Genomic DNA, 49114 nt, shown 5'->3' with positions numbered 1-49114 from the left:
ATAATAAGAGTTATCATCTCCTTGGGAAACAATTGAAATCTCTAAATCTTTCTTTTTAATTTTACCTTCTTCAAAGAGTTTTTGTTTTTCTGCTCGTATTTTTTCAAGTAAAACTTCGACTGGTTCATCATTTGGGTCTTGTTCTACTAATTTTCCTTGCATAGCATATTGAAGAATAGATTTTTTTAGTTTATCTGGAAATTTTTTATCTAGCTGTTCTAGTCTATTATAACTTTCAGCATATTCATCTACTTTTTCTAAAGCTAATTCGATTGCTTCTATTATGCGTTGTTGTTCAGCTAGCGGAGGGAGAGGGATTAAATATTCTTTTATAGTCTTCGTTAATAATTCTTTTTGTTTTGTACTACCCGACGCTTTTTCTTCAATAACTGACTGAACAATAGGAGAGGAAAGAAAATTATAGATGAAATGGCAATTAATAAACCCCGATAAGACTCTTATAACTGTAACATGGCTATCTGCAACAGCCCAGCCATAAGGATTTTTATTTTCATGGTAAATAGCTAATCGTCCTAACGTACCTAGGCCTGTTGAATTCCACATTAAATCACCATCTCTTAGTAATCTTTCTTTCTGGTAACTATGAACTGTTTCGGGATCAATAAATCTTGCCAAGTCAATAGAAAAGCCAGACCATTGATTACATTTCTGAGCAATCACAGGGTATATAGGAATATTTGAATATTTTGGAGACTTTCCTCTTTGAATGTAGGAGGTTATATCGTTTAATCTCACCCACTCCCAAGTATCAGGAATATCATAAGGAACATCAATTTCTTGAGTGCTTCCATCAGCAAACTTCCCATAATGTTTCCCATCATCACCACGAAATATCTCAGTTTCCTTTTTATCTCGTTTGATTTTTCCTTCACTGATAAGTTTTTCTTTTTCAGCTTTAATTCTCTTTAATAATTCACTTGCAGGTTCGTCATTGGGATTTTGCGGCACTAATTTCCCTTCCATCGCTCTTTGGAGAATACTTGCTTTAAGTTGTTCTGGTGTCATTATTTGTCCTCCAACAACTGCAAAATATCAGCTAATACATTATCAATCTTATGATTTAAAGATGCTCTTTCCACTTGATAATTCTGAATCAACTCAAAGGGATTTAAGATTTCCTCTTCCTCTTTTGGAAAACCACACTGGTCTAAATTATAATTCAACTCAGCCAATTCACTAGGTGTAAATGATTTAGATTTGTAGAACTTACCTTCCAGAATCTCTTCACGATTTTCCCACCAGTCACGAACAGGATTGAAGTGTTCTGACTTCATCGGCTTAGTTTTCGAGAAATTTTTATAACCATCTGGCATATCTAAACGATAAAACCAAGTTTCTTCTGTTTTCTTTGTTTTATCAAAGAAAAGAATGTTCGTATGGATTCCTGTATACGGTGCAAAGACACTATGAGGCAACCTAATAATCGTATGCAAGTTGAACTCATCTACCAGTTTTTGTTTCAAGCGAGTTTTTACACCTTCACCAAATAGAAAACCATCAGGTAAAATAACTCCAACACGACCATTTTCTTTCAAACGATACATAATGACAGCCATAAATAAATCAGCCGTTTCAGAACTCCGTAATTCTGCTGGAAAGTTATTTTTTATTGTTTCTAATTCTGACCCTCCAAAAGGTGGATTCATCATAATAATGTCAAATTTTTCATCATCCGTATATTCACGAACATTTTTCTCCAAAGTATTTCCATGAACAATTTTAGGGTCATCAATTTCGTGAAGAAACAGATTTGTAACTGCTAAAAGATGAGGAAATGCTTTCTTTTCAATACCAAAAACAGCTGTATTATATTTTTTGGTATCTTCACTAGTTTTACGTTGACTACTTAAACGGTTCAGAGTCGAAGTCAAGAAGCCTCCTGTTCCGCAAGCAAGGTCTGCCATTGATTCTCCAAGTTTTGGGTCAAGAACTTCGGCAATAAAATCAGTCGCTGCACGTGGCGTATAAAATTCTCCTGAGTTCCCAGCATTTTGAATATCTTTAAGAATTTTTTCGTAAATATCATTAAACGAATGACGATCTTCAGGGCTATTGAAATCAACTTCATCAATAACATTGATGACTTGGCGTAACAAGACGCCATTTTTCATATAGTTGTTCGCATCTTCAAAAGCTGATTTAACAATCGTTTTTCGAATAGGCATATTTGAAGTTATTTCAAGCTCTTTCAACTCTTTGAATAACTTGTTATTGACAAAATCAAGTAATTCATCGCCTGTCAATACCCGTTCCCCATTTTGAGCATGAGCCCAATTTCGCCATTTTAATTCCTCTGGGATAATTGACTCATACTCGTCTTCTTCTAATTCCCAAACCATTTCACGGCTATCATAAATTTTTAAGAATAATAACCAAGACATTTGCTCAATACGTTGAGCATCACCATTAACACCAGCATCGTTTCGAGTGATATCTTGAATTCTTTTTACAAATGATGTAATTGACATACTTTCCTTTCATTAAGCTACTGTAAATAGCTCTTTCTCCAATTCTTTAATTGCTTGTAAATATCGTTTTTTATCTCCAAAATAAGTATTGATGATTTTGAAGGTTCCACCATATATCTGAAATTCTGGAAGTTTTAATGTTTCAATGCTTTCGAGTTCTCCAATACCTTTATCCATGTATTTGTCCAGTAAAATTTCCAAAACAGCACGCGCTTCCTCACTATATTTATATAAATATCCGCTTTGTTTGAGTTTATTGATACGTTCCGTTTTGGTTAATTCTTTTTGACCATAGGCAAGTTTTAGGAGTAAATCAAAATCATCGATTTCTTGTTCTGATATTCCCTCCGACTCTCGAATAGCATCTAGATAAACTCCTTTTTTATAAAGTTCGTCTAAGATAAGCTTCTTTTTATCCGCCGTATGCCAAACTGTGATAAAATCGTTCAAAGTGGCGTAACTACCTAAGATATTCTTCCGAGTGTAGTCGGTCAGGCTTTCGGTAATCAGTTTCCCGTTTTCATCCAATACTTGAACAGTAGAATTAAGAATGGTAACCTGCTTGTCTGTAACGATATATTTTTCTACTGGGTCATCTTCCTCACCTACGAAACCAGGTGTAGAACCACTGACTGTTTTCGCACCTGTTTCCAGCACCTTCACTGGCTCACCATCAAAATCAGGGTTAGCAAACAAATTGGTAACATTTCGAAAATCAATAATCGTAAAAAATTCTTTCCCCTTTTGAGGATAAAGACGTGTGCCACGACCAATAATTTGTTTAAATTCAGTCATGGATTGGATATTAGAGTCTAAAACAATCAAACGACATGTTTTAGCATTAACTCCTGTCGTTAATAATTTAGACGTTGTTACAATAGCGGGAAAATTAGAATTGACATCCATAAAGTTATCCAGTTGAGCTTTTCCTTCAGCGTTGTCACCAGTTACTTGCATGACATAACGATAGTCTTCTTGGACTAAGTCTAGATTCTCTTTTACAAGTGCAGCACGCATTCGCTCGGCATGGTCAATATCAACACAAAAAACAATTGTTTTATCAAATCGTGCATTGTTTTGCTTCATATAATCAGAAACAAACTTGGCAACTCTTTGCGTTCTATCATCAATGACAATGGTTTTATCAAAATCTTTCCTGCCGTAGTACCTATCTTCTATTAATTGTCCGTTAGCATCAACTTTTCCAGTTTCTGGACGATAACCATCCACATCCACATCTAAATTAACCCTCATAACACGATATGGAGCCAAAAAACCATCCTCGATTCCCTGTTTTAAACTATAAGTATAGATTGGCTCACCAAAGTATTCCGTATTGGAAGCATTCTTGGTTTCTTTAGGAGTAGCGGTCATCCCAATCTGTGTCGCAGAACTGAAATAATCAATCACCTTACGCCAGTTACTGTCTTCCTTAGCTGAACCACGGTGCGCTTCATCAATTACGATTAAATCAAAGAAGTCTTTGTCAAATTTTTGATAATGTGTTTCAGTTCCATCTTCACCAGTTAATTGCTGATAAAGCCCTAGATAAATTTCAAAAGAATTTAATTTTTCAGGAGCAGTCAAAAGTTTTGGTGTAATTTTCGTCATTACCTTTTCGAATGGTCTAAAGTCTTCAGCCATCGTTTGGTCTACTAAGATGTTTCTATCTGCTAAGAATAAAACTCGTTTAGCCAAACCAGCTTTTCGAAGGCGATGAATAATTTGAAAAGCCATGAACGTTTTCCCCGTTCCTGTTGCCATCACAAACATTACTCGTTTTTGTCCTCTGGCAACTGTTTCAATAGTACGGTTGATAGCTATTTGCTGATAATAGCGTGGCGTTTTCATTGAGAAGGCGTCTGTATAGTATGGAGTTGAGATAGCTTCTGTAATTTCGTACGTCAATCCTTTTTCCTTCGTCATACGAGAAAATAATTCTTCACGAGTAGGGAATTCGTCTAACTCCAGCTCACGTTCTTCTCTCGTGATACGGTCGTGTTCAATAAAGCCATCACCATTCGAAGAATAAACAAATGGAACATCTAAAATCTCTCCGTATTCAATAGCTTGTTGTAATCCTGCTCGAACGCTGTGTTTATTATCCTTTGCCTCAACAATTGCAATTCGAGTTCCAAATTGGTAATACAGTGAATAGTCTGATTTTTTTCCTTCTTTACGACGAGCCTTATCTCCTCTAACCTCAATTCGACCATCAGTGAAGTATTCTTCGTAAGCGATATGCTCACCATTTTTCCATCCTTTGGATACAATAGCAGGAGTGATGAAATTTGCTTTAATATCCTCCTCACTCATTTCTTTCTTAGACTTTATAAACTCAACCATATTGAACCCTCCGCATTCTAAAAATCTACTTCTCCATAAAATAAACTATCAGAACAAATTATACTTCTATTATATCATATTTATAAAAATACTCTGCTAAATTGTTGAAAATAAGTATGCAATATATTTTCGCATCGCGTCAGATTATCTCCGCATAACACCGCTATTTTTCACTGTTTTCGGCAGGCGACTTATTATCATTCTATAAGCACTTTCAGTCGGGCTGGTGAGCTATTTTTCAAAAATAAATAATCACATTTAAACATTTTGAAAGTATAAAATATCTACATCAGCCGTTCAAAAACTGGCGTAAATTTTGCTATAATATTTTCGTTTAAATAAAGATTTTTTTATGCCAAAAGGATTTTAACAATGCGGATGCTTCCTATTTTGCTTCTCTTTTTAGCTCTACTACCGATTTTCTCAAAGTTTGTCACTGGAGGTAGTTCTTTCAGTTGGGGAGTATTTTTGATTTTCATAATAGATTGGGTTTTATTGATAGTTTTTGCGGTTCAGATTTCTTATATTTTTTGGAGATTGAGTCAAAAGTGGAAAGAATTATCTAATAAATAACGCTAGGCATGTTTTCTAATTTTGGGGTAAGACAATGAATAGCAGAGTAGAATTTCGGATTTTCACCATTGTTGATTTGGACAAGGAAGAAGAGTATTTGCATGAGATGCATTTGAAAGGTTGGAGATATAGAACGGGTCGTTTTGGTTTGTTCTATCTTGACCAATGTCAACCAGACGATGTCATCTACCGTATCTATGATTCTAGATTTCTTAAAAAATATAAGCATGAACTGCAAGATTTTAGAAATAGAGGTTGGGAATTGATAGGAGCAGGTTTTTGTTCGATTCTTCGTAAATCGGCTTCTGATATACTTTCAGAGGATCAAGTCTATATGAGTAATAATCTCAGGTGGGAAGTTATGCGATATAGACTTCGTTCATGTGCAGCTACTTTCTTAGGAGGTTTTGTTGTTTGTATGAGTTTGTTTCGAGAAGAACTGTCGCAATCTTTCTTTGTTATTTTTGCTCTATATGCCTTTATGATTTCTTATCTAATCCATGGTTTTTTTAGACTAAAAAGGAAATACCGAGTAGATGGAAGGTAGGGTTCTAGGTCTTCAGATTGATTTTTAGCACTCTTGATAAAAGAGTGCTAATTTTTTGAGTTTTTGTCTTGACATTCTCTTCTAAGGGTGTATAATAGAATCATAAGTTAGCACTTGGATGCATTGAGTGCTAATTGATCAGACAGAGAGGAGTGATGAGATGGTTACAGAGCGTCAGCAGGATATTTTAAATCTGATTATTGACATCTTTACCAAAACGCACGAACCTGTCGGATCAAAAGCCTTGCAAGAGTCTATTAACTCTAGCAGTGCAACCATTCGTAATGACATGGCGGCTCTAGAAAAGCAAGGTTTGCTTGAGAAGGCTCATACTTCAAGCGGTCGGATGCCAAGTGTTGCTGGTTTTCAGTACTATGTGAAACACTCACTGGATTTTGACCGACTGGCTGAAAATGAGGTATATGAGATTGTCAAAGCCTTTGATCAGGAATTCTTCAAATTGGAGGATATTCTGCAAGAGGCTGCTAACTTGCTAACAGACCTGAGTGGCTGTACGGTAGTGGCACTGGATGTTGAGCCGAGCAGGCAACGTTTGACAGCCTTTGATATCGTTGTTTTGGGTCAACATACAGCCTTGGCGGTATTTACCCTAGACGAGTCGCGAACGGTTACTAGTCAGTTTCTGATTCCAAGGAACTTCTTGCAGGAGGATTTGCTGAAACTGAAGAGCATCATTCAGGAACGTTTCCTCGGCCACACCGTTCTAGATATTCACTACAAGATTCGGACGGAGATTCCGCAGATTATCCAGCGTTACTTTACAACAACGGATAATGTCATCGATCTCTTTGAACATATCTTTAAGGAAATGTTCAACGAAAACATTGTGGTGGCGGGCAAGGTTAATCTCTTGAATTTTGCCAATCTGGCAGCTTATCAGTTCTTTGATCAACCGCAAAAGGTGGCCTTGGAGATTCGTGAGGGGTTGCGTGAGGATCAGATGCAAAATGTTCGTGTTGCAGACGGTCAAGAATCCTGTTTAGCTGACCTAGCAGTGATTAGTAGTAAGTTCCTCATTCCTTATCGGGGAGTTGGAATTCTAGCCATTATCGGTCCAGTTAATCTGGATTACCAACAGCTAATCAATCAAGTCAATGTGGTCAACCGTGTTTTGACCATGAAGTTGACAGATTTTTACCGCTACCTCAGCAGTAATCATTACGAAGTACATTAAGATTGAAATCATTAAAGGAGGCGAACATGGCCCAAGATATAAAAAATGAAGAAGAAGTTCAAGAAGAGGAAGTTGTGGAAACAGCTGAAGAAACAACTCCTGAAAAGTCTGAGTTGGACTTGGCAAATGAACGTGCAGATGAGTTCGAAAACAAATATCTTCGCGCTCATGCAGAAATGCAAAATATCCAACGCCGTGCCAATGAAGAGCGTCAAAACTTGCAACGTTATCGTAGTCAGGATTTGGCAAAAGCGATTCTCCCTTCTTTGGATAACCTTGAGCGTGCACTCGCAGTTGAAGGTTTGACAGATGATGTGAAGAAGGGCTTGGAAATGGTGCAAGAAAGCTTGATTCACGCTTTGAAAGAAGAAGGAATCGAAGAAATCGCAGCTGACGGTAAATTTGACCATAACTACCATATGGCCATCCAAACTCTCCCAGCAGACGATGAACACCCAGCAGATACCATCGCCCAAGTTTTCCAAAAAGGCTACAAACTCCATGACCGCATCCTACGCCCAGCAATGGTAGTGGTGTATAACTAAGATACAAAGCCCGTAAAAAGCTCACAGTAAAAATAGGAGATTGACGAAGTGTTCGATGAACACAAGGAAATCTATCTTTTTTACCCAGAGCTTAGGGCGTGTTCGATTAGGTGATTCTGACGATAGATAAAGCAACTCGTCAGAAAACGGCAATCGCTATGGCGTTTGCCTAGCCTCCTTACTAACTCGTTGTCGAAATAAAATCGATTTCGACTCCTCGTGTCGCAATTTAGATAATAGAAAACTTGTCCGAAACGACAATAAACTATGAAGAAAGATAAGAGGCAAGCCGGAGGCTTGCAAGGAATATATTTCCCACCGTGGTGAAAGTTTCAGTAGCAAAAGCTACTGAAACAGGGGATTTTTGAGACAATAGGCTCAAAAATAAGTGATGAAATCCCGAAGGGAGTTGCTCACGTACCCACCACTTAAGGGAAATATCAAAAAATCAAAATTCGAATTAAAATTTAAGGAGAAAAACACATGTCTAAAATTATCGGTATTGACTTAGGTACAACAAACTCAGCAGTAGCAGTTCTTGAAGGAACTGAAAGCAAAATCATCGCAAATCCAGAAGGAAACCGCACAACACCATCTGTAGTATCATTCAAAAACGGCGAAATCATCGTTGGTGACGCTGCAAAACGTCAAGCAGTCACAAACCCAGATACAGTTATCTCTATCAAATCTAAGATGGGTACTTCTGAAAAAGTTTCTGCAAACGGAAAAGAATACACTCCACAAGAAATCTCAGCTATGATTCTTCAATACTTGAAAGGCTACGCTGAAGACTACCTTGGTGAAAAAGTGACTAAAGCAGTTATCACAGTTCCAGCTTACTTTAACGATGCTCAACGTCAAGCAACAAAAGACGCTGGTAAAATCGCTGGTCTTGAAGTAGAACGTATTGTCAACGAACCAACTGCAGCAGCCCTTGCTTACGGTTTGGACAAGACTGATAAAGAAGAAAAAATCTTGGTATTTGACCTTGGTGGTGGTACATTCGACGTTTCTATCCTTGAATTGGGTGACGGTGTCTTCGACGTATTGTCAACTGCAGGGGACAACAAACTTGGTGGTGATGACTTTGACCAAAAAATCATCGACCACTTGGTAGCAGAATTCAAAAAAGAAAACGGTATTGACTTGTCTACTGACAAGATGGCAATGCAACGTTTGAAAGATGCAGCTGAAAAAGCGAAGAAAGACCTTTCTGGTGTAACTTCAACTCAAATCAGCTTACCATTCATCACTGCAGGCGAGGCTGGACCTCTTCACTTGGAAATGACTTTGACTCGTGCGAAATTTGACGATTTGACTCGTGACCTTGTAGAACGCACAAAGGTTCCAGTTCGTCAAGCCCTTTCAGATGCAGGTTTGAGCTTGTCAGAAATCGACGAAGTTATCCTTGTTGGTGGTTCAACTCGTATCCCAGCCGTTGTTGAAGCTGTTAAGGCTGAAACTGGTAAAGAACCAAACAAATCAGTAAACCCTGATGAAGTTGTGGCTATGGGTGCTGCTATCCAAGGTGGTGTCATCACTGGTGACGTTAAAGACGTTGTCCTTCTTGACGTAACACCATTGTCACTTGGTATTGAAACAATGGGTGGAGTCTTCACAAAACTCATTGACCGCAACACAACAATTCCAACATCTAAATCACAAGTCTTCTCAACTGCAGCAGACAACCAACCAGCCGTTGATATCCACGTTCTTCAAGGTGAACGCCCAATGGCAGCAGATAACAAGACTCTTGGACGTTTCCAATTGACCGATATCCCAGCTGCACCTCGTGGAATTCCTCAAATCGAAGTAACATTTGACATCGACAAGAACGGTATCGTGTCTGTTAAAGCTAAAGACCTTGGAACTCAAAAAGAACAAACTATTGTGATCCAATCTAACTCAGGTTTGACTGACGAAGAAATTGACCGCATGATGAAAGATGCAGAAGCTAACGCTGAAGCAGATAAGAAACGTAAAGAAGAAGTTGACCTTCGTAACGAAGTAGACCAAGCGATCTTTGCGACTGAAAAGACAATCAAGGAAACTGAAGGCAAAGGATTCGACGCAGAACGTGACGCTGCCCAATCTGCCCTTGATGACCTTAAGAAAGCGCAAGAAGATAACAACTTGGACGACATGAAAGCAAAACTTGAAGCATTGAACGAAAAAGCTCAAGGACTTGCTGTTAAACTCTACGAACAAGCCGCAGCAGCCCAACAAGCTCAAGCAGGAGCAGAAGGCGCACAAGCCACAGGAAACGCAGGCGATGACGTCGTAGACGGAGAGTTTACTGAAAAGTAAGATGAGTGTATTGGCTGAAGAATATCTAAAAAATACACGAAAAGTTTATAATGATTTCTGTAATAAAGCTGATAGTTATGAGTCTGCAAAAGATTTTATAGATAATATTCCAGCAGTATATTTGGCTAGATATAGAGAAACTGTATTAGCTGAACATGATAGTTGTGTCAAAAGTGATGAAGCGGTAAGGAATTTTGTTACTTCAGTATTGTTGTCAGCGTTAGTATCATCACTAGTATCAGTAACAATACAAAAACCAGAATTTATAATATCGTTTATAATGGGCATGATTTGGGTTGTCGGTGTATTCCTTCTAATCTATTGGAATTTTATAGCAAATACTAAGAAGAGACAAAAATATATAAATATTTCTGTACTTATAGGATATTTAAAATCAAAATAAAGTTAATTTACTTATTTGCAGAGGTTGCAACCCAGCCTCTGTTTTTCGATAAAAAGGGACGGAATCTCATTTGTTTGGGGTTTGTCTTGTCAATATATAAAGAAAGGAATTGAACCCGACCTAAATTCTCGGAAAAAAGATAAATCTGTCTAGGAGCATCGCTCCAGCGTCAGATTTCCTATTTTTCAGTCGAATTTTACGGTCTTGGTATCTTGTATGAACAATACTGAATTTTATAATCGTCTGGGGGTGTCCAAAAACGCTTCGGCAGACGAAATCAAAAAGGCTTATCGTAAGCTTTCCAAAAAATATCACCCAGATATCAACAAGGAGCCTGGTGCTGAGGAAAAGTACAAGGAAGTTCAGGAAGCCTATGAGACTTTGAGTGACGACCAAAAACGTGCTGCCTATGACCAATATGGTGCGGCTGGAGCCAACGGTGGATTTGGAGGCTTCGGTGGTGGAGCTGGCGGTTTCAACGGGGCAGGTGGCTTCGGTGGTTTTGAGGATATTTTTTCAAGTTTCTTTGGCGGAGGCGGAGCTTCGCGCAATCCAAACGCTCCTCGTCAAGGGGATGATCTCCAGTATCGTGTGAATTTGACTTTTGAAGAAGCTATTTTTGGAGCTGAAAAAGAGGTTAAGTACAATCGTGAAGCAAGCTGTAGTACATGTAATGGCTCTGGTGCTAAGCCAGGAACAAGTCCAGTCACTTGTGGACGCTGTCATGGCGCTGGTGTCATTAACGTTGATACACAGACTCCGCTTGGTATGATGCGTCGCCAAGTAACCTGTGATGTCTGTCACGGTCGCGGAAAAGAAATCAAAGATCCATGTACAACTTGTCACGGAACAGGTCATGAAAAACAAGCCCATAGCGTACATGTCAAAATTCCTGCTGGTGTGGAAACTGGTCAACAAATTCGCCTAGCTGGTCAAGGTGAGGCAGGATTTAACGGTGGACCATACGGTGACTTGTATGTAGTAGTTTCGGTGGAAGCCAGCGATAAGTTTGAACGTGAAGGAACGACTATCTTCTACAATCTCAACCTCAACTTCGTCCAAGCGGCTCTTGGTGACACAGTAGATATCCCAACTGTTCACGGCGATGTTGAATTGGTTATCCCAGAGGGAACTCAGACTGGTAAGAAATTCCGTTTACGTGGTAAGGGAGCTCCGAGCCTTCGTGGCGGTGCAGTTGGTGACCAATACGTTACCGTTAATGTCGTAACACCGACAGGCTTGAACGACCGCCAAAAAGCAGCTTTGAAAGAATTCGCAGCTGCAGGCGATTTGAAAGTCAATCCAAAGAAAAAGGGCTTCTTTGACCATATTAAAGATGCCTTTGAAGGAGAATAAAGCAAAAAGAGCCGTCGGGCTCTTTTTACTTATAGATTTTTTAAGACTTTCCTTAAGTAATGACGGATGGTAGCGACCTTCTTCGAAGTTACATACCTAAACTTTGAGCCTAGGTCTCAAAGTTTCCGGACGAGTCTGAGACAAAAAGATTTTGATTTTAGGAATTCTTTATTATAAATTTTAAAAACCGATAGATTAGATAAAAAAGCGAACAAGACAGAATTCTGAGTGTCAGATAACTCGTTTTGTTCGCTTTTTATATTTAAGGTTAGACCTTTATCCCAGAATCGTTTTCAGTACGGCGGAAAGTCTTCGATTTAGTGGTGCAACGATGAATGAGTTGTCTAAATTGTGATGTATAGTTGATGGGATATGACTTGTTTACCTTTTAAAAAGAGCCACTCAGCTCTTTTTACTTATCTTCAATTTCCTGTGTTTCTTTGATGACAGCTAGTCTAGTCTGGATATCTTTTTCTAAGACCTTAAACTTGTAAGTTAGGTCTTCTTGGTATTCTTTGATAAGTTCTTTTTGCTGGTTAATGATTTGCAGGCTGTTTTGGATAATATCCACATCGTCCTTGATAGCTTGAACGCGGTCAGTAGTGTTCAAGACTTCATCTGTGATGGTTTGACGATTTTTTGTGACCAGATAACTTCCAGCTGCAGCTCCTGCAAATAGCAGTAGGTTGGATAATTTCATGGCAACTCCTTAGGCGTTTTTGATAGTTTCAGCGACTTGAGCAAGTTTGTCAAAGTCTGGTTCGTGGGCGATAAAATCAATCTTGAGGTCATCGTCCGCACTGTAGCGAGGCACGAGGTGAACGTGGGTATGAAAGACGGTTTGCCCTGCGATTTCTTCACAGTTAGCAATGATATTCATACCAGCAGCCTTGGTAGCTTTCATGACTTTTTGAGCTACTTTTGGTACTTGGGCAAAGAGTTGGATGGCGCTAGTAGCATCCATTTCCAAAAGATTGCGATAGTGTTCTTTGGGTACGACCAAGGTGTGTCCTGGTGTCACTTGAGAAATATCCAGAAAGGCAAGAACCTGCTCATCTTCATATACTTTTGAAGCAGGAATTTCCCCTGCGATGATTTTACAAAAAATGCAATCTGACATAAAATCTACCTCTACTGTATTGAATTTTGATATAATATAGCTACATTATACCAGATTTGGAGAAAATATGTTAGAAATTAAAAATCTGACAGGTGGCTATGTCCATGTCCCTGTCTTGAAAGATGTGTCTTTTACTGTTGAAAGTGGGCAGTTGGTCGGTTTGATTGGTCTCAATGGTGCTGGGAAATCAACGACGATCAATGAGATTATCGGCCTGTTGACACCTTATAGTGGCTCCATCAATATCAATGGCTTGACCCTGCAAGAAGATGCGACTAGCTACCGCAAGCAAATTGGCTACATTCCAGAAACGCCTAGCCTGTATGAGGAATTGACTCTCAGAGAGCATATCGAAACGGTTGCCATGGCCTATGGTATTGAGCAAAATGTAGCTTTTGATCGAGTAGAACCTTTGTTAAAAATGTTCCGTCTGGAGCAGAAGTTAGATTGGTTTCCTGTTCATTTTTCCAAAGGGATGAAGCAGAAGGTTATGATTATCTGTGCTTTTGTGGTGGATCCAAGTCTCTTTATCGTGGATGAGCCTTTCCTTGGTCTTGATCCTCTGGCTATTGCGGACTTGATCCAACTTTTGGAAGTGGAAAAGCAAAAGGGTAAGTCCATTCTCATGAGTACCCACGTGTTGGATTCGGCGGAGAAGATGTGTGATGCCTTTGTCATTCTTCACAAGGGAGAGGTGCGTGCCAAAGGCAATCTCCTGCAACTGCGTGAAGCCTTTGATATGCCGGAGGCTAGTTTGAATGATATTTACTTGGCTCTGACCAAAGAGGAGGAGCTATGAAAGACTTGTTTTTAAAGAGAAAGCAGGCTTTTCGTAAGGAGTGTGTCGGTTATCTGCGCTATGTTCTCAATGACCACTTTGTCTTGTTCCTGCTTGTTCTGCTGGGCTTTCTAGCCTACCAGTACAGTCAACTCTTGCAACATTTTCCTGAAAATCATTGGCCCATCCTTTTATTTGTAGGAATTACGTCTGTTTTACTTTTGCTTTGGGGTGGAATTGCCACCTATATGGAGGCTCCGGACAAGCTCTTTCTCTTAGTCGGAGAAGAGGAAATCAAACTCCATCTCAAGCGTCAAACTGGCATTTCCCTAGTATTTTGGCTCTTTGTCCAAACCCTTTTCTTGCTGTTATTTGCGCCCTTATTTTTAGCAATGGGCTATGGCTTGCCTGTTTTTCTGGTCTATGTGCTTTTATTGGGAGTAGGTAAATATTTCCTCTTTCGTCAAAAGGCTAGCAAATTTTTCACGGAAACTGGACTGAACTGGGACTATGTTATTTCCCAAGAAAGCAAGCGTAAGCAAGTCTTGCTTCGTTTCTTTGCCCTTTTTACGCAGGTCAAGGGAATTTCAAACAGCGTCAAGCGTCGTGTCTATCTGGACTTTATCCTAAAGGCCGTTCAGAAGGCGCCTGGGAAGATTTGGCAAAATCTCTATCTGCGTTCTTATCTGCGAAATGGAGACCTCTTTGCCCTCAGTCTTCGTCTTCTCTTGCTTTCCATACTGGCGCAGGTCTTTATCGAGCAAGCTTGGATTGCGACAGCAGTGGTAGTTCTCTTTAACTACCTCTTGCTCTTCCAGTTGCTGGCTCTCTATCACGCCTTTGACTACCAGTATTTGACCCAACTCTTTCCACTGGACAAGGGGCAAAAGGAAAAAGGCTTGCAGGCTGTAGTCCGAGGGTTGACCAGTTTTGTTTTACTGGTGGAATTAGTTGTTGGGCTGATTACCTTCCAAGAAAAACTAGCCCTTCTAGCCTTGCTAGGAGCTGGTTTGGTTTTACTAGTCTTGTACCTACCTTATCAGGTAAAACGTCAGATGCAGGACTAAGATGCTTATATGACACTAAAAAAGAAGTTGAGTTCAGTTTGTCTCAGCTTCTTTTTTGTTACTACAGGATAATGGTTGGTCCGTAGAGGCTCAACTTGGTCTTGACTTGGTCAAAGTGGAAGCGGTCATAGGCTCGCCAAGCGGCGCGAGTTGGAGCATCTGGATCAAGAGCGCTGAGTCCCATGAGAAGACTGGAAGTCTGGTAAAATTTTTCCAATTCAATCAAGAATCGATTATCCACTGTTTCAGCCTTGGCTAGAAAACCAAGAATAGAGTTTAATTGCTCCTGAAAGCGGACGTCGTCAGCGGTTGCCTGTTTGCATGCTTGGTAGGCTTTGTTTAAGTCAGTTATCAGTGCCTGAGCAGTTTTAATTGGGTCTGTCATTTACGTGACCTCCTATATAATTTATGTTTTAAGGTAAGGGATTGTGTAAATCTCCTAGTGAGGCACCTATATTATTAGCAACATTGCCAACTATGTTGCCCCAATCAATGATACATTTACCATTATCAAGATTAGCTTTATTATATGAATATCCATTTCTACATAGTACATTATCGCTAATCATATGAAACGGAGAATACCATCCATATGGAATACTACCGCCATTTATATGAGAAAGTTCGATTGATGTTAATTGTTTTGTTTTATTTGACTTGGCCATAATTTTCTCCTTGTTATATTTACGTCAATTGCAATAGAGTATATTTATAGGGTGTTAATCATGGTGGATGTGAATAAATCATATGCACCCCTCCTTTTTTGATGATTTTTAAAGTTGTTGCAAACATAGTCTTTCTATAATCATAGTCTATCACTTTTATCTCCTTTTTCACCATAAAATCTTTAATTGTCCTTGAAATTTCCTGAATGGTACTGTTAAGATTTTATGATAAAATAGTGGTAAGCCCATCATGATGTTGTAGAAAAATAATCCTTTTAGGAGCTTTCAAAGACTGTTTAGGATTTGGTGGGCTTGTGTTAGATTTTTTCTGTTATTCTCTTCTTAGGAGGAGAATCCAATGAAACATATGATTATTCAGACACAGAAAACGGTCTATAAAGTAAACGTCGACGATATCTACTATATCCAAACGCATCCAACTAAAGCCCATACCGTACAGATTGTTACAGAAGAAGATAGTTTTAATATGGTTCAAAATTTAAGTAATCTTGAGAACCAATATGGGGAAAACTTGATGAGGTGTCATCGAAATTGTTTGGTCAATCTTGATAAAGTAAAATCGATTGATTTTCAAGAAAGAATCCTTTTTCTTGGAGAAGAAGGTCAATACGCTGTCAAGTATGCCAGACGTCGCTATAGAGAAATTCGTCAAAAATGGTTGAAAGAAGGAGAGTAGGAAGATGAGAATATTTGTTTTGGAAGATGATTTTTCCCAGCAGACTAGGATTGAAACGACGATTGAGAAACTCTTGAAAGAACATCAGATCATTCCTAGCTCTTTTGAGATCTTTGGCAAGCCAGATCAACTGCTGGCTGGAGTGCATGAGAAGGGCGCACATCAGCTATTCTTTTTGGATATTGAGATTCGAAATGAAGAGATGAAGGGGCTGGAAGTGGCTAGAAAGATTCGGGATCGGGATCCTTATGCCCTGATTGTCTTTGTGACGACTCACTCGGAGTTTATGCCCCTGTCCTTTCGCTACCAAGTGTCAGCTTTAGACTATATTGATAAGGCCTTGTCAGCAGAGGAGTTTGAATCTCGTATTGAGACAGCCCTTCTCTATGCCAGTAGTCAAGACAGTAAGAGTCTGGCGGAAGATTGCTTTTATTTTAAATCAAGATTTGCTCAATTCCAGTATCCTTTTAAAGAAGTTTACTATCTCGAAACGTCCCCAAAATCTCATCATGTCATTCTCTATACCGAGACGGACAGACTGGAATTTACAGCGAGTTTAGAGGAGATTCTCAAGCAGGAGCCTCGTCTCCTGCAGTGTCATCGCTCTTTTCTCATCAATCCAGCCAATGTGATACATTTGGATAAGAAAGAAAAACTGCTTTTCTTTCCCAATGGTGGAAGTTGTCTAATCGCGCGTTATAAGGTCAGGGAAGTGTCTGAGGCTATCAATAACTTACACTTAGTGAGGTGATGGAATGGAAATAGTTTGGAAAATAGTTTATACATTTTTGGTATCTGGATTGGAGTTGTTTATATTTTTTAAGGTAGATGGAATTGCTCTCACTTTGGAGCGAGTTTTTAAGTCCTTTCTTTTTAAGATACTGTTGGCAGTTGCTTTTGTAACGATTAGCTATATAGTAGGAAATAATTACCTATCTTATTTTGTGGACCCCTTGTACGGCATCGGCTTATCTTTCTTATTATTAAAAGGGCTTCCTAAAAAACTCCTTTTCTTTTATGGTCTCTTTCCAATGATATTGGTGAATCTCTTTTATAGAGGTCTTTCTTATTTTGTGCTTCCATTTTTGGGACAAGGGCAATTACATGATGATTACTCTTTGATTTGGTTGTGTATAATAATTTTCAATTTCTTCATTTCTCTAGCCTTTTTGAAATGGTTGGATTATGATTTTACTAGTTTGAGAAAGGAGATTCTCGATAAAGCATTTCAAAAGTCCCTTACTAAGATTAACTGGATAATGGGGGCCTACTTTCTAGTCATGGAAAATCTGTCTTACTTTGAATATGCATACGATATCCAATCAAAGACTGTTCGTCATCTTATTCTGGTGTTTTACCTGCTCTTTTTTATGGGGGTTATCAAGAAATTGGATACCTATTTGAAACAAAAACTTCAGAAGAAACTGAACCAAGAGCAGACCTTGCGCTACAGAGATATGGAACGCTATAGTCGGCATATAGAGGAACTTTACAAGGAAGTACGGAGTTTTCGCCATGACTACACCAACCTCTTGACCAGCTTACGTCTGGGCGTTGAAGAGGAGGATATGGAGCAGATAAAAGAGGTCTACGACTCGGTCTTAAAGGATTCTAGTGAAAAATTGCAGGACAATAAATATGACCTTGGACGATTGGTGAATGTTCGGGACCGTGCCCTCAAGAGTCTCCTAGCTGGAAAATTTATAAAAGCTAGAGAAAAGAACATTGTTTTTAATGTTGAAGTTCCTGAGGAGATTCAGGTTGAGGGGATGAGCCTGCTTGATTTTCTAACCATTGTGTCTATCCTTTGTGACAACGCTATTGAAGCTAGTATAGAGGCTAGTCAACCTCATGTTTCAATCGCTTTTTTTAAAAATGGGGCACAGGAGACCTTTATCATTGAAAACTCCATCAAAGAAGAGAGCATCGATATTTCTGAAATCTTCTCCTTTGGAGCAAGTTCTAAAGGGGAGGAAAGAGGAGTTGGTCTCTATACCGTTATGAAAATTGTGGAAAGTTATCCTAATGCTAGTCTCAATACCACCTGTCAAAATCAAGTTTTTCGTCAGATGCTTACTGTGATACATACAGCATGATAAAAAATAAGACCGAGAGTACGTTCTCTTGGTCTTGTTTTTTTATAGTTGTATTGGCTGATGAAATCCTTGTGTGATGTGAAGAGGATATCTACGAATGTTATATAAAAGCTCTTCCCACCATCCTCCACCTGTAATCTGGTTGAGTTCGGTAGTTGTTAGTTCTTGAAATGAAGTTAGGTTTTGTTTCTTATCCATGTTATGATTCTCCTGTTTTATAAGATAATAAATAGTTATAGAGTGTTATCTGAAAATTAATCAGAATGGGTTAAAATTTTATCTTTGAAATAATCAAAATATGTTTTCTTTGCAGTTACACTAGTGACGCGACCTTGTAAGCCATATTGGATGATTTTACTATCCTCATTAGATAGTTTTGCAAGAGCGCTTAGTTTAAAGAGATTGCCTTGCTCTGTTCTGGTAGGAGTTTGATCAATTGTCTGAAGTTGGCCGATGATGGTGGTGCCGTGATTTCCAATCTTCTCCAGTTTTAATCTTACAGTTTGTCCTTTATCTAGTAGAGGTAGATAGTCAGAAGATACGTAGTAAGTGATTAGTACTTCTCTTGTATCTGTGATGACAGGGAATATTTGAGCAATTTCTGTACCAGTTGGAATTCTATTTTTACCTTCAAATTCGCTGTTCAGATGAACGATACCTTTACTTGGAGCGGTTAAGGTATTGTTTTCTAAGCGCTGTGTCGCTTGATCTAGTTGTACTTTTAATTCTGTTAATTGATTCTCCACGGTTAGTTGTTGCTGAGAAGCTGTTTGTAAAAATTGAGTACGGAGTACTTCAATTTTGGTTGCTAAACTATTATCATAAGTTGCTACACTTCCGATACCAGCTTGCTGAATTTTGAGGCTTGCGATAGATGATTCAAGACCTGCAATACTTTGATTAATTTGAGATAAAAATGGCTCCTCTGCAGTTCCTTGTGTTTGTCCTTGTGAGGCTACAAGATAACGATTCAAAATTGACTGGTGCGGATTGCCAGTTGGTAAGCGAGCCCTTTTATTTATGATAGCATCTCTCAACTCTTGATATTCTCCAATTTGTTGTTGAACTTTTGTAATTTCTTGTTCGATGGCTGATGAACTGCTATTGGCAAGATTAGCTTGATTTGAAACTTCGGTGTTAGTCTTTGTGATACCTAGTTCAATATCATGAGCTTGTTTAGTAAAATTCATAAAGGTATTATGGTAGCCAAACTCATCCTCGCCAGAAAAAAGATCAGTCGCTTTTTCTAAACTTTGTTTCAAAATTCCAAGTCCTTCTTTTTGCTTCTCAAGTCTTTGTAATTGAGTTTCTAAGGCAGTTTTCTGACTTTCTTCCATTGTTTCAGAGTATTTGATGAGTAAGTCCCCTTTTTCAACTACTTGATTTGCCACTAAATGATTAGCTAGGATAGGATTATCACTGGTTGACTGAATGGAGGCAATGACACTTGTAGGGGCGATTTCTCCTTGGGAAGTAACAGTAATTTCTTTTGTGGCAACAAGGGAGAAAATCAAGATGAAAGTAAATAGTAATGAAAGAGGTATAATTAACATTGTCGCATAGTTATGGTAACGTCTCTGATAAAACTCGACGCTTCTAAAAAGATTAGGATTCATGACATTCTCCTTATTTATTGAATAGATGATGGTAGAAACCTTGCGCCTGCATTAACTCTTGGTGACTACCAACTTCAATGATTTTCCCCTGGTCAAGAACAATGACACGGTTGGTTCGTTCGGCTATACTGAGACGATGGGCTACAAAGAGAATGGTTTTATCAGTGAGGGACATAAGATTATCTATAACTTTTTTCTCAGTCAAGACATCAAGACCGCTAGTAGCTTCATCTAGTATTAAAACAGGAGCTTTAGTTAAAAGAGCACGAGCGAGGGCTATTCGTTGCTTTTGTCCTCCTGATAGACCAGCTCCATCAGAGAGCTGAGTTTGATAGCCCATAGGCATTCTTTCAATGTCTTGACGGATTTCAGCTAATTCACAAGCTCTTAGAATATCTTCTTGGCTAATCATATTATTACCGCCCAAGGTTAAATTTTCCAAGATAGAGCCATTAAAGATATAGGCTTGTTGGGGTAGGTAATTGATATGACGGCGCAAGATTTTTTTATCAATGTTTTTAATATCCTGATGATTGATGGAAATATGTCCTTTGTAGGGTTCAAAGAAATTGACAATCATTTTGGCTAAAGTTGTTTTACCAGAACCACTGACTCCAACTAGGCTAACCTTATCTCCTTGTTTAATCGTGAGATTAATATCTGTTAAGGTATCTCGTCCAAAACCATACTTATAAGAAAGGTCATCAAATTCAATATCGCCCATCAAAAAATGTGAATGAACAGGGTTTTCTTGAACTTGAAATTCAGATTCGACTAGATAGACTTCGTTCAAACGGTTATTAGCAACCTTCGCAGATTGGAGTTTGGTTTGGAGGTTGATAATATTTTCCATAGGAGTTGTAAAGTAAGAAAGAAGTGTGTTAAAGGTAATCAACTGACCGATAGAAATTTTACTCGACATGACTAATTGAGCGCCAAACCATAGGATAAGGATATTCAGAACTAATTTTGTTCCCTGCTTTAAACTCGTTTGTAAAATAGAATACTTACTGAGCTTAAAGGATTTTTCCAAATAATCTACAAATTCGCTGTCTATATTTTGATAGCGATTTTCTTCACTCGTGAGCGACTTGATAGTTTCAATCCCGTTGATATCTTCGATAATGGCAGAGCTAACCATAGAATTACTTTGCATGACATCATGGTTCATTTTTTCGAAAGGCTTCATAAAAGAAAAGATGATGAACATGTATATAGGAATGGAAATAAGAGAAAGAAGGAAGAGATTAGGGTTTTGTGCCAGTAAGACTCCCCCTACAAGAATCAGAATGGAAACATCCAGAAAAAGAGATAGAATGGTAGAAGCCAAGGCATCTATAATAGAGTTAGCATCTGTGAACCGTGAAATGATTTCTCCTGTACGACGTGTCGCAAAGAAAGACATAGGAAGTTCAAAAATATGGCGAATATAGGATAAAATCACATCGATACTTAATCTCTGACTCAGAACGGTTAGGAGATAATCTCTGGAGAAGCTCATGACTTGTTGGAGGATATAGGTGATAACCAGACCAACTGAGATGATTCCTAAAGTTGATTTCATCTGATTTGGGATGTATTCATCCAAGATTCCTTGGAGATAATAAGAACCACCGATATTGATAATAGTTATCAATAAGCTTGAGAGAACAATGTAAGCAATGAGAGATTTTTGTTTGAAAATCAGAGGAAGGAAGCTTAGTAGACCATTCTTTTTATCTTTATGGGGTTGATAGCTAGGTTTGGGAGCTAGAAAAATAGCTACTCCAGTCCATTCAGAGAAAAAGCGTTCTTTTGACATTTTGGTGATTTTTACAGAAGGGTCAGGATCACCAATAACCAGATAGTCTTTCTTTGTTTGATAGACAACATAGTAATGTTGGAGTTTTCCTTCTTTGTTAACGTGAACGATAAATGGATAGGGGACATCACTCATGTCAAAGAGCGTTTTATCTGCTTGAACAGGTCTTGTTTCAAAGCCCATTTCATCAGCGGCTTTTACAATGCCAAGAGCAGTCGTTCCTTCTTTATTGGTCTTTGCAAGTTCTCTCAAGTGAGCTAGAGAAAAATCTGAACCATAGAATTTAGCAATCGAGGCTAAGGCAGCAACACCACAGTCTCTAGCATCTATTTGAGGAACAAATGTACGTTTATAAGAAGTCATTGGCAATTCCTTTCATATAGTGGATAGATCTATTATGCCATAAAAATAAGTTCATATTTTATGAAATCTTGAATAGTCATTGAAACTTCCTGAATGGTAAAAAAGTGATTAGAAATTATCTTTTAAAAAAAATTTAGAGGTGGTTTTAAATAAAAAAGCTAATTTAAGACGTTTCGATGACAATTCAAGATTTGGATGAAAAATTTTAAAAAACAATGATATACTAAACTTGTCAAAGTTGCAACAAGACAAAAATTAAAAATAAAAAAGGAGTATTTGTCATGAATACAAAAATGATGGAACAATTTGAGATTATGGATGCTGATATGCTTACTTGCGTTGAAGGTGGCGGTTGGATAAGATGTGGACTTGGTGTAGTTGGAGGGGCATTGACTACAGGAATTGCTGGTAGCGCCTTAGGAACTGTAACGCTACCTATCATTGGTACTGTATCTGGAGCTACTGTTGGTTTTTGGGGCGGAGCGGCAGCTGGTGCTGCTAAATACTGTTAAAAATCGCTCTTCATTACTAAGCTGAACTTAGTTGGAATGGAGTAAATAATTATGAACAAGAAAAAGATAGTTTCAACTATAGTATTTTTAGTATTTATTATAATATCAGTGGATAATTTTTTTAGAGACTTAACCCCATTGCTATTCATTTTGAATATTATTGGCCTAACTTGTTTTTTAGTGTTAACATACATTAGCATAAAAGACATGATCTTAAATAGAAGTAAATGATGATTTGGTTAGTCCTAGAACCAATCAACTCATGTTCATCGGCTTGACAGGCTTTATGTCTATTATTTGTTTGTATAGAGGTATCACAGCAGGAGAATTCTATCAACAATTAATTGCCTATATTGGCGCTATTCTCTGCTTGCTTATCATGCTTCTACTCATTTGGGGCTTGAAGTATTATAAAAAGTAGAGCTTAATGAAGTATAAAAGAAAAGGGTAAGTGTTTTCGCAATACTTACCCTTTTATAATGAAGTTTTTGCAATTCAAGATGTTTCGATGACCATTTAAGATTTATATGAATTTGTAATCTTAAATAAGGTAAGATAAAGATAACAAATGTAAAGGAGTATTCTTATGAAGAAACAAAAGATAAAATCGCTATTACTTGTACCACTTGTATTTGCATCTATTACTGCAGGTCTTGCATATGCAGAAGAACAGCCTACTACTTCATCTATCCAGGCGAATGATAGTTCTCTTGTGGCGCCAGATTTACAATCGGGTACGGAAAAGATGGAGCATAAACCTTCTGTTGTAACCCCAGAAGAGTATGAGAAGAATGTTACGGACTTTAAAAAGATAGATATTGAAGCTGTTCGTCAATCTTTTACAGAGGATCAATTGGAACATACTATATATTTTGGTAGAAAAACTTGCTCTCATTGTCGTCAATTTTCTCCTGAATTGAAAGAATTTAATAACTTGATTGAAAAGAAGTTAGAGTATTATGATTTGGATGGTAAAGATTTTGACGGGGAAGCGAGAGAGTTTCTATTTAAAAAAGTCGGTATTCCAGGAACACCAACAATTTTGTATTTAAAAAATGGACATCCGATATCTGGATGGGTTGGTGGCGGAGCAACTGCACAACAGGTGTATGATTATATGTACTCGAGAAACTCACCTAAGCAAACGGAGACAGTGAAATCTTCTGAGGAAACAGTAACTGAAAGTGTCCGTGATGAGAATACTAGAAGTGACAGCATGAATATTAGTGATAAAGTTGTAAGTGACAGCAAAGGTATGAGTGATGAAAAAAGAACCGAAATGAAAATATCCAATGATAATCCCAATTCTAATAGTGAAAATAGTGGGAAAGTGGAGAGTACAAACTCAACTTCTAAAGCTAAAACTACTCAATCTGGCAATTTAGCAATGTTAGACAATAAGAATCAATCGGAAACTCTCAAACCTATTTTTGATGTTGCTCAAGAAAATAAAACTCCTTCAACTGATGTTAAGGGGACTGATTATGTAAGCAAATCTATTACTTCGAATGAAAAATTATTACCGAAAACAGGAGAGGAAGAAAGTTACCAACTGCTTCGGCTGGCTGTCGCGTTTTTTATGGCTTCTGTAATGATTAAAGTGAAACAAAAAATTCATAAATAAAAATAGATGGTAAACAGGTGCAATGATACTATTTGTTTGTAATAACATATAGCTAACATTTGCCTATAGACAAGAGTGAAAGGGCAAGTATGTTTTTAATGCTTGCTTTTTAAATTTTTTAACAATTCAAGACGTTTCGATGACAATTCAAGATTTGGATGAAAAAAATTAATAAACGATGATATACTAAACTTGTCAAAGTTGCAACAAGACAAAAATTAAAATTAAAATTAAAATTAAAATTAAAAATAAAAAAGGAGGTATTCCTCATGGAAACAAAAACAACGACTCAATTTGCAGTTATGGATAATGAAATGCTTGCTCGTATAGAGGGTGGGGATGTATCTGATATTTATAGAGGGTACGCTAATCAGGTAAGTCCATTCGGTTCTTACCCTCCTATATTAAAAAATTCAGGTCCTTTTCCAGTAAGTGGTTACTGCCCGCGCGGTTATCATGACCGTGGTTATATAGGAGCAGGTTTTCATTTATGTGGAATATAGGCTGAAATACAAGAAATGAGGAAGAATTTCTATGAAAAAGTATCAGCTTGTTTTCAAAATAAGTGTAGTCTTGTCTTACCTATTTTTCGTATTTGGTCTTTCTCGGCTGACGCTTATTGTTCAAAATTATTGGCAATTTTCTTCCCAGATTGGCAATTTCGTCTGGATTCAAAATTTCTTGAGTTTGCTATTTAGTGGAGTCATGATTTGGATTCTGTTTAAGACAGGGCACGGCTATCTTTTTCGCATTCCGAGAAAAAAATGGCTTTGGTATTCGATTTTGACAGTATTAGTGCTAGTGCTCCAGATCTCTTTTAACGTTCAGACAGCTAAACATGTTCAGTCAACTGCTGAAGGTTGGGCTGTATTGATCGGTTATAGTGGGACCAACTTTGCCGAGCTAGGTATCTATATAACTTTGTTCTTTCTGACTCCACTTATGGAAGAGCTGATTTATAGAGGATTACTGCAACACGCCTTTTTTAAGTATTCGAGATTTGGCCTTGATTTGCTTCTTCCGTCAATTTTATTTGCTCTTCCTCATTTTTCAAGCCTGCCTAGTCTGTTAGATATTTTCATCTTTGCAACAGTTGGAATCATCTTTGCCGGTTTGACCCGCTATACCAAGAGTATTTATCCATCCTATGCGGTGCATGTGATCAATAATATTTTCGCAACATTACCATTTTTGCTGACTTTTTTACATAGGGTCTTGGGGTAAAAAACAAAAGGCTTGCTTTTCAGCCATAGAGGAGGTTATCATGTATAAACACTTATTTTTCCTAGATTCAAAAACCTTAGATTGGTTGACACCTTATATTCTAGTCTTGGCTTCTGACACCATTGCCTTTAATGTTTTTGTGCTAACCTTTGTATCTGTTGTGGTCTTTTATTTCCTGAATCCCATGCTATCTTTAATGGCTATCTTCTTAGGGGCTGGTTATGTGGTCGGATTTTGGCTACTAAAATGGTTTGTTTTGGAAAGACTAGAGCTAAAGGATGACGCGTAGGAAGTCTGTTTGGTGAGGAGGATAATTTTATGGAGTTTTTTGATAAATTTCATGCCTTGTGCTTTGGATTTTTAGTACTAATAATCGTCATTACAGTTCCTTATACGATTAACCATGGGGACTTTTTTCAAAATGAATTTGCATTGATTCTTGTAAGTCTTCTAGTAACCTCGCTGAGTGTTGCTTATGCTAGAAAGTTTGAAATGATTTCTTTTGGGATGTTAAACAAGAAAGAACTTTTGCTTTTCATTGCAATCTTTCTTCTAAGTGTGCTTGAGACGCTGGTTTATATTCATTTCTTTGCTGTTTCTTCTGGCGCAGGAGTTCAACACTTGGCGGAAGTCAGCAGAGGAATTTCCCTGTCTTTGATTTTGACTTCCTCAGTTTTTGGCCCCATCCAGGAGGAACTCATTTTCAGAGGACTTCTTCAAGGTGCGTTTTTTGACAATTCTTGGTTAGGGCTTGTGCTAACTTCCTCTCTCTTTTCTTTCATGCATGGACCTTCTAATGTCCCTTCGTTTATTTTTTATCTACTTGGGGGTTTGTTCCTGGGTTTTGCTTATAAAAAGAGCCAAAACTTATGGGTTTCTACTCTTGTCCACATGTTTTACAACAGTTGGCCACTCTTATATTATTTATAAAAATTATGAAAAGGTAAGCAGAAGACGGTGCTTGCCTTTTTATTTCTAGAATGATAGCCCAAGCCAATCCAGATGCTTTTCTTTGAGAATCAGGTGTGGAGCGGTTGACGAATAGGCCAAAAACTAGTAGAATAGTAAGGAAACTTTATACGGAGGAAAAAAATGGATTTGGGTGATAATGAGCTAACACTGACTCCCATACCTGGGAAAAGTGGCAAGGCTTATATGGGTAGCTATCCTGATGGGAAGCGTATCTTTGTAAAAATGAACACCTCTCCAATCCTACCTGGTCTAGCTAGAGAACAAATTGCTCCACAATTATTATGGAGTCGCCGTTTGGCAGATGGACGTGATATGTGTGCTCAAGAATGGTTGACAGGCAAGATATTAACCCCATATGATATGAATCGTAAGCAAATCGTCAATATTTTAACCCGTCTTCATCGCTCACGTCCGTTGATGACACAGTTGAGTCGTTTGGGCTATGCCATGGAAACACCTGTAGATTTACTGCAGTCTTGGCAAGAAACGGCTCCAGATGCTTTGCGTAAAAATCATTTTATCAGTGAAGTGATGGCTGATTTACGTCAGACTATTCCAGGATTTAGAGAGGACCATGCGACCATCGTCCATGGAGATGTACGACATAGTAATTGGATTGAGACAGATAGTGGCTTGATTTATTTGGTAGATTGGGATTCGGTTCGCTTGACCGATCGCATGTTTGATGTGGCCCATATGCTCTGCCATTATATTCCAGAACATCAGTGGAAGGAATGGTTGACCTACTACGGTTACAAGTACAATCAGACGGTATTAACTAAATTGTATTGGTACGGTCAATTGTCTTATTTGAGCCAGATTTCCAAGTATTATATGAACCAAGATTTAGAAAATGTCAATCGGGAGATCCATGGCTTGCGTCACTTCCGAGACAAGTATGGAAAGAGAAGATGAGAGTTAGAAATCGTAAAGGGGCGACAGAATTACTAGAGGCAAATCCCCAGTATGTGGTCCTCAATCCCTTAGAAGCCAAGGGGAAATGGCGGAACTTGTTCGGAAACGACAATCCCATTCATGTGGAAGTTGGAAGTGGAAAGGGTGCCTTTGTTTCAGGTATGGCCAAGCAAAACCCTGACATCAACTATATCGGGATTGATATTCAAAAGTCTGTTTTGAGCTACGCTTTGGACAAGGTTCTTGAAGTTGGAGTGCCTAACATCAAGCTCTTGTGGGTAGATGGTTCTGACTTGACTGACTACTTTGAAGACGGTGAGATTGATCGCTTGTATCTGAACTTTTCAGATCCTTGGCCGAAAAAACGCCATGAAAAGCGTCGTTTGACCTACAAGACCTTCTTGGATACCTTCAAACGTATCTTGCCTGAAAATGGAGAAATTCATTTTAAGACGGATAACCGTGGCTTGTTTGAGTACAGTTTAGTGAGCTTTTCTCAGTATGGCATGAAGCTCAATGGTGTCTGGCTTGATTTACATGCCAGTGATTTTGAAGGCAATGTCATGACAGAATACGAGCAAAAATTCTCCAACAAGGGGCAAGTTATCTACCGAGTTGAGGCAGAATTTTAAGAATTAGCCTGAAATCAGGCTGTATAAGTGCTTTTGCTTTACATAAGTTGGCAAACGTGCTATACTAAGAGTAAGAATATGAAAAGTGAGGCGGGGAAATATCTTCGCCTCTTGCTTATGAGGAGGTGGACGCAATCGCAACAATCGTAGAATTAGTCAGAGAAGTTGTAGAACCTGTCATAGAAGCGCCTTTCGAACTCGTGGATATCGAGTATGGAAAGATTGGCAGTGACATGATTCTCAGTATTTTTGTAGATAAACCTGAAGGAATTACCTTGAACGACACGGCAGACTTGACAGAAATGATCAGTCCTGTCCTAGATACCATCAAGCCAGATCCCTTCCCAGAACAATATTTCCTAGAAATTACCAGTCCAGGCTTGGAACGTCCTTTGAAAACCAAGGATGCCGTCGCTGGAGCGGTTGGGAAATACATCCATGTCGGGCTCTACCAAGCCATCGATAAGCAAAAGGTCTTTGAAGGAACCTTGTTGGCCTTTGAAGAGGACGAGTTGACCATGGAATATATGGACAAGACACGTAAGAAAACTGTCCAAATTCCATACAGTTTAGTATCAAAAGCACGTTTAGCAGTTAAATTATAGAAAAAGAAAGGATAGCTTTTGAGGATTCAAAAGTGAAGAAAACATGAGTAAAGAAATGCTAGAGGCCTTCCGCATTTTGGAAGAAGACAAGGGAATCAAAAAAGAAGACATCATCGACGCAGTAGTAGAGTCGCTTCGTTCCGCTTATCGCAGACGCTATGGTCAATCAGACAGCGTAGCCATTGACTTTAACGAAAAAACAGGTGACTTTACCGTTTACACTGTCCGTGAAGTTGTTGATGAAGTATTTGATAGCCGTTTGGAAATCAGCTTGAAAGATGCTCTTGCCATTAATTCAGCTTATGAACTTGGAGACAAAATCAAGTTTGAAGAAGCACCAGCTGAGTTTGGTCGTGTAGCAGCCCAATCTGCCAAACAAACCATCATGGAAAAAATGCGCAAGCAAACACGTGCCATCACTTACAATACTTACAAAGAACATGAGCAAGAAATCATGTCTGGTACAGTAGAACGCTTTGACACCCGCTTTATCTATGTCAACCTTGGTAGCATCGAAGCCCAATTGTCAAAACAAGACCAAATTCCTGGAGAAGTTTTTGCTTCTCATGATCGTATCGAAGTTTATGTTTACAAGGTTGAAGACAACCCTCGTGGTGTGAACGTCTTTGTTAGCCGTAGCCATCCAGAAATGATCAAACGTTTGATGGAGCAAGAAATTCCAGAAGTTTATGATGGAACTGTTGAAATCATGAGCGTGGCTCGTGAAGCAGGTGACCGTACGAAGGTTGCTGTTCGTAGCCACAATCCAAACGTGGATGCTATCGGTACAATCGTTGGACGTGGTGGTGCTAATATCAAGAAGATTACTAGCAAATTCCACCCAGCTCGTTACGATGCTAAAAATGACCGCATGGTACCAATCGAAGAAAATATCGATGTTATCGAGTGGGTAGCAGATCCAGCTGAATTTATCTACAATGCCATCGCTCCTGCTGAGGTTGACCAAGTTATCTTTGATGAAAACGACAGCAAACGTGCCTTGGTGGTTGTTCCAGATAATAAGCTTTCTCTTGCCATTGGTCGTCGTGGACAAAACGTGCGCTTGGCGGCTCACTTGACTGGTTACCGTATCGATATCAAGTCTGCTAGCGAATTTGAAGCCATGGAAGACGCTGCTTCAGTAGAGTTGGAAGTAGAAAACGATACTGTAGAAGAATAAAAGCTGCTAGAGGAGGGAAAGATGAAAACAAGAAAAATCCCTTTGCGCAAGTCTGTTGTGTCTAACGAAGTGATTGATAAGCGTGATTTGCTCCGCATTGTCAAGAACAAGGAAGGACAAGTCTTTATTGATCCTACGGGCAAGGCCAATGGCCGCGGCGCTTATATCAAACTAGACAATGCAGAAGCCCTAGAGGCGAAAAAGAAGAAGGTCTTTAACCGCAGCTTTAGCATGGAAGTGGAAGAAAGCTTTTATGACGAGTTGATCGCTTATGTGGATCACAAAGTGAAAAGAAGAGAGTTGGGACTTGAATAAGCAAAAGATGAGTAATCTCTTGGGGCTTGCTCAGCGAGCAGGGCGCATCATATCGGGTGAAGAATTGGTGGTCAAGGCCATTCAAGACGGCAAGGCCAAGTTGGTCTTTCTAGCTCATGATGCTGGACCCAATCTGACCAAGAAGATTCAAGATAAAAGTCATTATTATCAAGTAGAAATTGTAACCGTGTTTTCAACACTGGAATTAAGCATAGCAGTCGGGAAATCGAGAAAGGTTTTGGCTGTAACAGATGCTGGATTTACAAAGAAAATGAGGTCTCTTATGGAATAGAAGAGGAGGACATGATTTGTCTAAGAAAAGATTGTACGAAATCGCAAAAGAACTTGGAAAAGAAAGTAAAGAAGTTGTAGCGCGTGCAAAAGAGTTGGGCTTGGATGTGAAAAGCCACTCATCAAGTGTGGAAGAAGCTGTCGCTGTAAAAATTGCTGCCAGCTTTAAGCCTGCAGCTGCTCCGAAAGTAGAAGCAAAACCTGCAGCACCAAAAGTAAGTGCAGAAAAGAAAGCCGAAAAATCTGAGCCAGCTAAACCAGCTGTAGCTAAGGAAGAGGCAAAACCTGCAGCCCCAAAAGCAAGTGCAGAAAAGAAAGCCGAAAAATCTGAGCCAGCTAAACCAGCTGTAGCTAAGGAAGAGGCAAAAGCGGCTGAACCAGTTGCTCCTAAAACAGAAAAAGCAGCAGCTAAACCGCAAAGTCGTAATTTCAAGGCTGAGCGTGAAGCCCGTGCTAAAGAGCAGGCAGAGCGACGCAAGCAAAATAAAGGCAATAGTCGTGACCAACAACAAAACGGCAACCGTCAGAAAAACGACGGCCGTAATGGTGGAAAACAAGGTCAAGGCAACCGCGACAATCGTCGCTTTAATGACCAAGCTAAGAAACAGCAAGGTCAGCAAAGTCGTGGTAATGAACGCCGTCAACAAGAGGACAAACGTTCAAATCAAGCGGCTCCACGTGTTGACTTTAAAGCCCGTGCAGCTGCCCTAAAAGCAGAGCAAAATGCAGAATATGCACGTTCAAGTGAGGAGCGTTTCAAGCAGACTCAGGCTGCCAAAGAAGCCTTGGCCCAAGCTAACAAACGCAAGGAGCCAGAGGAAATCTTTGAAGAGGTGGCTAAGTTAGCTGAACAGGCGCAACAAGCACAGCAAGTTCAAGCAGTGGTTGAAGTCGTCCCTGAGAAAAAAGAACCTGCAGTGGATACACGTCGTAAAAAACAAGCTCGACCAGACAAAAATCGTGACGATTATGATCATGAAGAAGATGGTCCTAGAAAACAACAAAAGAATCGAAGTAGTCAAAATCAAGTGAGAAATCAAAAGAATAGTAACTGGAATAACAACAAAAAGAACAAAAAAGGCAATAACAAGAACAACCGCAATCAGACTCCAAAACCTGTTACAGAGCGTAAATTCCATGAATTGCCAACAGAATTTGAGTATACAGATGGTATGACCGTTGCGGAAATCGCAAAACGTATCAAACGTGAACCAGCTGAAATTGTTAAGAAACTCTTTATGATGGGTGTCATGGCCACACAAAACCAATCCTTGGATGGGGAAACAATTGAACTCCTCATGGTGGATTACGGTATCGAAGCCAAACAAAAGGTTGAAGTGGATAATGCTGACATCGAACGTTTCTTTGTCGAAGATGGTTATCTCAATGAAAATGAATTGGTTGAGCGTCCACCAGTTGTAACTATCATGGGACACGTTGACCACGGTAAAACAACACTCCTAGATACCCTTCGTAATTCTCGTGTTGCGACAGGTGAAGCAGGTGGTATCACTCAGCATATCGGTGCCTACCAAATCGTGGAAAATGGCAAGAAGATTACTTTCCTTGATACACCGGGACACGCGGCCTTTACATCTATGCGTGCGCGTGGTGCTTCTGTTACCGATATTACGATCTTGGTCGTAGCGGCAGATGACGGGGTTATGCCTCAGACTATCGAAGCCATCAACCACTCAAAAGCGGCCAATGTTCCAATCATCGTAGCTATCAACAAGATTGATAAACCAGGTGCTAACCCAGAACGCGTTATCGGTGAATTGGCAGAGCATGGAGTTATGTCAACTGCTTGGGGTGGAGATTCTGAATTTGTTGAAATCTCAGCTAAATTCAACCAAAACATCGAAGAATTGTTGGAAACAGTCCTTCTTGTAGCTGAAATTCAAGAACTCAAGGCAGACCCAACAGTGCGTGCTATCGGTACAGTTATCGAAGCGCGCTTGGATAAAGGAAAAGGTGCGGTCGCAACCCTTCTTGTTCAACAAGGTACCTTGAATGTTCAAGACCCAATCGTTGTCGGAAATACCTTCGGTCGTGTCCGTGCTATGACCAATGACCTTGGTCGTCGTGTTAAGGTAGCAGGTCCATCAACGCCAGTTTCAATCACAGGTTTGAACGAAGCGCCAATGGCGGGTGACCACTTTGCTGTCTACGAAGATGAAAAATCTGCGCGTGCAGCAGGTGAAGAGCGTGCCAAACGTGCCCTCATGAAACAACGTCAAGCTACCCAACGTGTTAGCCTTGAAAACCTCTTTGATACCCTTAAAGCTGGTGAACTCAAGTCTGTTAACGTTATCATTAAGGCTGACGTACAAGGTTCTGTTGAAGCCCTTTCTGCATCACTTCAGAAAATCGATGTGGAAGGTGTCAAAGTGACCATCGTCCACTCAGCGGTCGGTGCTATCAATGAATCTGACGTGACCCTTGCCGAAGCTTCAAATGCCTTTATCGTTGGTTTCAACGTACGCCCTACACCACAAGCTCGTCAACAAGCAGAAGCTGACGATGTGGAAATCCGTCTTCACAGCATTATCTACAAGGTTATCGAAGAGATGGAAGAAGCTATGAAAGGGATGCTTGATCCAGAATTTGAAGAAAAAGTTATCGGTGAAGCAGTTATTCGTGAAACCTTCAAGGTGTCTAAAGTGGGAACTATCGGTGGATTTATGGTTATCAACGGTAAGGTTGCCCGTGACTCTAAAGTCCGTGTTATCCGTGATGGTGTCGTTATCTATGATGGTGAACTCGCAAGCTTGAAACACTATAAAGACGACGTTAAGGAAGTTACAAACGGCCGTGAAGGTGGATTGATGATCGACGGCTACAATGATATTAAGATGGATGATGTGATTGAGGCCTATGTCATGGAAGAAATCAAGAGATAAGATTTTTTGCTCCTTTCTTAGGTGGTGAGGGACGCAAGCAAACCGATGGTTTCATTGCTTATTTTTGAGCCTAGGGTCTCAAAAATCCCCTGTGATGGGACTGATAAATCAGTTCCATCACTTTCACCACGGCGAAAGAAGCAGATGACTTCAAATTGAACTTCGTTTCAATTTAAACTGAAAATCAAGAAGTTTAAAATAGCTAGGTCTGCTGGCCTAGCTTTTGGTTCAAAGTAGAGAAAGGAATATCATGGCAAATCATTTCCGTACAGATCGTGTGGGCATGGAAATCAAGCGTGAAGTCAATGAGATTTTGCAAAAGAAAGTCCGTGATCCACGTGTCCAAGGTGTGACCATCACAGATGTTCAGATGCTGGGTGACTTGTCTGTTGCTAAGGTTTACTACACCATTTTGAGTAACCTTGCTTCGGATAACCAAAAAGTCCAAATCGGGCTTGAAAAAGCAACTGGTACCATCAAACGTGAACTTGGTCGCAATTTGAAATTGTACAAAATCCCAGATTTGACCTTCGTCAAAGACGAGTCCATCGAGTATGGAAACAAGATTGACGAGATGCTACGCAATCTGGATAAGAACTAAGAAAGAGGGGTTGCCCCTCTTTTTTGGTGGAGAAAAAGGCAATAAAACATGATGGGGGAATCTTTCTAGACTTATACTCAATGAAAATCAAAGAGCAAACTAGGAAACTAGCCGCAGGCTGTACTGGAGTAGGGCAAGGTGAAGCTGACGTAGTTTGAATTTGATTTTCGAAGAGTATTAAAAATTATTAAAAAGATTTATAAAATTTAGATAGTGTGATATTATGAGATAAAGATACAAGAGAAAGAGGTATTTATATGGCTGAACAAGACTTAGCTATGCAAGTATTGCAACAAGTGGTGAAACTACCTGTTGTTAAGGTTGATCGTTCGAAGTTTTTAGTGGATAAGTTTTCCAAAGAATTAGATTCACAGGACATTCCTACCTTATTAGAACAAGGCCCAACGTCTCTCTTATCTTAAGAAATCTTAGATCGAGTGGCTAATGCCTGTATTAGGGATAATGTTTTATTAGCGAGTGGGACTTCTGTTGTTGCAGGATTACCAGGTGGACTTGCCATGGCAATTACCATACCAGCGAATATAGCTCAATTTTATGCTTTTTCTTTAAAATTAGCTCAAGAACTAGGGTATATTTTATGAGATATGTGAGAAGGAAATATAAAAGAGAATGATGAAATACAAATGTAATAGGTACATATATGTGGTATACTAGTTATAGTAGATTTTAATTGCTTATATCGAGTGAATTCTCATATTAGTGAGGAATTTTTAAATGGAATTACAATTTAATTTAGAACTAGTAGAAACCTATAAAAGTAATAGTCAGAAGGCACGTATCTTAATGGAGGATTGGGTTTATCGTCAGTCTTATTGCCCTAATTGTGGGAAAAATCCTTTAAATCATTTTGAAAATAATAGACCTGTAGCAGATTTTTACTGTAATCATTGTAGTGAGGAGTTTGAACTAAAGAGCAAAAAAGGAAATTTTTCATCAACAATCAATGATGGTGCTTATGCAACGATGATGTAGCGTGTGCAGGTAGATAATAATCCTAATTTCTTTTTTAACTTATACAAAAAATTTTGAGGTAAATAATTTTCTTGTCCTTCCGAAGCAATTTGTTACACCGAAATCAATTATTCAAAGGAAGCCACTTGCGCCAACTGCTAGACGAGCAGGTTGGATTGGTTGTAACATTGATTTATCACAAGTACTTTCTAAAGGAAGAATATTTTTTGTGAAAAATGGACAAGTTAGAGATCCAGAAAAAGTTACAAAAGAATTTAAGCAAAGTTTATTTTTAAGGAAGAACTCTCTTTCAGTAAGAGGTTGGACAATAGAAATTCTAAATTGTATAGATAAGATAGAGGGTTCAGAATTTACCTTTGAAGATATGTATCGTTTTGAAAGTGACCTAAAAAATATCTTTGTTAAGAACAATCATATCCAAGAAAAGATTAGGCAACAGCTTCAAATATTAAGAGACAAAGAAATAATAGAATTTAAAGGTAGAGGAAAGTATCGGAAATTATGAAAACTTATGTGTAATGGTTTATACTTTATCAGACCCTGATTGTGTGAGGTGGTTGTCTGAAAATATGGAGTTTGGTGATGAGAAACAACTTTTTTTATTGAATAAAAAATATAGCTGGGAATATGGAGATGAATTACCAGAGTGGTTGGAAAGCCCAAAACTATATAGATTATTGCTAATAAGTGAATGATTGGAAAGCAATTTAAAACTGAAAAAGTATACAGTAGAAATTACAGAAACTTTATCACGTTTAGTAAGTATAGAGGCTGAAAATCCAGATGAAGCCGAACGACTTGTAAGAGAAAAGTATAAGAGTTGTGAAATTGTTCTTGATTCAGATGATTTTCAGAACTATGACACTAGCATATATGATTAGATAGATGTTTTTATTTTGTCACACAAAAAAGAGGCTCGCACCTCTTTTTTAGTTTCAGATAAATTAATCAATTTTTTTAATAAATTTAGCAATTTCTTTTACAATCTCAGTAACCAAAGCATTTCCCATAAAAAACATTCTCATTTTATCAGATACCTCTACAATAGAACCGTCAGATAGTTTCTTTTTAGCTGTCCAATCATCTGGGAAATCCTGAAGGCGTTCAGCTTCAATAGGGGTAATTAATCTATATTTATTGTTTACAAATAATAAATGTGTGGAACGATTAACAGTTCCTTCGGATGTAAGCATTGTTCGTCCTGGAAGGTTTAAATCATCATAAGGGGACATTCCTCCTTCTGAATAGATGTATTGATGTCCGTCAGAGGATGTTCGTTCAATCTTTTTAGGTCCTCTAAGATATTGAAATTTTTCTAGTTTAGCCTGATCAGTTAAAAAATATTTTTCAGGTACTTCAGATTCATCTTGAAGAATTTCTCCTAGAGTAATCGGATTACCATTGTAGTTAGGTTCTGTATCAATAGAATAGTATTTTCCATGTCTCATAATTCCTGTATTCCAAACAGTACCAGTAAAAGTATCTGAAACTTCAACTATATCATTTGGTAACTCATAAAACACATGACGATTTTTAACTGCTATAGGTTTAATAGGAAATTGTTTCGCAAATAGACCTTGATTGAAAATATAGTCATCATACCTATTATCTTCAAAGATTTCTTCATTTTTTTCGTAAAGATTGTCAACTTTTTGGGCAAAGACTGTATCATTGCGATATACGAAAAAGAACACACGACGTCTTCGTTGGCTTCTTCCATACTCAGCAGCATTAATAACTCTCCACTCTACAGAATATCCAAGATTATTAAAAGCTGTGAGCATGATTGCAAAATCACGTCCTCTCTGTTTTGAGGGCGCTTTTAAAAGCCTATCCACATTTTCCAGAATTAAGTATTTGGGTTTAATGATTTCCGTTGCTCTAATGATTTCCCAAAATAAAACTCCTTTTTTTCCTTCAATACCTTTCTCATTTTTCTTGCTACGCGCAACAGAGTAATCTTGGCAAGGAAAACCACCGACAATCATATCGGCATCCATCTTGGAAAATTGTTCGTCTGTTATATCAGAGATACTAATATTGATATTTTCGCTATTGGGGAAGTGATAATCATAGACCTCAAATGCGTCTTGAGATTTACGAGATGGTTCCCATTGGTTTGCCCATTTTGTTTTAAAGAGTTGCTTATCGGCATTCTCTAATCCTATCCGAAAACCGCCAACTCCAGCAAATAGTTCGAGAACTTTCATCTTTTCTCCTTCATTTTTTTACAGTTTAATCCATTATATACTATTTTCAATGATTGATCAAGTATTAATGTTTGCTTTAGTTTAATTTGATATAATATAAAAGATAGGAGAAGAAAATGGATCAAAACTTATTTAACTATAACGATGAAGATATCGATAGTGTTATTGAATATTCTCACAAACTATTAAATAGAAAATTTTCCGATGTTATGGAAGAGTATAATCGTTCACTCTATAAATCATATGACGATTATAATGATAGAGTAGTCTCTGAGGTACAAGATAAAGCAATTAGTATGAAGTCAAAAGGGCAGTATGGAAATTATATTGAAAAATATTTCTATGGTTACCAGCCAAATAGTGACTCGGAAGCTGACTTTGAAAAAATAGGTGTAGAATTAAAAGTTACTCCTTTTAAGATAAACAAAAATGGGACACTTAGTGCCAAAGAACGACTTGTATTAACAATACTAAACTATATGGAGGAAAATTTAGAGGATTTTTACTCCACTCATTTATGGAACAAATGTGCAAAGATTTTGTTATTGTTTTACAATGGCTTAATTCCTAATCAAACAATGAAGGACTATGTCATTGAAAAAATATTTTTATATGAATGGTTTGAGGAGGATATGGCAGTCATCCTTGAAGACTATCAGAAGATTACAAATAAAATCAAAAATGGAAGGGCGCATGAATTATCAGAATCAGATGGAAACTATTTATCAACTTGTACAAAAGGGGCAGGTAAAGGAAAGGATTTAAGACAACAACCCTTTAGTCATGAATTAGCAAAACAAAGAGCTTGGGAATTAAAATCAAGTTATATGACCTACCTGATTAATCATAAAATCTTTAACCAATCAGATCAAGAAAGTGTTCTGGCTAATTTTAGGGGCGAGAAAAAATCATTTACTGAGGTTATTGCAGAGAAAATTCTTTCCTACAAAGGTTTTTCTGAACAAGAGTTATATGATAGATTTGAAGTGAATCCAAAAGCAAAAGGTAAGAATAGTACTCTGATTAGAAAAATTTTAGGCTTAACAGGGGATTTAGATAAGACAAAAGAATTTCAAAAAGCAAACATGAATTTGAGAGTCATTCGAGTAGATAAGAATAATTTACCTAAGGAAGACTCCCCATTTAAAACTTATTATTTTAAAGAACTAGCAGCAATAGATAGTTGGGAATCATCACATGTTTATAATGAAATTTATAATAAACGGTTCCTCTTCGTTATTTTTAAGGAAATTGAACCTAAGCTATTTGTATTAGATTCTATCAAATTTTGGGGATTTCAGGATAGACAATTAGAAGAAATCCAAAGAGTGTGGCAGGAAACTAGACAAATTATTTCTGACGGAGTTAAATTAACTCAAAATGGTAATAAAGTTTCAACTAATTTCCCTCAAAGTAAGATAAATAGAATCCTATTTACGAAATTACATGCTACCAATGCTTATTATGAAATTGAAAAAGGAAAATTTGTTGGGAAAGGCTCATTATCTGATACGGATGAACTTCCAGATGGGCGTAGGATTACAAAACACTCCTTTTGGATGCCTAAGAAGTTTATAAAAGAAATATTAGATGGGAATTGGGATTGATTGTATTTATAATCAACTTGTGATAAACAAAAAAGAGGTTCGCACCTCTTTTTTTTATTTCTTCTTATGATTTAATACTGCATTGAGGACAATAGCAAGTAGGCTGGCTACGACGATTCCGTTTGAGAAGAACATTTGGAAGGCTGTCGGCATACTGACAAAGAGATTGCTGTTATTTAGACCGACACCTGCAGCGATGGATACAGCTGCGATAAGGAAGTTGTGTTCATTGTTAGCAAAGTCAACACGAGCGAGGATTTGCATCCCTTGAATAGATACAAAACCAAACATTACCAGCATGGCACCACCAAGGACAGGGCTCGGAATGATTTGGGCAAGGGCGCCAAACTTAGGAAGGAGTCCAAGGAGAACCAGGAAACCAGCTGCGTAGTAGATTGGCAGGCGTTTTTTGATGCCTGACAATTTAACCAAACCAACGTTTTGTGAAAATCCGGTGTAAGGGAAGGTGTTAAAGATTCCTCCGAGAAGTACGGCCAAACCTTCTGCGCGGTAACCGTTGCGAAGGCGCGTGCTGTCGATTGGATCCTTTGTGATATCAGACAAGGCCAGATAAACACCAGTTGACTCAACCATAGACACCGTTGCGATGATACACATCATGACAATAGATGAGATTTCAAAGGTTGGCATCCCAAAGTAGAGTGGAGTTGGGACATGGACAAGTGGTGCTGCCGCAACAGGCGAGAAGTCAACCAAGCCCATGGTAGCGGCAATGGCAGTTCCAACAACCAGACCAATCAAAATAGAGATAGACTTGATAAATCCTTTGGTAAAGATGTTAATCAAGAGGATAATCAAAACAGTGATAGCTGCAAGCAAGAGACTTTGACCAGTTGGCTCTGGAACGTTATTTCCCATATTTCCAATAGCGACAGGAATCAAGGTTAAACCAATCGTGGTAATAACAGATCCTGTTACGATAGATGGGAAGAGATTGGCCACTTTTGAGAAGATGCCTGAAACAAGAACAACGTAAATCCCTGATGCGATAAGGGCACCAAACATAGCACCACTACCATGGCTTTGCCCAATCATAATCAAGGGAGCGACCGACTGAAAGGCGACTCCAAGAACGACTGGTAGCCCAATACCAAAGTGTTTGTTGAGTTGGAGTTGGAGGAAGGTTGCCACACCACACATGAAGATATCTGTGGAAATCAGGTAGGTCAACTGCTCCGTTGAATAGCCAAGGGCTGTCGCAATCATGATGGGAACCAGGATGGATCCTGAGTACATGGCTAGTAAGTGCTGCAAGCCAAGAACGGCTGCTTGCGAATGTTTTTCTTGAGTTTGCATTAGAGATCTGCCTCCTTAAATACGACTTGACCATTTTCAAAACGATCCAAACGAGCGAGTGATAGAACAGGGTAACCTGCTTTTTCAAGCAAATCACGGCCATCTTGGAAAGATTTTTCAATTACGATACCGATAGCTTGGACTGTGGCACCGGCCTGTTCGATGATCTGAATCAAGCCTTTAGCAGCTTGGCCGTTAGCAAGGAAATCGTCGATAATCAATACCTTGTCCTCTGGTGAGAGGAATTTTCCAGCGATAGAAACGGTGCTGGTTACCTGCTTGGTAAAGGAGTAGACTTGGGCAGTTAAGATGCCTTCATTCATAGTGATGTTTTTAGCTTTTTTAGCGAAAATCATGGGAATGTTTAAGGCTTCAGCTGTAAAAAGGGCTGGGGCAATGCCTGACGCTTCAATGGTCACAACCTTAGTAATGCCAGCAGCAGCAAATTTTTCCGCAAAAACCTTACCAATCTCTCGCATCAAGCTAAAGTCAACTTGGTGGGTTAAAAAGGAATCCACCTTGAGGATGTTATCACCCAAGATATGCCCATCCTTGAGGATGCGCTCTTCTAATAATTTCATAAGACCTCCTAAAGTCTAAAAGCCAATCCATTTGCTTGTTTATAGTTTCCAGCAAGAAATAGAAAAAGGATCTACTTAATCCCTAAGTAAGTCCCCAAAATAGGCATGGCAAAAACGGCCATATCTCCAAGTTAACTTACTTATTGTTAGGTGTTCCGGCACCTTGTAGAAACGTCGTGCCAATTCACGACATAAACAAGTAACATGATATTCAATTTCAAATAGGCTTGAGCCAATGTTTTTATTTTACACTAAATAACTTTAGAAATCAACTGTTTTGTTAGTGTTTTGGTTTAAAAAACGAACAAATATAATAAAAATGGGCAAAAATCAACTTATTGGCCAACATTTATACTAAATGAAAATCAAAGAGCAAACTAGGAAGCTATCCACAACCTCAAAACACTGTTTTGAGGTTGTGGATAGAATTGACAGAGTCAGTATCATATACCTACGGTAAGGCGACGTTGACGTGGCTTGAAGAGATTTTCGAAGAGTATTAGAAGATTTTTCCATCATAAAAGGCATACTATCAAGTTTTTAGACACCTGACAATATGCCTCTTTCTAACTTTAAAGACTTTTGCCCAATCTTTATTATTCTACTCGCTAAATCTTAAAAAATAGCCATCTGGATCCAAAACTGCAAATTCATGGGGATAGATATAGTGATCTCCAACACGAAACTTTCTTTTGGTTAAGGGACGATGGATAGGATAGTCAGCTTCCATCACTTTTTGATAGAGTTTTGAAACATCCTTTATGCCAAAGGAGAGATTGACTCCACGACCAAAGGGGTAGGTCAGTTCAGCTAGTTGATCCTTTGTTCCCTCCTCTAACATTAGTTGACACTCTTCAAGAGAAAGAGAAAGTTTTCTTCTGGACGTTGGTATTCAATCCTAAAACCCAGTAAACCACAGTAGAAGGACCGGGACTGTTCGATATTCGATACAAGAAACTCGGGAATGACCGCATTGTAGTCCATATAGAAAATCCTTACAAGTCAATTTCCAAGACAATCGGTGTATGGTCTTGGCGAGCACCTGAGTCAATCATATCAGATTTAGTGACCTTGTCAGCGATACGGTTACTTGTGAGCCAGTAGTCGATTCTCCAGCCTGTATTGTTGATTTTAGAAGTCTTGCTGCGTTGTGCCCACCAAGTGTAGCGTTCCGGAACATCGCCATGAATATGGCGGAAGGTATCCGTAAATCCAGTTGCCAAAAGGTTGGTAAATCCAGCACGTTCCTCGTCGGTAAATCCAGGTGAACGGCGGTTGCTAGCAGGATTTGCAAGGTCGATTTCATTGTGGGCTACGTTGTAGTCACCGGTCGCAAGGACTGGCTTTTCTTTGTCTAGTTCAGCCAAATACTCCGCATATTTGACATCCCAGACTTGACGTTCTTCCAAGCGTTTGAGGCCGTCTCCAGCGTTTGGAGTGTAAACTTGGGTCACGAAAAATTTATCAAATTCTAGAGTGATGATACGACCTTCCAAGTCCATGGTAGAAGGGGCACCGATTTCTGGGAAAGTGACAGTGGGTGTGAGTTCTTTCTTATAAAGGAACATAGTACCAGCATAGCCTTTCCGGGCAGGCTCTTGGGAAGAGCGCCACGTGTTTTCGTAGCCTGGGAAGAGTTCTTCTAAAATTTCCAAGTGTTTCTTTGTAGGACCCTTAGCAGAAAGCTTGGTTTCTTGGATAGCGATGATATCAGCATTTTCAGCGACCAAGGTTTGTAGGACTTCTTGGGACAATTTGGCACGAGCTGAGTCACTAGTTAGGGCAGCGTTTAGGGAATCAATATTCCATGAGATAAGTTTCATAAAGTTACCTTTTTCATTCAGATTATAGATTTTATTATACCAAAAAAAGGCCTATTTCCCCAACGTATGGTTTGAAAAATTACTCTTTAGACTTTATCCTGAGAAAATAAAAATTCCCTAAACTATTTAGAAAAAAATCTAAATAGCTCTTGTGTTTAGAATAGAAAGGTGTATAATGTTATTTAGAAAAACATCTAAATAGAAAGTGACGTTACATATATGTCAAATAAGAGAACAATCCTTCTTTTTGTGGTCTTGGCTTATGCCCTTGCTTGGATAATATGGTTGGCACTATGGCTAAGTGGTGTTGGTCTAAATTCTCCATGGAGTCAGCTTGCTAGTATTGTAGCCATGTGGATGCCTGCACTTGCAGTCTTTATTTTAGGGAAAATCACGAATCAACCTAGTGGAATCAAATCTAAATTAGTCGTGAATCTCAAGAGCAACTGGCGCTTTTACTTACTAGCTATCTGGTTACCAGCAGTCATCAGTTTTTTAGGAGCGGGACTTTATTTTCTTGTATTTCCTAGCAATTTCAGCCTTGGTTTTGAATCTATTCAAGCTATTTTACAAGAAAAAGGTGTCTCTCAATCAGCCATTCCCTTATCTTTCTTGGCTTTGATTCAAATCCTAGCTAGTTTGACTTACGCTCCTTTTCTTAATAGTTTCTTTGCATTAGGGGAGGAAATTGGTTGGCGTGGCTATCTTTACCCAGTGCTAAGAGGACGCTTTTCAAGAGTCCAGACTCATGTCTTGCTTGGTCTCATTTGGAGTCTTTGGCATCTACCAATCAATTTGCAAGGCTATAATTATGGACTATCTTATTTTTCTTATCCCGTTTTAGGAGTTGTCGCCATGTTTCTATTTTGTTTTAGCCTAGGAATATTGTTAAGCTGGTTGTTGGAAAAGACAGGTTCTATCTGGGCTTCTGCCCTATTTCATGGGGCAATCAATGCAACTGCAGGTATTGGGTTACTCTTTCAATTACCAGGAGAAAAAGTTTCAAGCCTCTTGATTTTAGGCCCATCACCGACAGGAATACTATCAGTTTTACCTTGCTTAGTCCTAGCCCTGCTAATATTACAAAGGGAAAGGAGTCATTATGAGTTTTGCAAATAGTTTTAAAGCCTTATCTCATCCAGTTAGGAGAGAGATTTTAAATTTACTCAAAGCGGGTAGATTATCTGCAGGAGAAATTGCCAGTCAATTCGAGTTGACTAGTGCAACTATTTCACACCATCTCACGATTTTGAAAGCAGCAGATTTGATTCATGAAATGAGAGAGAAAAACTTTATTTACTATGAGTTAAATACATCGGTTTTAGAGGATATAATGGTTTGGTTAGCAGATCTGAAAGGAGATTATTTTGATGAAGATAAAAATCAATAAGAAATTGCTATTATTTACGAGCATTCTCATCCTACTACCTTCCCTTGTAGGTTGTGTTTTCTGGAATCAATTACCAGAGGAGATACCCACTCATTTTAATCTACTGGGTCAAGCAGATGGCTACAATCATAAAATGTCTGCTATCTTTGGATTACCGACTCTCATGCTTTTGATGCATTGGTTGCTTCTATTTTTAATAATTAAGGATCCTAAATCTAGCAATATCAGTTCAAAAATACAAGTTTTGATTTACTGGATTATTCCTTTTGTATCTTGTCTATTAATGATTTCTATCTTCGGAGAATCTTTGGGTTATTCCATGATGAGCGGGATTCTAGCTCAGATTTTTATGGGAGTCGTGATGATCGTAATTGGAAATTATCTACCAAAAACACACCGAAATTATATAATCGGTATTCGACTTCCGTGGACCTTGGAGAGTGATAAAAACTGGAGAAAAACACATCGATTAGCTGGAAAAATTTGGGTATTAGGAGGATTGTTATTGTTTCTAAACTCCTTTGTGCAACTATATGTTTACTGGGTATTCTTCTTGACACTTTTCTTTGTAGTGATAATTCCTAGTGTCTATTCTTATCAATTATCAAAATTAGAATCTTGAAACAGGTATTTGAGTCATTAGTTAGAGAAGTTGGTCTGATAAGTCTATTTCCCCAACGTATGGTTTGAAAAATCATCCTCTTTTGTTTATAATTAAGAATGATTTTATGAAAGGGAGTGAAAATACATGAAATTCTACTCTTATGACTATGTACTCAGCCAAATCGGTCAGCAAAATGGTATCATGGTTGGCTTTGGGATTGTGCTCCTAGCTATCACAGGATTTTTTGCCTTCAAGGCGTATCGTGATAAAAAAGGTGACTAGATTTTGTGAATTGGTCATGATTTTTGTCTTGACTTTGATGGCCATGCTTTTGGTGACAATCTCAAAATATCAGACCAATTAAGCCTCTAACAACCAATTTCAAACTTCATTTCATAGAGGTTGTTTCTAAAGACTTGGGAGTGGATAAATCAGAAGTTTACGTCAATACTTCTGCAGTTACTGATGGAGAACTTGTCAAGGTCGGTTCAGATTTCTACCACGCCATGAACGAGAGCGAATTAGATAAGTATCTTTTAAAGAAATTAGAATTGCATCAAACAGACGTTATTGAATTGGTGAAGGTAAACAAGAGACACTCAACTGTATGGAAATTGTAATCGAACTGGCCTTGGGGCTCTTCTCACTTGTTTTGTTATCAATGTGATAGGAAAGGGGAACTTAGCACCTAACTCTGCGACAGATTAAATTCAGAATTATGTTCTCTGTGCTATCATTGGTGGGGTGATTTACAATAGTTCTATCAGCATTTTGCAGTACGAGGTGATTTTACTGATGTGGACTATTTTGGTTTTGACCCTCAAGTGGCTTCATAATATTCGTTTTGTGAAATGTTTGATTGATGGTAAGCCAACTCTCCTCATCAAACATGAGAAGATTGACCTAGAAGCCTGTCGTTCGGTTGATTTGTTTGGGGTGGATGTAACCCTCAAACTTCGTAGCCAAGGGATTTTCCAGATGAAGCAAGTTGAACGAGCTGTGCAGGAGCAAAATGACCAACTCATCGTGGTCCAAATGGGAGATGAAAATCCTAAGTATCTAATTGTGACTGATGGTGTTATCCAAGTAGAAGTCTTGGAATCGCTTGGCTGTAGCGAAGAGTGGTTGATTGATAATCTCGGCAAACAAGGGCATGACAATGTAGCCAATATCTTTATCGCTGAGTATGACAAAGGTGACGTTACAGTTGTAACCTATGAATAAGAAAAACCTGGGGTCGGAGTCTCAGGTTTCCATTTGGAACTAGAAAGGAATTTTATGTCCATTATTCAAAAACTCTGGTGGTTTTTTAAGCTAGAAAAACGCCGTTATCTAGTCGGAATTGTGGCCTTGGTCTTGGTTTCTGTCCTTAACCTTATTCCCCCAATGGTCATGGGGCGGATCATTGATGCTATCACATCGGGGCAATTAATTCAGAATGAACTACTTATTTACCTATTTTACTTGCTTCTTGCGGCCTTTGGTATGTACTATCTGCGCTATGTTTGGCGTATGTATATTCTTGGGACATCCTACCGTCTGGGGCAGATTATGAGGTCTCGCTTGTTTGAGCATTTTACAAAGATGTCTCCAGCCTTTTATCAAACCTATCGGACGGGGGACTTGATGGCACACGCAACCAATGATATCAATTCTTTGACGAGTCTTGCAGGTGGTGGTGTTATATCTGCGGTGGATGCCTCTATTACAGCTTTAGTGACTTTGCTGACCATGCTCTTTAGCATTTCCTGGCAGATGACTCTAGTTGCAATTTTGCCCCTGCCTTTTATGGCATATGCGACCAGTCGTTTGGGAAGAAAGACTCATAAGGTCTTTGGAGAGTCACAGGATGCCTTTTCTGAACTCAATAACAAGGTTCAGGAGTCTGTATCAGGTATCAAAGTGACCAAGTCTTTTGGTTATCAGGCAGATGAGCTGGAGTCCTTTCAGGCAGTCAATGAATTAACCTTCCAAAAGAATCTCCAAACCATGAAATACGATAGACTCTTTGACCCAATGGTTCTCTTGTTTGTTGGATTATCCTATGTTTTAACACTCTTAGTCGGCTCTTTGATGGTTCGGGAGGGGCAGATTACAGTTGGAAATTTGGTCACTTTTATTAGTTATTTGGATATGATGGTCTGGCCTCTCATGGCTATTGGTTTCCTCTTTAATATCACTCAGCGAGGAAAGGTTTCTTACCAGCGGATTGAGAATCTTTTGTCTCAGGAATCATCTGTAAAAGACTCCGAGTTTCCTCTGGATGGTATTGAAAACGGGCGCTTGGAGTATGCTATTGATAACTTTGCTTTTGAAAACGAGGAAACGCTGACCAATATTCACTTTAGTTTGGAAAAAGGGCAAACCCTGGGCTTGGTTGGGCAGACAGGCTCTGGGAAAACATCCTTGATTAAACTCCTCTTGCGTGAGTACGATGTGGATAAGGGAGCTATTTATCTAAATGGTCACGATATTAGGGATTATCGTTTGACAGACCTTCGCAGTCTTATGGGCTACGTCCCTCAGGACCAGTTCCTCTTTGCGACTTCGATTTTAGACAATATTCGCTTTGGCAATCCTAACTTGCCCATTTCAGCGGTCGAGGAAGCGACTAAGCTAGCTCAAGTTTACCAAGACATTGTAGCCATGTCACAGGGATTTGATACGTTGATTGGTGAAAAGGGAGTCAGTCTTTCTGGTGGGCAAAAGCAGCGGCTGGCTATGAGTCGGGCTATGATTTTAGACCCTGATATCTTGATTTTGGATGATTCTTTGTCGGCCGTGGATGCCAAGACAGAGTATGCGATTATCGACAACCTTAAGGAGACGCGAAAGGACAAGACAACCATTATTACGGCTCATCGCCTCAGTGCAGTTGTCCATGCAGATTTGATTTTAGTCCTGCAAAATGGTCAAATCATCGAACGAGGCAGGCACGAAGACTTGCTAGCTTTGGATGGCTGGTATGCCCAAACCTACCAGTCTCAGCAGCTGGAAATGAAGGGAGAAGAAGATGCAGAATAAACAAGAACAATGGGCTGTATTGAAGCGCTTGATATCTTATCTCAAGCCTTATGGTCTTCTGACCTTTTTGGCACTCAGCTTTCTCCTAGCGACTACGGTCATTAAAAGTGTCATTCCCCTTGTGGCTTCCCACTTTATCGACCAGTATCTCAGCAATCTCAATCAACTCGCTGTGACAGTGTTGCTGGCCTACTATGGTCTCTATATCCTGCAAACTCTGGTTCAGTATGTCGGAAATCTTCTCTTTGTACGGGTGTCTTACAGTATTGTGAGGGATATTCGTCGCGATGCCTTTGCCAATATGGAGAAGCTAGGCATGTCTTATTTTGACAAGACGCCAGCAGGCTCTATCGTCTCTCGTTTGACTAATGATACCGAGACAATCAGTGATATGTTTTCGGGGATTTTATCCAGTTTTATCTCAGCAATTTTTATCTTTTTGACAACCCTTTATACCATGTTGGTGTTGGATTTTCGTTTGACAGCATTAGTCCTGCTCTTTCTCCCTTTGATTTTCCTTTTGGTCAATCTCTATCGTAAAAAATCAGTCAAGATTATCGAGAAAACCAGAAGTCTCTTGTCAGATATCAATAGTAAGCTGGCAGAAAATATCGAAGGAATTAGGATTATCCAGGTCTTTAATCAAGAAAAGCGCCAGCAGGCAGAATTTGATGAGATTAACCAAGAACACTTGGTCTATGCCAACCGCTCTGTAGCCTTTGATGCCCTCTTGTTGCGCCCTGCTATGAGTTTGTTGAAACTCCTAGGTTATACTGTCTTAATGGCTTATTTTGGCTACCGTGGACTTTATCTGGGAATAACGGCAGGAACTATGTATGCCTTTATCCAGTATATCAACCGTCTCTTTGATCCCCTGATTGAAGTAACGCAAAACTTTTCAACCCTGCAAACGTCTATGGTGTCTGCAGGCCGTGTCTTTGCCTTGATTGACGAGGCAACCTATGAGCCTCTTCAAGAAAATAGTCAGGTTGAGGTTGAAGAAGGCAATATTCGTTTTGAACATGTGTGTTTCTCATATGATGGCAAACATCCGATTCTGGATGATATTTCTTTTTCGGTCAACAAGGGTGAAACCATTGCCTTTGTAGGTCATACAGGTTCGGGGAAATCTTCGATTATCAATGTCCTCATGCGCTTTTATGAATTCCAGTCAGGGAGAGTTCTCTTGGATGATGTGGATATCAGGGATTTCAGTCAAGAAGAGCTGAGAAAAAACATCGGTTTGGTCTTGCAGGAACCCTTTCTCTATCATGGAACTATTAAGTCCAATATCGCCATGTACCAAGAAATCAGTGATGATCAGGTTCAGGCTGCGGCAGCCTTTGTGGATGCAGATTCCTTTATTCAAGAACTTCCTAAGGGGTACGACTCCCCTGTGTCTGAGCGTGGATCGAGTTTTTCAACTGGTCAGCGACAGCTTCTTGCCTTTGCCAGAACAGTTGCCAGCCAGCCTAAAATCCTGATTTTGGATGAAGCGACCGCCAATATTGACTCTGAAACAGAAAGCTTGGTTCAAGCTTCTCTGGCGAAGATGAGACAGGGCCGAACAACTATTGCTATCGCTCACCGCCTTTCTACTATTCAAGACGCCAACTGCATCTATGTTTTGGACAAGGGGCGCATTATCGAGAGTGGAACTCATGAAGAACTCTTGGCCTTGGGAGGAACCTATCACAAGATGTATAGCTTGCAGGCAGGGGCCATGTCCTAACACTCTTTGATTTTCATTGAGTAAAAGAAGGAAATCCTTCAAATTACAGATTTCTTTCACCGCCTTTTCCATTTTGTGGTATAATCCCGACTTTA

Annotated in this window: 47 protein-coding genes, 6 pseudogenes and 1 riboswitch; of the genes and pseudogenes, 37 read left to right on the top strand and 16 right to left on the bottom strand. The window is 38.9% G+C overall.

The features are described from left to right. From HT719_RS04000 to HT719_RS03990, 3 genes are all read right to left on the bottom strand, one after another. The coding region (locus tag HT719_RS04000; RefSeq protein ID WP_240156547.1) for a restriction endonuclease subunit S at positions 1 to 1026 on the bottom strand (1026 nt) is incomplete at its 3' end. Next, positions 1026 to 2489 (bottom strand): class I SAM-dependent DNA methyltransferase, encoded by a 1464-nt coding sequence (locus tag HT719_RS03995; protein ID WP_119947570.1) that lies wholly within the window; start codon positions 2487 to 2489, stop codon positions 1026 to 1028. The genes HT719_RS04000 and HT719_RS03995, both read right to left, overlap by 1 nt. A gap of 12 nt (positions 2490 to 2501) precedes the next feature. Further along, on the bottom strand, positions 2502 to 4835 hold the full coding sequence (locus tag HT719_RS03990) for a DEAD/DEAH box helicase family protein (RefSeq protein WP_172928325.1): 2334 nt from the start codon (positions 4833 to 4835) through the stop codon (positions 2502 to 2504). A 607-nt stretch (positions 4836 to 5442) separates the two neighbouring features. Here HT719_RS03990 and HT719_RS03985 point away from each other — a divergent pair. From HT719_RS03985 to dnaJ, 6 genes are all read left to right on the top strand, one after another. After that, positions 5443 to 5955: a DUF2812 domain-containing protein gene (locus HT719_RS03985; protein ID WP_172928323.1), complete on the top strand. Its 513-nt coding sequence runs from the start codon at positions 5443 to 5445 to the stop codon at positions 5953 to 5955. A 160-nt stretch (positions 5956 to 6115) separates the two neighbouring features. After that, positions 6116 to 7150, top strand: coding sequence for a heat-inducible transcriptional repressor HrcA (gene hrcA, locus HT719_RS03980; protein ID WP_119946747.1), 1035 nt, complete (start codon positions 6116 to 6118; stop codon positions 7148 to 7150). A gap of 2 nt (positions 7151 to 7152) precedes the next feature. After that, the gene (gene grpE, locus HT719_RS03975; RefSeq protein WP_275690610.1) at positions 7153 to 7695 is read left to right on the top strand and encodes a nucleotide exchange factor GrpE; all 543 of its coding nucleotides are present in this window, start codon (positions 7153 to 7155) and stop codon (positions 7693 to 7695) included. Between the two features lie 483 nt (positions 7696 to 8178). After that, positions 8179 to 10002, top strand: coding sequence for a molecular chaperone DnaK (dnaK, locus tag HT719_RS03970; protein WP_033679701.1), 1824 nt, complete (start codon positions 8179 to 8181; stop codon positions 10000 to 10002). 1 nt (position 10003) lies between these two features. Then, positions 10004 to 10405, top strand: a complete 402-nt coding sequence (locus tag HT719_RS03965) for a tRNA (guanine-N7)-methyltransferase (RefSeq protein WP_172928321.1) — start codon at positions 10004 to 10006, stop codon at positions 10403 to 10405. Positions 10406 to 10621: 216 nt separating this feature from the next. Then, a complete protein-coding gene (gene dnaJ / locus HT719_RS03960) occupies positions 10622 to 11761 on the top strand; it encodes a molecular chaperone DnaJ (protein ID WP_172928320.1) in 1140 nt (379 codons plus the stop codon). 412 nt (positions 11762 to 12173) lie between these two features. Here the strand turns inward: dnaJ and HT719_RS03955 are convergent, their stop codons facing one another. Together HT719_RS03955 and HT719_RS03950 are read right to left on the bottom strand one after the other, a co-directional pair. Continuing rightward, complete coding sequence (locus HT719_RS03955; RefSeq protein ID WP_100104325.1) at positions 12174 to 12461, bottom strand: hypothetical protein; 288 nt, start codon at positions 12459 to 12461, stop codon at positions 12174 to 12176. Positions 12462 to 12470: 9 nt separating this feature from the next. Next, positions 12471 to 12881: an HIT family protein gene (locus tag HT719_RS03950; protein WP_100104324.1), complete on the bottom strand. Its 411-nt coding sequence runs from the start codon at positions 12879 to 12881 to the stop codon at positions 12471 to 12473. A gap of 67 nt (positions 12882 to 12948) precedes the next feature. On the opposite strand from HT719_RS03950, the gene HT719_RS03945 reads away from it, so the two are divergent. Together HT719_RS03945 and HT719_RS03940 are read left to right on the top strand one after the other, a co-directional pair. After that, positions 12949 to 13680, top strand: coding sequence for an ABC transporter ATP-binding protein (locus tag HT719_RS03945; RefSeq protein WP_100104323.1), 732 nt, complete (start codon positions 12949 to 12951; stop codon positions 13678 to 13680). Further along, entirely contained in the window at positions 13677 to 14726 is a 1050-nt protein-coding gene (locus HT719_RS03940) for an ABC transporter permease (protein ID WP_172928319.1), read from the top strand. The genes HT719_RS03945 and HT719_RS03940 overlap by 4 nt, the downstream gene beginning before the upstream one ends. Before the next feature lie 61 nt (positions 14727 to 14787). On the opposite strand, the gene HT719_RS03935 is transcribed toward HT719_RS03940, so the two are convergent. Continuing rightward, positions 14788 to 15111 carry a helicase BlpT gene (locus HT719_RS03935; protein ID WP_172928318.1) on the bottom strand — a complete coding sequence of 108 codons (324 nt, stop codon included), beginning with the start codon at positions 15109 to 15111 and terminating at the stop codon, positions 14788 to 14790. A 28-nt stretch (positions 15112 to 15139) separates the two neighbouring features. Then, positions 15140 to 15391 carry a hypothetical protein gene (locus HT719_RS03930; protein ID WP_001130045.1) on the bottom strand — a complete coding sequence of 84 codons (252 nt, stop codon included), beginning with the start codon at positions 15389 to 15391 and terminating at the stop codon, positions 15140 to 15142. 358 nt (positions 15392 to 15749) lie between these two features. Between HT719_RS03930 and HT719_RS03925 the strand changes: the two genes are divergently transcribed. The 3 genes from HT719_RS03925 to HT719_RS03915 are packed head-to-tail and all read left to right on the top strand — an operon-like array spanning position 15750 to position 18184. Continuing rightward, positions 15750 to 16088 (top strand): LytTR family DNA-binding domain-containing protein, encoded by a 339-nt coding sequence (locus HT719_RS03925; protein ID WP_172928316.1) that lies wholly within the window; start codon positions 15750 to 15752, stop codon positions 16086 to 16088. Positions 16089 to 16092: 4 nt separating this feature from the next. Further along, positions 16093 to 16839 carry a LytTR family DNA-binding domain-containing protein gene (locus HT719_RS03920; protein ID WP_172928314.1) on the top strand — a complete coding sequence of 249 codons (747 nt, stop codon included), beginning with the start codon at positions 16093 to 16095 and terminating at the stop codon, positions 16837 to 16839. Positions 16840 to 16843: 4 nt separating this feature from the next. After that, positions 16844 to 18184, top strand: a complete 1341-nt coding sequence (locus HT719_RS03915) for a sensor histidine kinase (protein WP_172928312.1) — start codon at positions 16844 to 16846, stop codon at positions 18182 to 18184. Between the two features lie 42 nt (positions 18185 to 18226). On the opposite strand, the gene blpC is transcribed toward HT719_RS03915, so the two are convergent. Genes blpC through blpA form a run of 3 tightly spaced genes read right to left on the bottom strand, consistent with a single transcriptional unit; the run spans position 18227 to position 21964 of the window. Continuing rightward, positions 18227 to 18382 carry a quorum-sensing system pheromone BlpC gene (gene blpC, locus HT719_RS03910; protein WP_172928310.1) on the bottom strand — a complete coding sequence of 52 codons (156 nt, stop codon included), beginning with the start codon at positions 18380 to 18382 and terminating at the stop codon, positions 18227 to 18229. A gap of 56 nt (positions 18383 to 18438) precedes the next feature. Continuing rightward, the gene (locus tag HT719_RS03905; RefSeq protein WP_172928308.1) at positions 18439 to 19800 is read right to left on the bottom strand and encodes a bacteriocin secretion accessory protein; all 1362 of its coding nucleotides are present in this window, start codon (positions 19798 to 19800) and stop codon (positions 18439 to 18441) included. Positions 19801 to 19810: 10 nt separating this feature from the next. Then, positions 19811 to 21964 (bottom strand): peptide cleavage/export ABC transporter BlpA, encoded by a 2154-nt coding sequence (gene blpA, locus HT719_RS03900; RefSeq protein WP_172928306.1) that lies wholly within the window; start codon positions 21962 to 21964, stop codon positions 19811 to 19813. Between the two features lie 281 nt (positions 21965 to 22245). On the opposite strand from blpA, the gene HT719_RS03895 reads away from it, so the two are divergent. The 18 genes and pseudogenes from HT719_RS03895 to HT719_RS11530 all read left to right on the top strand — a co-directional run. After that, positions 22246 to 22476 (top strand): bacteriocin class II family protein, encoded by a 231-nt coding sequence (locus HT719_RS03895; protein ID WP_172928303.1) that lies wholly within the window; start codon positions 22246 to 22248, stop codon positions 22474 to 22476. A 144-nt stretch (positions 22477 to 22620) separates the two neighbouring features. Further along, positions 22621 to 22897, top strand: a pseudogene (locus HT719_RS03890) (immunity protein); the annotation flags it as partial. A 165-nt stretch (positions 22898 to 23062) separates the two neighbouring features. Then, positions 23063 to 24100 (top strand): thioredoxin domain-containing protein, encoded by a 1038-nt coding sequence (locus HT719_RS03885; RefSeq protein WP_172928301.1) that lies wholly within the window; start codon positions 23063 to 23065, stop codon positions 24098 to 24100. A 269-nt stretch (positions 24101 to 24369) separates the two neighbouring features. Beyond that, positions 24370 to 24603: a ComC/BlpC family leader-containing pheromone/bacteriocin gene (locus tag HT719_RS11995; RefSeq protein ID WP_050222911.1), complete on the top strand. Its 234-nt coding sequence runs from the start codon at positions 24370 to 24372 to the stop codon at positions 24601 to 24603. Positions 24604 to 24634: 31 nt separating this feature from the next. Continuing rightward, complete coding sequence (locus HT719_RS03875) at positions 24635 to 25324, top strand: CPBP family intramembrane glutamic endopeptidase (protein ID WP_119946755.1); 690 nt, start codon at positions 24635 to 24637, stop codon at positions 25322 to 25324. Between the two features lie 40 nt (positions 25325 to 25364). Next, positions 25365 to 25613 carry an immunity protein BlpZ gene (gene blpZ, locus HT719_RS03870; RefSeq protein ID WP_016399200.1) on the top strand — a complete coding sequence of 83 codons (249 nt, stop codon included), beginning with the start codon at positions 25365 to 25367 and terminating at the stop codon, positions 25611 to 25613. Positions 25614 to 25642: 29 nt separating this feature from the next. Beyond that, positions 25643 to 26254, top strand: coding sequence for a type II CAAX endopeptidase family protein (locus HT719_RS03865; protein ID WP_119946756.1), 612 nt, complete (start codon positions 25643 to 25645; stop codon positions 26252 to 26254). Between the two features lie 162 nt (positions 26255 to 26416). Further along, complete coding sequence (locus HT719_RS03860) at positions 26417 to 27211, top strand: phosphotransferase family protein (RefSeq protein ID WP_033688159.1); 795 nt, start codon at positions 26417 to 26419, stop codon at positions 27209 to 27211. Further along, on the top strand, positions 27208 to 27843 hold the full coding sequence (gene trmB / locus HT719_RS03855) for a tRNA (guanosine(46)-N7)-methyltransferase TrmB (RefSeq protein WP_001266103.1): 636 nt from the start codon (positions 27208 to 27210) through the stop codon (positions 27841 to 27843). The genes HT719_RS03860 and trmB overlap by 4 nt, the downstream gene beginning before the upstream one ends. A gap of 125 nt (positions 27844 to 27968) precedes the next feature. Then, positions 27969 to 28448: a ribosome maturation factor RimP gene (gene rimP, locus HT719_RS03850; RefSeq protein ID WP_001808916.1), complete on the top strand. Its 480-nt coding sequence runs from the start codon at positions 27969 to 27971 to the stop codon at positions 28446 to 28448. A gap of 43 nt (positions 28449 to 28491) precedes the next feature. Continuing rightward, positions 28492 to 29628, top strand: coding sequence for a transcription termination factor NusA (nusA, locus tag HT719_RS03845; protein WP_172928299.1), 1137 nt, complete (start codon positions 28492 to 28494; stop codon positions 29626 to 29628). A 21-nt stretch (positions 29629 to 29649) separates the two neighbouring features. After that, complete coding sequence (locus HT719_RS03840) at positions 29650 to 29943, top strand: YlxR family protein (protein WP_000857562.1); 294 nt, start codon at positions 29650 to 29652, stop codon at positions 29941 to 29943. Continuing rightward, positions 29936 to 30235 carry a YlxQ-related RNA-binding protein gene (locus tag HT719_RS03835; protein WP_001041409.1) on the top strand — a complete coding sequence of 100 codons (300 nt, stop codon included), beginning with the start codon at positions 29936 to 29938 and terminating at the stop codon, positions 30233 to 30235. Before HT719_RS03840 ends, HT719_RS03835 begins: the two co-directional genes overlap by 8 nt. 16 nt (positions 30236 to 30251) lie before the next feature. Further along, on the top strand, positions 30252 to 33137 hold the full coding sequence (gene infB / locus HT719_RS03830; protein ID WP_172928298.1) for a translation initiation factor IF-2: 2886 nt from the start codon (positions 30252 to 30254) through the stop codon (positions 33135 to 33137). A gap of 250 nt (positions 33138 to 33387) precedes the next feature. Beyond that, positions 33388 to 33738, top strand: a complete 351-nt coding sequence (rbfA, locus tag HT719_RS03825; RefSeq protein WP_001273603.1) for a 30S ribosome-binding factor RbfA — start codon at positions 33388 to 33390, stop codon at positions 33736 to 33738. Between the two features lie 257 nt (positions 33739 to 33995). Next, positions 33996 to 34334, top strand: a pseudogene (locus HT719_RS11535) (hypothetical protein); the annotation flags it as partial. Between the two features lie 139 nt (positions 34335 to 34473). Further along, positions 34474 to 35236, top strand: a pseudogene (locus tag HT719_RS03815) (DpnI domain-containing protein). Next, positions 35232 to 35612 (top strand): annotated as a pseudogene (locus HT719_RS11530) (DpnD/PcfM family protein); the annotation flags it as partial. The pseudogenes HT719_RS03815 and HT719_RS11530, both read left to right, overlap by 5 nt. Before the next feature lie 63 nt (positions 35613 to 35675). Here HT719_RS11530 and dcm read toward each other — a convergent pair. Continuing rightward, on the bottom strand, positions 35676 to 36941 hold the full coding sequence (gene dcm, locus HT719_RS03805) for a DNA (cytosine-5-)-methyltransferase (protein ID WP_172928296.1): 1266 nt from the start codon (positions 36939 to 36941) through the stop codon (positions 35676 to 35678). A 116-nt stretch (positions 36942 to 37057) separates the two neighbouring features. Here dcm and HT719_RS03800 point away from each other — a divergent pair, with 116 nt between their 5' ends. Further along, entirely contained in the window at positions 37058 to 38548 is a 1491-nt protein-coding gene (locus HT719_RS03800; RefSeq protein WP_172928294.1) for a Sau3AI family type II restriction endonuclease, read from the top strand. A 54-nt stretch (positions 38549 to 38602) separates the two neighbouring features. Here HT719_RS03800 and HT719_RS03795 read toward each other — a convergent pair whose 3' ends face one another. From HT719_RS03795 to HT719_RS03775, 5 genes are all read right to left on the bottom strand, one after another. Continuing rightward, positions 38603 to 39865 (bottom strand): nucleobase:cation symporter-2 family protein, encoded by a 1263-nt coding sequence (locus HT719_RS03795; RefSeq protein ID WP_172928292.1) that lies wholly within the window; start codon positions 39863 to 39865, stop codon positions 38603 to 38605. Next, positions 39865 to 40446, bottom strand: a complete 582-nt coding sequence (locus HT719_RS03790; RefSeq protein ID WP_172928290.1) for a xanthine phosphoribosyltransferase — start codon at positions 40444 to 40446, stop codon at positions 39865 to 39867. The genes HT719_RS03795 and HT719_RS03790 overlap by 1 nt, the downstream gene beginning before the upstream one ends. Positions 40447 to 40569: 123 nt before the next feature. Then, positions 40570 to 40665: riboswitch (purine riboswitch) on the bottom strand. 382 nt (positions 40666 to 41047) lie between these two features. Then, a complete protein-coding gene (locus tag HT719_RS03785; RefSeq protein WP_172928287.1) occupies positions 41048 to 41287 on the bottom strand; it encodes a glyoxalase in 240 nt (79 codons plus the stop codon). Then, the gene (locus HT719_RS03780; RefSeq protein WP_001809023.1) at positions 41287 to 41430 is read right to left on the bottom strand and encodes a hypothetical protein; all 144 of its coding nucleotides are present in this window, start codon (positions 41428 to 41430) and stop codon (positions 41287 to 41289) included. The genes HT719_RS03785 and HT719_RS03780 overlap by 1 nt, the downstream gene beginning before the upstream one ends. An 11-nt stretch (positions 41431 to 41441) precedes the next feature. Beyond that, the gene (locus HT719_RS03775) at positions 41442 to 42269 is read right to left on the bottom strand and encodes an exodeoxyribonuclease III (RefSeq protein ID WP_172928285.1); all 828 of its coding nucleotides are present in this window, start codon (positions 42267 to 42269) and stop codon (positions 41442 to 41444) included. A gap of 219 nt (positions 42270 to 42488) precedes the next feature. Between HT719_RS03775 and HT719_RS03770 the strand changes: the two genes are divergently transcribed. From HT719_RS03770 to HT719_RS03740, 7 genes and pseudogenes are all read left to right on the top strand, one after another. After that, positions 42489 to 43388, top strand: a complete 900-nt coding sequence (locus tag HT719_RS03770) for a type II CAAX endopeptidase family protein (RefSeq protein WP_172928283.1) — start codon at positions 42489 to 42491, stop codon at positions 43386 to 43388. Then, entirely contained in the window at positions 43372 to 43659 is a 288-nt protein-coding gene (locus HT719_RS03765; protein ID WP_166727825.1) for an autorepressor SdpR family transcription factor, read from the top strand. Before HT719_RS03770 ends, HT719_RS03765 begins: the two co-directional genes overlap by 17 nt. Next, positions 43640 to 44281 (top strand): SdpI family protein, encoded by a 642-nt coding sequence (locus HT719_RS03760; RefSeq protein WP_172928281.1) that lies wholly within the window; start codon positions 43640 to 43642, stop codon positions 44279 to 44281. Before HT719_RS03765 ends, HT719_RS03760 begins: the two co-directional genes overlap by 20 nt. A gap of 126 nt (positions 44282 to 44407) precedes the next feature. Beyond that, positions 44408 to 44883: pseudogene (locus HT719_RS03755) on the top strand (DUF3290 family protein). Further along, positions 44871 to 45487, top strand: a pseudogene (locus tag HT719_RS03750) (DUF421 domain-containing protein). The pseudogenes HT719_RS03755 and HT719_RS03750 overlap by 13 nt, the downstream one beginning before the upstream one ends. Positions 45488 to 45541: 54 nt before the next feature. Further along, positions 45542 to 47287, top strand: coding sequence for an ABC transporter transmembrane domain-containing protein (locus tag HT719_RS03745; protein WP_119947593.1), 1746 nt, complete (start codon positions 45542 to 45544; stop codon positions 47285 to 47287). Beyond that, complete coding sequence (locus HT719_RS03740) at positions 47277 to 49019, top strand: ABC transporter ATP-binding protein (protein ID WP_172928279.1); 1743 nt, start codon at positions 47277 to 47279, stop codon at positions 49017 to 49019. Before HT719_RS03745 ends, HT719_RS03740 begins: the two co-directional genes overlap by 11 nt. Positions 49020 to 49114: the final 95 nt, after the last annotated feature.

The organism is Streptococcus sp. k-378 (assembly GCF_013277505.1).
GTDB classification, from domain to species: domain Bacteria; phylum Bacillota; class Bacilli; order Lactobacillales; family Streptococcaceae; genus Streptococcus; species Streptococcus pseudopneumoniae.
The sequence above is the reverse complement of the archived record's forward strand: the minus strand, read 5'-3'. Positions and strand labels throughout refer to the sequence as shown.

Excerpts from the sequence above, each read along its gene's own strand:
- HT719_RS03770 (WP_172928283.1), top strand. The coding sequence starts at position 42,489 with ATGTCAAATAAGAGAACAATCCTTCTTTTTGTGGTCTTGGCTTATGCC.
- blpA (WP_172928306.1), bottom strand. The coding sequence starts at position 21,964 with ATGACTTCTTATAAACGTACATTTGTTCCTCAAATAGATGCTAGAGAC.
- hrcA (WP_119946747.1), top strand. The coding sequence starts at position 6,116 with ATGGTTACAGAGCGTCAGCAGGATATTTTAAATCTGATTATTGACATC.
- dnaK (WP_033679701.1), top strand. The coding sequence starts at position 8,179 with ATGTCTAAAATTATCGGTATTGACTTAGGTACAACAAACTCAGCAGTA.
- HT719_RS03945 (WP_100104323.1), top strand. The coding sequence starts at position 12,949 with ATGTTAGAAATTAAAAATCTGACAGGTGGCTATGTCCATGTCCCTGTC.
- HT719_RS03745 (WP_119947593.1), top strand. The coding sequence starts at position 45,542 with ATGTCCATTATTCAAAAACTCTGGTGGTTTTTTAAGCTAGAAAAACGC.
- HT719_RS03860 (WP_033688159.1), top strand. The coding sequence starts at position 26,417 with ATGGATTTGGGTGATAATGAGCTAACACTGACTCCCATACCTGGGAAA.
- HT719_RS03840 (WP_000857562.1), top strand. The coding sequence starts at position 29,650 with ATGAAAACAAGAAAAATCCCTTTGCGCAAGTCTGTTGTGTCTAACGAA.
- HT719_RS03765 (WP_166727825.1), top strand. The coding sequence starts at position 43,372 with ATGAGTTTTGCAAATAGTTTTAAAGCCTTATCTCATCCAGTTAGGAGA.
- HT719_RS03790 (WP_172928290.1), bottom strand. The coding sequence starts at position 40,446 with ATGAAATTATTAGAAGAGCGCATCCTCAAGGATGGGCATATCTTGGGT.
- HT719_RS03940 (WP_172928319.1), top strand. The coding sequence starts at position 13,677 with ATGAAAGACTTGTTTTTAAAGAGAAAGCAGGCTTTTCGTAAGGAGTGT.
- HT719_RS03935 (WP_172928318.1), bottom strand. The coding sequence starts at position 15,111 with ATGACAGACCCAATTAAAACTGCTCAGGCACTGATAACTGACTTAAAC.
- dcm (WP_172928296.1), bottom strand. The coding sequence starts at position 36,941 with ATGAAAGTTCTCGAACTATTTGCTGGAGTTGGCGGTTTTCGGATAGGA.
- HT719_RS03760 (WP_172928281.1), top strand. The coding sequence starts at position 43,640 with ATGAAGATAAAAATCAATAAGAAATTGCTATTATTTACGAGCATTCTC.
- rbfA (WP_001273603.1), top strand. The coding sequence starts at position 33,388 with ATGGCAAATCATTTCCGTACAGATCGTGTGGGCATGGAAATCAAGCGT.
- blpC (WP_172928310.1), bottom strand. The coding sequence starts at position 18,382 with ATGGATAAGAAACAAAACCTAACTTCATTTCAAGAACTAACAACTACC.
- HT719_RS03780 (WP_001809023.1), bottom strand. The coding sequence starts at position 41,430 with ATGGACTACAATGCGGTCATTCCCGAGTTTCTTGTATCGAATATCGAA.
- HT719_RS03915 (WP_172928312.1), top strand. The coding sequence starts at position 16,844 with ATGGAAATAGTTTGGAAAATAGTTTATACATTTTTGGTATCTGGATTG.
- HT719_RS03865 (WP_119946756.1), top strand. The coding sequence starts at position 25,643 with ATGGAGTTTTTTGATAAATTTCATGCCTTGTGCTTTGGATTTTTAGTA.
- HT719_RS03740 (WP_172928279.1), top strand. The coding sequence starts at position 47,277 with ATGCAGAATAAACAAGAACAATGGGCTGTATTGAAGCGCTTGATATCT.
- HT719_RS03785 (WP_172928287.1), bottom strand. The coding sequence starts at position 41,287 with ATGTTAGAGGAGGGAACAAAGGATCAACTAGCTGAACTGACCTACCCC.
- HT719_RS11995 (WP_050222911.1), top strand. The coding sequence starts at position 24,370 with ATGGAAACAAAAACAACGACTCAATTTGCAGTTATGGATAATGAAATG.
- HT719_RS03795 (WP_172928292.1), bottom strand. The coding sequence starts at position 39,865 with ATGCAAACTCAAGAAAAACATTCGCAAGCAGCCGTTCTTGGCTTGCAG.
- HT719_RS03895 (WP_172928303.1), top strand. The coding sequence starts at position 22,246 with ATGAATACAAAAATGATGGAACAATTTGAGATTATGGATGCTGATATG.
- HT719_RS03965 (WP_172928321.1), top strand. The coding sequence starts at position 10,004 with ATGAGTGTATTGGCTGAAGAATATCTAAAAAATACACGAAAAGTTTAT.
- HT719_RS03920 (WP_172928314.1), top strand. The coding sequence starts at position 16,093 with ATGAGAATATTTGTTTTGGAAGATGATTTTTCCCAGCAGACTAGGATT.
- HT719_RS03925 (WP_172928316.1), top strand. The coding sequence starts at position 15,750 with ATGAAACATATGATTATTCAGACACAGAAAACGGTCTATAAAGTAAAC.
- blpZ (WP_016399200.1), top strand. The coding sequence starts at position 25,365 with ATGTATAAACACTTATTTTTCCTAGATTCAAAAACCTTAGATTGGTTG.
- HT719_RS03885 (WP_172928301.1), top strand. The coding sequence starts at position 23,063 with ATGAAGAAACAAAAGATAAAATCGCTATTACTTGTACCACTTGTATTT.
- HT719_RS03930 (WP_001130045.1), bottom strand. The coding sequence starts at position 15,391 with ATGGCCAAGTCAAATAAAACAAAACAATTAACATCAATCGAACTTTCT.
- dnaJ (WP_172928320.1), top strand. The coding sequence starts at position 10,622 with ATGAACAATACTGAATTTTATAATCGTCTGGGGGTGTCCAAAAACGCT.
- HT719_RS03955 (WP_100104325.1), bottom strand. The coding sequence starts at position 12,461 with ATGAAATTATCCAACCTACTGCTATTTGCAGGAGCTGCAGCTGGAAGT.
- HT719_RS03995 (WP_119947570.1), bottom strand. The coding sequence starts at position 2,489 with ATGTCAATTACATCATTTGTAAAAAGAATTCAAGATATCACTCGAAAC.
- HT719_RS03775 (WP_172928285.1), bottom strand. The coding sequence starts at position 42,269 with ATGAAACTTATCTCATGGAATATTGATTCCCTAAACGCTGCCCTAACT.
- HT719_RS03875 (WP_119946755.1), top strand. The coding sequence starts at position 24,635 with ATGAAAAAGTATCAGCTTGTTTTCAAAATAAGTGTAGTCTTGTCTTAC.
- trmB (WP_001266103.1), top strand. The coding sequence starts at position 27,208 with ATGAGAGTTAGAAATCGTAAAGGGGCGACAGAATTACTAGAGGCAAAT.
- HT719_RS03990 (WP_172928325.1), bottom strand. The coding sequence starts at position 4,835 with ATGGTTGAGTTTATAAAGTCTAAGAAAGAAATGAGTGAGGAGGATATT.
- HT719_RS03985 (WP_172928323.1), top strand. The coding sequence starts at position 5,443 with ATGAATAGCAGAGTAGAATTTCGGATTTTCACCATTGTTGATTTGGAC.
- HT719_RS03800 (WP_172928294.1), top strand. The coding sequence starts at position 37,058 with ATGGATCAAAACTTATTTAACTATAACGATGAAGATATCGATAGTGTT.
- HT719_RS03905 (WP_172928308.1), bottom strand. The coding sequence starts at position 19,800 with ATGAATCCTAATCTTTTTAGAAGCGTCGAGTTTTATCAGAGACGTTAC.
- nusA (WP_172928299.1), top strand. The coding sequence starts at position 28,492 with ATGAGTAAAGAAATGCTAGAGGCCTTCCGCATTTTGGAAGAAGACAAG.
- HT719_RS03950 (WP_100104324.1), bottom strand. The coding sequence starts at position 12,881 with ATGTCAGATTGCATTTTTTGTAAAATCATCGCAGGGGAAATTCCTGCT.